37 protein-coding genes, 1 tRNA gene and 1 riboswitch are annotated in these 42,717 nt (G+C 48.2%); of the genes, 10 read left to right on the forward strand and 28 right to left on the reverse strand.

The window, feature by feature from the left end:
* Window positions 1-84: 84 nt before the first annotated feature.
* The 3 genes from IC21_RS00280 to IC21_RS00285 all read right to left on the reverse strand — a co-directional run bounded on the left by IC21_RS00280 (window position 85) and on the right by IC21_RS00285 (window position 2,221).
* Window positions 85-861 carry a hypothetical protein gene (locus tag IC21_RS00280; protein WP_234969511.1) on the reverse strand — a complete coding sequence of 259 codons (777 nt, stop codon included), beginning with the start codon at window positions 859-861 and terminating at the stop codon, window positions 85-87.
* 62 nt (window positions 862-923) lie between these two features.
* On the reverse strand, window positions 924-1,310 hold the full coding sequence (locus tag IC21_RS17115; protein ID WP_234969513.1) for a hypothetical protein: 387 nt from the start codon (window positions 1,308-1,310) through the stop codon (window positions 924-926).
* Window positions 1,307-2,221, reverse strand: a complete 915-nt coding sequence (locus IC21_RS00285; RefSeq protein ID WP_029142024.1) for a DUF1672 family protein — start codon at window positions 2,219-2,221, stop codon at window positions 1,307-1,309. The genes IC21_RS17115 and IC21_RS00285 overlap by 4 nt, the downstream gene beginning before the upstream one ends.
* Before the next feature lie 280 nt (window positions 2,222-2,501).
* On the opposite strand from IC21_RS00285, the gene IC21_RS00290 reads away from it, so the two are divergent.
* Window positions 2,502-3,083, forward strand: a complete 582-nt coding sequence (locus tag IC21_RS00290; protein ID WP_013858529.1) for a biotin transporter BioY — start codon at window positions 2,502-2,504, stop codon at window positions 3,081-3,083.
* A gap of 236 nt (window positions 3,084-3,319) precedes the next feature.
* On the opposite strand, the gene map is transcribed toward IC21_RS00290, so the two are convergent.
* The gene (gene map / locus IC21_RS00295; RefSeq protein WP_029142023.1) at window positions 3,320-4,063 is read right to left on the reverse strand and encodes a type I methionyl aminopeptidase; all 744 of its coding nucleotides are present in this window, start codon (window positions 4,061-4,063) and stop codon (window positions 3,320-3,322) included.
* 245 nt (window positions 4,064-4,308) lie between these two features.
* Between map and IC21_RS00300 the strand changes: the two genes are divergently transcribed.
* Both IC21_RS00300 and IC21_RS00305 read left to right on the forward strand, forming a co-directional pair.
* Entirely contained in the window at window positions 4,309-4,752 is a 444-nt protein-coding gene (locus IC21_RS00300) for a C40 family peptidase (RefSeq protein ID WP_029142022.1), read from the forward strand.
* A gap of 214 nt (window positions 4,753-4,966) precedes the next feature.
* Window positions 4,967-5,482, forward strand: coding sequence for a hypothetical protein (locus IC21_RS00305; RefSeq protein WP_029142021.1), 516 nt, complete (start codon window positions 4,967-4,969; stop codon window positions 5,480-5,482).
* A 248-nt stretch (window positions 5,483-5,730) separates the two neighbouring features.
* Here IC21_RS00305 and IC21_RS00310 read toward each other — a convergent pair whose 3' ends face one another.
* From IC21_RS00310 to IC21_RS00345, 8 genes are all read right to left on the reverse strand, one after another.
* Window positions 5,731-6,861, reverse strand: coding sequence for a DEAD/DEAH box helicase (locus IC21_RS00310; protein ID WP_029142020.1), 1,131 nt, complete (start codon window positions 6,859-6,861; stop codon window positions 5,731-5,733).
* A gap of 99 nt (window positions 6,862-6,960) precedes the next feature.
* The gene (gene adhE, locus IC21_RS00315; RefSeq protein ID WP_029142019.1) at window positions 6,961-9,573 is read right to left on the reverse strand and encodes a bifunctional acetaldehyde-CoA/alcohol dehydrogenase; all 2,613 of its coding nucleotides are present in this window, start codon (window positions 9,571-9,573) and stop codon (window positions 6,961-6,963) included.
* A gap of 412 nt (window positions 9,574-9,985) precedes the next feature.
* Window positions 9,986-10,927, reverse strand: coding sequence for a magnesium transporter CorA family protein (locus IC21_RS00320; protein WP_013858522.1), 942 nt, complete (start codon window positions 10,925-10,927; stop codon window positions 9,986-9,988).
* A 336-nt stretch (window positions 10,928-11,263) separates the two neighbouring features.
* Window positions 11,264-11,336: transfer RNA gene (locus tag IC21_RS00325), tRNA-Lys, on the reverse strand.
* A gap of 378 nt (window positions 11,337-11,714) precedes the next feature.
* Window positions 11,715-13,163 carry a sodium/pantothenate symporter gene (gene panF, locus IC21_RS00330; RefSeq protein WP_029142018.1) on the reverse strand — a complete coding sequence of 483 codons (1,449 nt, stop codon included), beginning with the start codon at window positions 13,161-13,163 and terminating at the stop codon, window positions 11,715-11,717.
* Window positions 13,160-13,432 (reverse strand): YhdT family protein, encoded by a 273-nt coding sequence (locus IC21_RS00335; RefSeq protein ID WP_013858520.1) that lies wholly within the window; start codon window positions 13,430-13,432, stop codon window positions 13,160-13,162. The genes panF and IC21_RS00335 overlap by 4 nt, the downstream gene beginning before the upstream one ends.
* Window positions 13,433-13,643: 211 nt before the next feature.
* Window positions 13,644-14,531 carry a UTP--glucose-1-phosphate uridylyltransferase GalU gene (galU, locus tag IC21_RS00340; RefSeq protein WP_080588394.1) on the reverse strand — a complete coding sequence of 296 codons (888 nt, stop codon included), beginning with the start codon at window positions 14,529-14,531 and terminating at the stop codon, window positions 13,644-13,646.
* Window positions 14,532-14,553: 22 nt separating this feature from the next.
* Entirely contained in the window at window positions 14,554-16,038 is a 1,485-nt protein-coding gene (locus IC21_RS00345) for a bifunctional ADP-dependent NAD(P)H-hydrate dehydratase/NAD(P)H-hydrate epimerase (RefSeq protein ID WP_029142016.1), read from the reverse strand.
* Between the two features lie 148 nt (window positions 16,039-16,186).
* Between IC21_RS00345 and IC21_RS00350 the strand changes: the two genes are divergently transcribed.
* The 5 genes from IC21_RS00350 to thrB all read left to right on the forward strand — a co-directional run bounded on the left by IC21_RS00350 (window position 16,187) and on the right by thrB (window position 21,104).
* Window positions 16,187-16,600: a DUF4064 domain-containing protein gene (locus IC21_RS00350; protein WP_029142015.1), complete on the forward strand. Its 414-nt coding sequence runs from the start codon at window positions 16,187-16,189 to the stop codon at window positions 16,598-16,600.
* Between the two features lie 326 nt (window positions 16,601-16,926).
* Window positions 16,927-17,706, forward strand: coding sequence for an arginase family protein (locus tag IC21_RS00355; RefSeq protein WP_013858516.1), 780 nt, complete (start codon window positions 16,927-16,929; stop codon window positions 17,704-17,706).
* A gap of 116 nt (window positions 17,707-17,822) precedes the next feature.
* The gene (locus IC21_RS00360; RefSeq protein ID WP_029142014.1) at window positions 17,823-19,118 is read left to right on the forward strand and encodes a homoserine dehydrogenase; all 1,296 of its coding nucleotides are present in this window, start codon (window positions 17,823-17,825) and stop codon (window positions 19,116-19,118) included.
* 4 nt (window positions 19,119-19,122) lie between these two features.
* On the forward strand, window positions 19,123-20,187 hold the full coding sequence (gene thrC, locus IC21_RS00365; RefSeq protein WP_013858514.1) for a threonine synthase: 1,065 nt from the start codon (window positions 19,123-19,125) through the stop codon (window positions 20,185-20,187).
* Window positions 20,184-21,104: a homoserine kinase gene (gene thrB, locus IC21_RS00370; RefSeq protein WP_029142013.1), complete on the forward strand. Its 921-nt coding sequence runs from the start codon at window positions 20,184-20,186 to the stop codon at window positions 21,102-21,104. The genes thrC and thrB overlap by 4 nt, the downstream gene beginning before the upstream one ends.
* Window positions 21,105-21,133: 29 nt before the next feature.
* On the opposite strand, the gene IC21_RS00375 is transcribed toward thrB, so the two are convergent.
* The 5 genes from IC21_RS00375 to IC21_RS00395 form a co-directional block, all read right to left on the reverse strand.
* Window positions 21,134-21,883 carry an ABC transporter ATP-binding protein gene (locus IC21_RS00375; protein ID WP_029142012.1) on the reverse strand — a complete coding sequence of 250 codons (750 nt, stop codon included), beginning with the start codon at window positions 21,881-21,883 and terminating at the stop codon, window positions 21,134-21,136.
* Window positions 21,880-22,878, reverse strand: a complete 999-nt coding sequence (locus IC21_RS00380; RefSeq protein WP_017553400.1) for an ABC transporter substrate-binding protein — start codon at window positions 22,876-22,878, stop codon at window positions 21,880-21,882. The genes IC21_RS00375 and IC21_RS00380 overlap by 4 nt, the downstream gene beginning before the upstream one ends.
* Window positions 22,875-23,672, reverse strand: coding sequence for an ABC transporter permease (locus IC21_RS00385; RefSeq protein WP_019722212.1), 798 nt, complete (start codon window positions 23,670-23,672; stop codon window positions 22,875-22,877). Before IC21_RS00385 ends, IC21_RS00380 begins: the two co-directional genes overlap by 4 nt.
* The gene (locus tag IC21_RS00390; RefSeq protein ID WP_029141401.1) at window positions 23,623-23,946 is read right to left on the reverse strand and encodes an MTH1187 family thiamine-binding protein; all 324 of its coding nucleotides are present in this window, start codon (window positions 23,944-23,946) and stop codon (window positions 23,623-23,625) included. Before IC21_RS00390 ends, IC21_RS00385 begins: the two co-directional genes overlap by 50 nt.
* A gap of 81 nt (window positions 23,947-24,027) precedes the next feature.
* Window positions 24,028-24,131: riboswitch (TPP riboswitch) on the reverse strand.
* A 104-nt stretch (window positions 24,132-24,235) separates the two neighbouring features.
* On the reverse strand, window positions 24,236-25,723 hold the full coding sequence (locus tag IC21_RS00395) for an amidase (protein ID WP_029142011.1): 1,488 nt from the start codon (window positions 25,721-25,723) through the stop codon (window positions 24,236-24,238).
* Between the two features lie 123 nt (window positions 25,724-25,846).
* On the opposite strand from IC21_RS00395, the gene IC21_RS00400 reads away from it, so the two are divergent.
* A complete protein-coding gene (locus tag IC21_RS00400; RefSeq protein ID WP_013858505.1) occupies window positions 25,847-26,338 on the forward strand; it encodes a YflT domain-containing protein in 492 nt (163 codons plus the stop codon).
* A 48-nt stretch (window positions 26,339-26,386) separates the two neighbouring features.
* Here the strand turns inward: IC21_RS00400 and prpB are convergent, their stop codons facing one another.
* The 10 genes from prpB to IC21_RS00455 all read right to left on the reverse strand — a co-directional run bounded on the left by prpB (window position 26,387) and on the right by IC21_RS00455 (window position 40,674).
* On the reverse strand, window positions 26,387-27,313 hold the full coding sequence (gene prpB / locus IC21_RS00405) for a methylisocitrate lyase (protein WP_029142010.1): 927 nt from the start codon (window positions 27,311-27,313) through the stop codon (window positions 26,387-26,389).
* 15 nt (window positions 27,314-27,328) lie between these two features.
* Window positions 27,329-28,786, reverse strand: coding sequence for a 2-methylcitrate dehydratase (prpD, locus tag IC21_RS00410; RefSeq protein ID WP_029142009.1), 1,458 nt, complete (start codon window positions 28,784-28,786; stop codon window positions 27,329-27,331).
* A 109-nt stretch (window positions 28,787-28,895) separates the two neighbouring features.
* The gene (gene mmgD / locus IC21_RS00415; RefSeq protein WP_029142008.1) at window positions 28,896-30,017 is read right to left on the reverse strand and encodes a citrate synthase; all 1,122 of its coding nucleotides are present in this window, start codon (window positions 30,015-30,017) and stop codon (window positions 28,896-28,898) included.
* Between the two features lie 267 nt (window positions 30,018-30,284).
* Window positions 30,285-30,659: a DUF956 family protein gene (locus IC21_RS00420; RefSeq protein ID WP_029142007.1), complete on the reverse strand. Its 375-nt coding sequence runs from the start codon at window positions 30,657-30,659 to the stop codon at window positions 30,285-30,287.
* A gap of 312 nt (window positions 30,660-30,971) precedes the next feature.
* On the reverse strand, window positions 30,972-31,883 hold the full coding sequence (locus IC21_RS00425) for a PTS system mannose/fructose/sorbose family transporter subunit IID (RefSeq protein ID WP_029142006.1): 912 nt from the start codon (window positions 31,881-31,883) through the stop codon (window positions 30,972-30,974).
* Window positions 31,884-31,902: 19 nt separating this feature from the next.
* A complete protein-coding gene (locus IC21_RS00430) occupies window positions 31,903-32,712 on the reverse strand; it encodes a PTS mannose/fructose/sorbose transporter subunit IIC (protein ID WP_029142005.1) in 810 nt (269 codons plus the stop codon).
* A 36-nt stretch (window positions 32,713-32,748) separates the two neighbouring features.
* Window positions 32,749-33,717 (reverse strand): mannose/fructose/sorbose PTS transporter subunit IIA, encoded by a 969-nt coding sequence (locus IC21_RS00435; protein WP_029142004.1) that lies wholly within the window; start codon window positions 33,715-33,717, stop codon window positions 32,749-32,751.
* 73 nt (window positions 33,718-33,790) lie between these two features.
* Window positions 33,791-34,294, reverse strand: coding sequence for a PTS sugar transporter subunit IIB (locus IC21_RS00440; RefSeq protein ID WP_029142003.1), 504 nt, complete (start codon window positions 34,292-34,294; stop codon window positions 33,791-33,793).
* Window positions 34,295-34,630: 336 nt separating this feature from the next.
* Window positions 34,631-37,495 (reverse strand): sigma-54-dependent transcriptional regulator, encoded by a 2,865-nt coding sequence (locus IC21_RS00445; protein ID WP_029142002.1) that lies wholly within the window; start codon window positions 37,493-37,495, stop codon window positions 34,631-34,633.
* A 455-nt stretch (window positions 37,496-37,950) separates the two neighbouring features.
* Window positions 37,951-40,674: a GTP-binding protein gene (locus IC21_RS00455; RefSeq protein WP_029142000.1), complete on the reverse strand. Its 2,724-nt coding sequence runs from the start codon at window positions 40,672-40,674 to the stop codon at window positions 37,951-37,953.
* A 309-nt stretch (window positions 40,675-40,983) separates the two neighbouring features.
* Between IC21_RS00455 and IC21_RS00460 the strand changes: the two genes are divergently transcribed.
* Window positions 40,984-42,036, forward strand: a complete 1,053-nt coding sequence (locus IC21_RS00460) for a lactonase family protein (protein ID WP_029141999.1) — start codon at window positions 40,984-40,986, stop codon at window positions 42,034-42,036.
* 211 nt (window positions 42,037-42,247) lie between these two features.
* Here IC21_RS00460 and IC21_RS00465 read toward each other — a convergent pair whose 3' ends face one another.
* The gene (locus IC21_RS00465) at window positions 42,248-42,556 is read right to left on the reverse strand and encodes an MTH1187 family thiamine-binding protein (protein WP_013858492.1); all 309 of its coding nucleotides are present in this window, start codon (window positions 42,554-42,556) and stop codon (window positions 42,248-42,250) included.
* Window positions 42,557-42,717 lie beyond the last annotated feature (161 nt).

The raw sequence follows: 42,717 nt of genomic DNA on the forward strand, positions 1-42,717 counted from the left end.
TGAAATTTTTACACAACACTATTTTATATTTTGATAATCGGAATTTGGCTTGTATCTGACCAAATTTGATTCGTTCAGCAAGCCCTATTTTAAATTTGCGAGTGCTTCTTTCATTTTATCAATCGCATGTATGATTTTTTGAACAGTGTAGGGAATTTCCAGCAGCGGGCCTGCGAGGCGGGCTGCCGCGGCTTCAACTGCTGCAAACATCTGGTCAGCAAACGGGATATGAACCGCGTCCTTTAATTTTAAAAATCGGGATATATCGGGTGAGACTGCCAATAGGGCCTTTTCAGCCAACCATTTTTCACCAATGTGCAGGATTTCTTTCAGTACTTGATTTTCTATCGTGATTGCATCAAAAGCATGTTGGAGCTTTGTTTTTCTGTTATCAAGCCTGGTCCCTTCTGTCTCCACAATCTCAATTGATTTCTTCAAATATTGAAAAGATTCTACGCATGCTGCGAGGATGCGCGTTTCCAATGCTTGAGCGAGTTGCCCGATATTGTCCGTATCGATATCAATTTTTTGCCCCTTTCCTGCGCTTGCTACCGTTAACGTTTCCCCTGTCCAAACACTTGCCGGAACCCAAGCATCAGCGCTGAACCGGATTTTTCCGTAAGAGACAGTGCTTTTTTGGCCGATCGTCACTTTTTCCATGGGCATGCCGGTTTGTTTATCAGCGATATAACCGGTGTGATTGTTTGCAAACCACTTAAACCAGCTGATGCCAAAATCAAGTTTGACCTTCTCACCTGGAAGACGGTTGCCAAAACCAGCGGCATTTTCCAGCAACGTTAAAGGGTCATAGGAACCACAGTAATTGGTAATCCGCAGTTTATCTGTCTTTTTGCCTTTCATGCCGTCGGCAACCTCTTGCGGCAATATGGCCGGATCAAGTGTGACTGAATGAACGCCCTCCTCTACGGCAACATAGTTTGCAGCGCGCCGCCTAATGAATTGCCGGCAACATGGTCAATACGGCCGTACTTCTTTTTCATTTTACGAAAAAACTGATCGGCATCTTTAAACTGCCTGGGCGTTGCATCCGATAATACCAAGTCCGCATCTGTCAGCACATCCTGGTTATGCTTTTCTTTTTGCGTGCCTTCGTAGATGAGGGAAATTTCATGTGTTGCCTTATTTTCGACTACCATTGCATCGAGGCCTGAAGGTGAATGATTATAGTAAATTTGCTTAACAATATATATATGATCGTTTATAATAAGTTTATTTTTCTTTTGAGGATGCTTGTATATATAGAATCCGCTCAATTTAATCAAATCCTGATCAGAAGTACGTTTTGTCATTTCGCCACTTCCCCATTTGGTTCTATAATTACTTCATTGTGTTCTTTATCTGAATCTTTATATTCCTTTTCAGTTCCAGTACGCATTAAAATATCATTGCTATTTACGGATATTGAATATTCACCCGGCGGAAAATCTTTCTGTTTTTTCAATTCATCTTTTATCTTATCTACAGGCGTTCTATCAGGGTTCTCATGTTTTTTTCGCATATAAAATGTCATTTCTATTATCATATTGTCAGAAATGAACTTTTGATCCTCTATCAGTTTTTTTAAACTCTGGCCGTTAATTTTTGGATTATTTAGAAAAGATTTATAAGAATTTAAAAACTCTAAATGAGTCGTATTCAAATAATAATATGGCGTGGCATAACCGGAATCAACTGTATTATCCACAGCTTCTTTCGTCCTGCCAATTACGGGATATTCTTTCGTAATCGCCGTACAGAAATCATCCAGCTTTTGAAATTCTTTTTCATACGCCATGACATACAAACCTGTCGTGATTGCGCCTTCAACAGAGCCCTCATAGGCGCCCACATCGCCAATTTTTTTGTTCTCCAAATCAATTCCAACAATGACAGAAGTATGAAATTTCGGGTCTTTTTTTGATTCAGCAAATACGACTGCTGCGTCCGTTGCACCATATATCTGATGGACGGTGATATCTAAATGGTATTTTTGCTTAAAATATTGCTTGACTTTTTCAATAATTTCGTTCCGGTGCTGTTTGGCAAATTCCCCAGTCTCTTCCCCGTTATCAAACGAATATCCCTGCCCCGTGTAATCCTGCACCGGGATGTATGCTGATGCTTCCGCCTGCTTTTTTTCATCCGCTTTATTTGGCATTAAGCTGCAACCTCCTAACAAAAGCAGCATCATCATGATCATTCCGCTTCTTTTAAAAGCCATGTCTTCACCCCAAAACTACCAGCATTTGCCCCGCCTTAAACAGCGGGGTGGCATAATCTGTGAAAAAATAATGCCCTCTTCTGTTTCAACCCTATCCTTGGCACCGGGGGCTACCCGGTGTTTTGGAACCGTGCCCACTCCCCCTCTCCCTTAATGTAAACTTCAAGATCGTAAGCCCAAAATCCTTTAAAATATGTAAACCAATTTTATTTTTAAGTTGACATATATGCCGCGGTTTTTTAATCTATTAATAGATAAAGGAAAAAAGGGGAGTGAAAAAATGGCAGCGAAAAAATTCCGTGCCATTGATCTTTGTTATGCGGGTATGTTTGCAGCGCTGATGGCCATCGGGGCAAATATTACATCTATTGCGCCGTTTCTTGTCATCGGCGGGGTGCCGATCACATTGCAAACTTTTTTTGCCGTGCTGGCGGGTTTAGTGCTCGGCAGCAGGCTTGGAGCGATTTCGATGGTCGCCTATATGCTGATCGGCTTATTGGGGGCACCGGTTTTTGCGCGATTCAGCGGCGGGTTTCAAACCGTATTAAGCCCGTCATTCGGATTTATTCTTAGCTTTATCCCCGCAGCCTGGGCCACGGGCAAGATTGTGGAAAAGCGCCAAAACATGGCAGCGTACTTTACCGCTTCCATCATCGGCATGATTGTAAACTATTTGATTGGGACCAACTGGATGTACGCCGCTTATAAAATATGGGCGCAGGCCCCGCAAGCGTTCAGCTACAAAATCGCCTGGATGTGGATGGCGGTGCCGCTGCCGAAAGACATTATTTTATCCTTGGTTGCAGGCTGGCTGGCACACCGGATCAGAGCCGTTTCCCCGCTTATTGCGTTAAAACGGTAGAATGGCCCGCTTATACTGCTCCGCCTGAAACGGTGCAATCTTCGGGCGGGGCGGTATTCCGGAGAGGGCATTTCTCCGCTTACTGCGTTAAAACGCGGTAAGACGGCGGGATCTTTTCAAATGCATACTTCAGCCCCCGCTTACGATTAAAACGAGCGGGCCATTTATTCCACTTGCTCCATGTCTGCCCGAATGGTGCATGCTTCGGGCGGGGCATACTCCAGAGCAGGTTCCCCTTATCGCGTTAAAACGATAGGGGTCCCTTTTGTTACAATGACGGTATGTTCCACTTGGGATACAAAGCTTCCGTCCGGCGTTACATACGTCCAGCCGTCGCCCGATTCGACCACTTCATCGGCGCCGGTCGAGACAAACGGTTCAAACGCAATGACCATGCCGTCCTGTAACAAACCTGTATCGTCCGGATCATAGTAATTTAAAATATACTCGGGATCCTCGTGCAAGGCCTTCCCGACACCGTGGCCCGTCAAATTCAGGAGCACTTCAAATCCGCTGCTGTACACTGCTTTTTCAACCGCCCGGCCAATTTGATTCTGCTTATTTCCGGCCCTGATCTTCTTCAAGCCGCTGTCAAACGCCCGCTGCGCACATTCGCACAGCGCAAATAATTCGGGATCTCCCTTTCCAACAACAAAAGAGATGCCTGTATCCGCATAATATCCATCCAGCGATCCGGATACATCCACATTTACAAGATCCCCTTCTTTTAACACGCGGTCTCCCGGAATGCCATGTGCCACTTCTTCATTCACACTGATACAGGTGTACCCAGGGAAATCATACTCTCCCTTTGGCCCGGAGACCGCCCCGTTTTCTGCAAACCTTTTGCCTGCCCATTCATCCAATTCTTTCGTTGTAATGCCGGGCCTGGCTTTTTCCTTCAGTTCATCGCGAATGCTGGCAACAAGCCGCCCGATTTTCTTCAATCCTTCCAAATCTGCTTCTGACTTGACGATCATGTTGAACGTTCCCTTCTGCTTTAAAGTCATGACTCCATTATATAGAAATAACGTTAGATATCAAAATCCATGGTTCATCCGAACAAAAAAAGCTGCCGCGCCCCGCATGCCGGATGCTGCCAATCTTTTCACACTTTTGTCGTATACGTAATGTTTTTGTAATATTATTTAATGTGAGCGTAACCAAAGAATAGACAAAAATTGGTATAGTGGGATTGTGAGATTCATAGACAGAGGTGGGAAGTTTGAAGAAAGTAGCTCCAATATTGCTTGCGCTTATGCTGGGGACCGGTTTTTTACTGCCTGCTAAACAAGCGGCTGCTGCATCCTATTCCCCGTCAAAGGTCATCAGTACGGCAAAGAAATATATAGGGACGCCATACAGATGGGGCGGCACAAGCCCGTCAGGTTTTGATTGTTCCGGCTTTGTAGGTTATACATTTAAAAAGAACGGAAAAAACTTGCCGAGAACAGCAGCAAGCATTTACAAAAAAGGAAAAAAAGTCAGCAAGTCAAATTTAAAACCGGGCGATCTGGTTTTTTTCCATACTTATTCAAAAGGCGTTTCACATGTCGCCATTTATATCGGCCATAATCAAGTCATCCACTCCGTATCGCAAGGCGTCAAGATCGACACCCTCAGCAATCCTTATTGGAAACCGCGGTACGTCGGGGCGAAAAGGCTTTGAGACAAAAAACTTCGGAGAGTCCCGATGTTTTTTTTTGCCCTTTTCCTGCCCCTACCCTTTCCCTGGGTATTTAAACGCGGATACGAAAAAGATGAATTAAAACTTTTTCCATAAATCTTATTTTTCCCTCCCCTATTTACCATAAGAAACAAAAAATGCTATGATCGTACTGCAAATCTATTAAAAATTTACAGATTTAGGAAGGGGTTACAGCATGAAAAAAATTTGGTTTGCACTATTTAGCCTTGCCTTTGTGCTCGCACTTGGCGCATGTTCCGGAAATTCGGGCCAGTCCGGGGCAAAGAAACCGGCAAAAAGCGCCACAAAAACGGCTTTGATGAATTTTTACATGGATCTCACCAATCGTATCAACGCCCAGGACAGGGATTTAAATACGTATGAACAGGCGATCGCTAAGACGAACGACAGGCCGCCGAAAACCGAGCTTGCCACCATGCAGAAGGCGGCGCAGTCATCCGCAGAAAATGTGAGAAAGGAAGTAAAAAATACGAAAATCCCATCCAAATTAAACAACTATCAATCGGAGATAAAAACCGCTGTAAAAGATTTGCAACAGTCCTACCAAATGAAAGCGGATGAGTTGAAAAAAGCGAACCCTTCGCTGGATGCTGCGAACAAAAAGCTGGAACAAGCCAACGATGAACTCGGCAAAGTATTTAAAAAAGCCGGCTTGTCACCGGCCAGCCTCCCGGACGATGTTAATTCATAAGAAGGTTCAAAACACGATCGGGCGATTGCCGATGCTCATTCAAAAAGAAGTTTCAAAACACAAGGCCTGCCGGAAATCGATTTCCGGCAGGCCTTTCTTCCGCATGATAAAGCGTACAGAACTTTGCATTTCTTCTTCTCTAAAGCTAAAAAGCAGAATCATTTTCCCGCTTTCGGAATCCGCCCGCGGAATGAAGCCACCATCCGACAAATTTTCCGCATTTCAAAAAACAGGTTTTGCCCACATGCTTATTCGGGATCCACCAGTTCGCCCCGCTTGATGTCTTTCCGCCCCAGTTCCACATGCTGCGCTTTTGCGAATTTTTTCAACACCTTTTCTTCTCCGGGCGTCACAAGGGAGACAACTGTGCCGGCGTTCGAACCGAGCCGGCCTGTCCGCCCTGAGCGGTGGACATATGCGGATACATCTTCCGGCAAATCAAATTGAATGACATGCGTAATCACCGGGATATCCAGGCCGCGGGCAGCAACATCCGTTGCCAAAAGGAGCGGGACATCGCCATTTTGGAACAACCGGATGCTTTTTTCCCTTTCTTCCTTGCGCATATCGCCATGCAGTTCGGCGACGGCCAGCCCTTTGAACCGGAGCTTTTCCGCTGCAACCGAAACATCCCATTTGTTATTGAAAAACACGAGCCCCCGGACCCCCATCCGGGCAATTTTTCGTAACTGCTCGATTTTGCCGCGCGGGTCGCCCGTTACGATATAAATATGTTCAACCGGGCTCCGCGCCTCCTCTTTTGCAATACGGATCAATAGGGGTTCTTTCATCTGGTCTATTGCCTTTTGGGCTGCTGCATCAGGCAGAGTGGCTGAAAACAAAAGGATCTGGCAATCGCGCATGGCGGATTTTACAATTTGTCCGACTGTAAGGCTGTATTCCTTTCCGAGCAGCTGGTCCCCTTCATCGAGCACCATCATTTTCACTTCATGCATTTTCAGTTTTTTCTGGCGGATCAATTCGAGGATGCGCCCGGGCGTCCCGATCACAAGGTGCGGATGTCTTTTCAGTTTTTCAATTTGCCTTTTCACATTTGCGCCGCCGATCAGCGGGATGCTCTGTATTCCGCTTCCTTGTGACCATTTTCCGGCTTCCTCTTGTATTTGCATGACCAGTTCTTTAGAGGGCGCCAAAATGACAGCCTGGACCGCTTGTTTTCCGGGATCCATCCGGTCGAGCACAGGCAGCAGGTAGGCGAGTGTTTTTCCCGATCCTGTCGGTGCCACAGCAATCACATCCCGGCCGTCCAGCACAGCAGGAATCACTTTTTCCTGTACAAAATCAGGATGTTCAAACGTTGAATTTTTCCATGCCTGTTGTAAAAAAGGCTGTAAATGATGAATGAATGTAGGTTCCATTGTTTTTCCCTGACCTTCCTTTTCCAGTCCTTTTATCATACACTACCCCGGCCGGAAAAGAAAAGAGCCCGGTTCACAGCCGGGCTCTTAAAAAATCGTTTATTTTTCTTCAACGCCTTCAAAAGCTTTGCGTAAAATGTCTTCCAATTCGCTGACAAGCGGCAATTTCGGGTTTGCAGGCGTGCATTGGTCTTCAAATGCGCGGTCTGCAATAACGGCAACCCGTTTTTCAAAGTCCGCCCGGTTCACGCCGGCTGCTTTCAGGCTAAGCGGCATATTGAACAGTTTGCACATCCGGATAATTTCCTGGCAAAGGCTTTCGACGCCTTCTTCTGTCGTGCTTGCCGGCAGCCCGAGAATACGCGCAATTTCCGCGTAGCGCTGATCCGCTACGAAATGTTCGTATTTCGGGAATGCCGCAAATTTTTTCGGCCTTTGCGCATTATAGCGGATAACATGCGGCAAGAGAATCGCGTTGGCCCGCCCGTGCGGAATATGGAATTCAGCGCCGATTTTATGGGCAAGCGAATGGTTGATGCCAAGGAATGCATTCGAGAATGCCATCCCTGCCAAAGTCGATGCATTGTGCATCTTTTCGCGTGCCAGTTGATCGCTCCCATTTGCGTATGCTTTCGGCAAGTATTCGTGAACAAGCTGGATGGCCTTAATTGCCAGGCCGTCCGTATAGTCGTTGGCCATGTTGGAAACATAGGCTTCAATCGCATGGGTCAAAACGTCCATCCCGGTATCGGCTGTTACGGATTTCGGAACGGTCATGACAAACTGCGGGTCAATGATCGCAACATCCGGTGTCAGTTCGTAGTCTGCGAGCGGATATTTTGTATTGTTCTTTTTATCCGAAATGACGGCGAAAGAAGTCACTTCAGAACCGGTACCCGATGTGGTCGGAATGCAGACCAGCTGCGCTTTTTCACCCAGTTTCGGGAATTTGGCAACCCGTTTCCGGATGTCCATAAATTTTTGTTTCAATTCGTTGAAATCAACTTCCGGATGCTCATAGAACAGCCACATGCCTTTTGCAGCATCCATCGCCGACCCGCCGCCAAGCGCGATAATGACGTCCGGCTGGAAGCTTGCCATTGCTTCGGCGCCTTTCCGTACCGTTTCAATGGACGGATCCGGTTCGACTTCAGAGAAAATTTCACAGTGGACATAGTCCGGTCGTTTCCGCAAGTAGTATAGCACTTTCTCAACAAATCCGAGCCGGACCATATCCGGATCGGTGACAATAAAGGCACTTGAGATATCCGGCATTTTTTCCAGGTATTGGACCGAGTTCTTTTCAAAATACACGCGTGGTGGAATTTTAAACCATTGCATATTGACTCTCCGTTTCGCCATTGTTTTTACATTGTACAGATTAATGACACCGACGTTTGTGGACACCGAGTTGCCGCCAAACGTGCCGCAGCCGAGTGTCAAAGAAGGCATGTAGGCATTGTAAATGTCGCCGATTGCCCCTTGCGAAGACGGGGAGTTGACAATGATCCGGCCGGCTTTCATTTTTAAGCCGTATTGTTCAATGACTTCATCGTTTGTCGAATGGATCACAGCCGAGTGACCAAGTCCGCCGAATTCGAGCATGGCTTCTGCAAATTCGAAACCTTGTTTTGTGCTGTTGGCTTTGTAACAGGCCAAAACCGGGCTTAATTTTTCTCTGGAAAGCGGGTAGTCCGGGCCGACGCCTGTAAGTTCGGCGATTAAAATTTTGGTATCTTCCGGAACATTTACGCCTGCCATTTTCGCAATTTCATAGGCCGGTTTGCCGACAATGGCGCTGTTGACGGATTGCGTCTTTTCATTGATGACGGTTTTCTCAACCTTTTTCTTCTCCGCTTCATTCAGGAAGTAGCATTGATTTGCAATCAATTCGTTTTTCACATTGTCATAAATTTCTTTGTCGATGATGACAGCCTGTTCCGACGCACAGATCATGCCGTTGTCAAACGTTTTGGACAAAATCAAATCATTGACGGCGCGTTTGATATCAGCAGATTTTTCAATATAGCAAGGGACGTTCCCCGGCCCGACGCCAAGCGCAGGTTTCCCGCTCGAATATGCGGACTTTACCATGCCGGAACCGCCCGTTGCAAGAATCAGCGAAATGCCCGAATGTTTCATCAATTGCTGTGTCGCTTCAATGGCCGGTTTTTCGATCCATTGGATGCAGTTTTCCGGCGCGCCGGCTTTCACAGCAGCGTCCAGCATGACTTTTGCGGCATGGCTGCTGCATTTTTGCGCGGACGGGTGGAATGCGAAAATGATCGGGTTGCGTGTTTTAATCGCAATTAACGCTTTAAACATCGTGGTTGATGTCGGGTTTGTTACAGGCGTGACCCCGGCAATAACGCCGACTGGCTCCGCGAATTTGACAATTTCTTCATTATTGTTTTCATCAATGATGCCGACTGTTTTGTTATATTTAATATTGTGGTAGATGTATTCTGTTGCAAACAGGTTTTTTGTAATTTTGTCTTCATATACGCCGCGCCCTGTTTCTTCCACGGCCATTTTGGCGAGCACCATATGCTGTTCCAGCCCTGCAAGCGCCATTTGTTTTACGATATTGTCCACTTGCGCCTGATCCAGTTCCATAAATTCACGCAGTGCTTTTTGGCCTTTGGCGACGAGGGAATTTACCATTTCCGTGATTTGTGCGGATTTGCCAACAACTTTTTCATCAATTGCCATGATCGTGGCCTCCATTCTGGTGATTTTGTGAAGAATTTCACATAAAAGGGTAAAAAAATAAAGTTTGTGAATAATTTCACATGATTTTCTGCTGTTTTTCAATATTTCTTTTCTTTATGGCTCTATTATATGCGATTTCACATGCTATGGCTGTGCCAGATTGGTGACAAATGAATAAATCATTTATAAACTTTTTTCTTTCAAATATTGCTTTCCAGCCGCGATTCAATTAAAATAGCTTTTTCCCGCCTTTTTATATTGTAAGTGCTTACATTTTATATTTGTGTATTTATGCAGAATTCCGTATAGAGATTGCCGCAAAAAAACCGCTTCCCGCTTGTGAAACATGCACATTCACAAGGAAGAAACAAAAAAGGAGATGAATTTTATGCAAATCCATCTCCCGGATGTGTTAGAAATACCTTTTTTTCCAAAAAATGATGGCTGTGACACTGGAAAGAACCAGAGAGGCCAAAAACGCCAGCCAAAAACCATGGGGGCTTGATTGCCACGGCAGGCCGTGAAGATTCATTCCGAAAAAGCTGGATACCATCGTTGGCAGGGAAAGGATAATCGTGACCGTCGTCAAAAATTTCATCACGCCGTTCACGTTATTGGAAATGACAGAAGCATAGGCATCCATCATACCACTTAAAATATTGCTGTGGACTTCACACATTTCGATTGCCTGTTTGACTTCAATCATGACGTCATCCAGTAAGTCCATGTCATCTTCATATACTTTTAGGAAATGCTGCCGTGTCATTTTTTCCATGACGATTTTATTGGCTTTTAATGAGGTCGTAAAATACACGAGTGTCTTTTCAAGGCTCAGCAGTTCGAACAGTTCCTCGTTTCGCATCGATTCGTGCAATTCGCGTTCGATCAGGCTTGATCTGCGGTCGATATATTTTAAATAGTTTAAATAATAACTTGCAACTTCATATAGAATTTGAAGGGTAAATCTGGTTTTCATGTAGGTGTAAAACCCGCGCACCCGTCTGTGGATAAACTTTCCGATAATCGGATTATCCTGCAGGCAGACCGTGATGAAATAAAAAGGCGTGACGATAATCCCGAGCGGAATCGTATCATACAGCGCGGAGTCCACATCGTCCTTTACCTTAACGGGAAGACCGACAATGATTAAAATATCATCGTCTTCTTTTTCAATACGGGAGCGTTCATCGACATCCAGCGGGTCTTTAATAAAATCGGCCGGTATATTCGTTTGCTGGACAACCTGGTTGATTTCTTCCTCTGTCGGGTTCACCAGGTTCACCCAGCATCCTTTTGACAAAGTTTCTGTTTCCTTCAGTTTGCCGTTTTCGTCCGTTAAATACATATTTAACATGCAGGCCACCTCCTCTTCACTTTTGAGGAAGCTCAAGCATACTTTACTCTCCCAGAGACTGATAACCTATAGGATTGGTCGAGGCCAGTATGAAGACTTCCTCTTGCTTATGTTTCATGCACGACCTCGGATGCGCGTCAGAATCCATCAGTTATCATCTCCTTTTTCTTCGATTCATAAATAGCTGCGAAACCTGCAACCATTTTATTATACCACAATATAGTATGCCTGAATATGTCCGCTTGTTATTTTTTAGCCGGTTTATCCGCCTAAAAAACTTTATAAAAATAAAAAAAGCAATATAATGTCACATTTGTGCATCATATTGCTTCGTGATGGGACATGAGGGGCTCGAACCCACGACCCGCTGATTAAGAGTCAGCTGCTCTTCCAACTGAGCTAATGTCCCGCAGATGACAATCATTATATTACCACAATTCCGGGAGAGATGCAACGAAAAATTTTTTCGCAGCCTTAAATTCCAGCCATCATGAAACTGCTTCAGGCAGAAGAACAGCGAAAGCTTCGGTTCCAACCATAATTGGCTACCCCATTTTGAAACACTCCCAATCTGCCGTGCATTTATCCCGGGGAAAATTTTGGCCATTTTTTGCGGATTTACACCAAATGATTTGCGGGCAGCTTCGCTTTTTCGGCAAAATTTTCGAGGCTGTCTTTCAATCAGGGGCCGGGAGGATGACTCGTCCCGGTCCGATTGATTCTTATTTTGCAGGCTTTCCCCGGGCACCGCGCATTTTTAGCCAAAATTTCAATTTGGGGCGCCGGATTACTCGGCCCCGGCCCGAATGGCAGCCCTTTTGCGCCCGAAGAGGAGGCTCGCCGCAATAAACCCGGCGCATGAAATAAGAACCGGAAGCACAACTGTATGCAATCCGAACGGGTTTGGGTGCAGGCGGTCCAGCAAAATGTACGAGCCCATACCGAGTATCATGGAACAAACCGCGCCGTACTTGTTTCCTTTTTTCCAGTACAGGCCGAAAATAACCGGCCATATAAATACGGATTCCAGGCCGCCAAAGGAAAACAAGTTGAGCCATATGATCAATTTCGGCGGGCTGAGCGACAACAGCACGACAACGGCGGCAACCGCTGCGGTCACGCCGAAACTCGCTACTTTCATCTGTTTTTCGGATGCGTCCGGCTTCACATAATTCAAATAAAGGTCTTTGACGAGCGCAGAACCGACGAGAATAAGCAGCGCATCAACGGTGGACATAATCGCGGCCATCGGGGCAGCGAGCACAATACCGGCCGGCACTGGCGGCAGCACTTTCATCGTTAATAGCGGCATAACCGTATCCGGCACTTCCACACCTGGTATGACAGCGCGTGCCATCACGCCGATAAAATGCATGCCGAACATAATAAAACCAATGACAATGGTACCGATGATGATCGCCCTGTGCATCGCCCGGGAATCTTTATAAGACATCGCCCGGACCGTAATTTGCGGCAGGCCGACGACACCGATCCCGACCAAAATCCAAAACGACGATACATAGGCAGGGGCCAGGCTGTGCCCATGCCCGAACGGCGTAATCAGGTCCGGGTCCTGCGCAGCAAGATTGTGCATAATATGTTCCATCCCGCCGCCCGCTTTAATGGTTGCCACCAGTAAAATAAGCGTGCCGAGAAACATGACCGTCCCTTGGACCGCATCTGTCACCGCCACTGCGCGAAATCCCCCGATTACGACAAACAGCGTAACAGAAGCGGCAAAAATCAGGAGCGACGCCGTATACGGCAGGCCGGTCAGCGATTCAACAAGGCGTGCCCCGCCGATCCACTGTGCCGTCATGGATGAAAACAGAAAAATAATAATGCTTGCTGCCGCCAAAATGACGACGGTATCACTTTGATAGCGGCCTTTTAAAAAGTCAATCAGCGTCACCGCATCATATTTGCGTGCCATAATCGCAAATTTTTTCCCGAGTACCATCAGGACAAAATAACCGGTTGAAAGCTGCGCCATGGAAAGGAGCACCCAGCCAAGCCCCTGCGTGTACGCCACGCCCGGGCCGCCGATAAAGCTGCTGGCGCTCCCGTATGTCGCCACCATTGTCATCGCAAGGATAAAGCCGCCGAGCTGCCGTTTCCCAAGAAAATATTCATGTACAAAAGATTGCGTTTTGATCACATATTGATTGGCCCAAAAACCAACGGCAAAAATAATAAGCAAAAAAATGAGCAGTGGTGCCAGTACCGGCCAGTTCATGGCTTGTCCCCCTCTTCATCATCGAAAGGAATATCTTTGAAAAAGAACTTCACAATGAAGATGACAAGCGCCGTCACGACAATATAGCCGGCAATGCAGCTGTAAAAAAACCATGACGGCATGCCAAATATATAATGGTACTGTTTGGCAGGCCGTGTACCTAAGCCGTAAGCGAAACCGTACCACCAGAGAAAATTGAACAGCACAAGCCCGACGCCGATCCATGCTTCCTTATGCGCCTGTTTAAATCTTTGGTCATCTTTTTTCAAAATGTGCCATCCTTTCCTTGCTTTCGCTACTATCTTACATCTTTTTTCATCCGGCCGTGTGATTTTTGCCAATGGACAGGGTTTGTTTTTTGCATAAAAGCAGCCGGAGCTTCAGGTTGTATCCCGCACCCCCTTCACACAGGTCCGATAAAAAACGCCTGCGTTCGCACATTTCGCGAAACAGGCGTTTTTACCGGCAGACCCGGCAGCTTCAGATCCGGTCGTTTTGGATTCTCCATTGCAAATCTTCCAAATACCGGAGCAAATCATCGCGCAGATCTTCCCGGGAAAGTGCCATTTCAATCGTCGATTTGATAAACCCGAACTTTTCGCCGACATCGTAGCGTTTCCCTTCATAAGCATAGGCATACACTTTTTGGATTTCATTCAATTGTTCAATGGCATCGGTCAGCTGGATTTCTCCGCCTGAACCGGTCTTTTGCAATGAAAGGAAATCAAAAATCTCCGGTGTTAAAATATACCGCCCGATAATGGCGACATTTGACGGCGCTTCCTCCACTTTCGGCTTTTCTACAAAGCCTTTCACATCATAAATTCTTCCTTTTTGATCGAGCGGGTCAATAATCCCGTAACGGTTTGTTTCCTCGTGCGCGACTTCCATGACGGCAATCACGCTGGAATGGACCTGTTCATAAACATCGATCATTTGTTTCAGGCAAGGCGGTTCAGCCTGGATGATGTCATCGCCAAGGAGCACGGCAAACGGTTCATTTCCGATAAATTTGCGCGCACACCAAATCGCGTGGCCCAATCCTTTTGGTTCCTTTTGCCGGATATAATGGATATCCACTTCTGCAGGCTGGCGCACTTTTTCAAGCAGATCAAATTTTTTCTTTGCGATCAAATTGTCCTCAAGCTCAAATGCATGGTCAAAATGGTCTTCAATCGCCCGTTTCCCTTTCCCGGTTACGATGATGATATCTTCAATGCCGGAATCAATGGCCTCTTCCACAATATATTGGATTGTCGGCTTATCGACAATCGGCAGCATTTCTTTCGGCATTGCCTTTGTCGCCGGCAGGAAACGTGTTCCAAGCCCCGCTGCCGGGATAATCGCCTTCTTGATTTTTTGCATCATTTGTCACCTCTTTATAAAACGGTCACCGTTCTCCTAAACCCGGCGCTTCACATGCATCTTTCGCGGCCGTTTCCAATTGGTGCATCACTTTTGGAAGCAGCCGGGAAAATTCATGGGCAGTGAGTGTAGAGGACCCGTTTTCCCGGATCCACAAGTCGGCGCATGCCCCGTGAATATAAACGGCATTGGCAACCGCTTCCTTGATATTAGCATACGTGCATATATTTGCCAAGAGCATGCCGGTTAATGTATCGCCGCTTCCGCCTTTTGCCAGGCTGCTGTTGCCGGTTGCATTTACATAGCCGCTGCCATCCGGAAAAGCCATCACCGTGTACTGCCCTTTTAAAACGACGGTGACCCCGTGTTCCTGCGCATAAGCGGAAGCAAGCCTGATCCTGTCCGATGCCATTTGCCCGGCCGGAATGCCCGTCATCCTTGAAAATTCCCCCGGATGCGGCGTTAAAACGACCGGAGCCGTGCGTTTCGGGTATGCCCTTTTATGTAATGCACCCGCATCGAGGACAACAGGAAGCGGTTCTTTTAAAACGCCCTGAATGAAAGACTCCAGCTGCTTATCCGGTTCAATCCCGGGACCGATGGCCACCCCGGCAAACTTCTGCCCCAAATCGTTCAGCCGCTTTGAAAAATCCCTTTTTAAATAAGTGGCTTCAGGAACGAGTGCGGCAATCACATTCCGGGCACCGCTTTCCGTAAAAACGGAGAGTTTCCCGATCCCCATCCGCATCGCGCCGATCGCAGCCAACGCCGCGCTGCCCGGCATATCGTCACTTCCGGCAACCAAAAGCCCGGTCCCGAACGTGCCTTTATGGACATTTCCGCTTCTTTCGGGAAGCGAACGGATGACATCTTCTTCCGACCAAATTTTCCATTTTGATGTATGCGGCAGGCCGATTTCGACAGCCTTTGTTTCGCCAAAATAAGTGGAAGAAGGGAATAGCAGGCTGGACGGTTTCAATCCATGGAGAGAAAACGTATAATCCGCGTGTACGGTATGCGGATCGGCATCACCCGTATCCCCCGCCACTCCCGTCGGTACGTCAATGGCAGCCACTTTTGCTTTCCGGGTATTGATCCAATCGGTTATTTCTGCAAGATCATCCCTGAGCGGCAGCCTGGTACCTACGCCAAGTAGCCCGTCTGCGATCCAGTCATACTGTTTCTCACGGTCAAAAGGGGCTGCTTCAAAGCCGCACGATTGAAAATAGGAAAAATGCTGCGCGGCCTCTTTCGTTTGCGGCGGACCTAAAGGAAAGATCAAATCCGCTTTGTATCCGTTCAGTTTTAAATAGCGGGCAAGCACGATTCCGTCCCCGCCGTTATTCCCCTTGCCGGATAGCACCGCAATTGTGTCGCGTTTGGAAAGGAGCGGCGCAAGTGCCCGGTACAGGCCGCTTCCGGCATTTTCCATCAGCGTAAACGTATCCATGCCGAAAGAAGCTGCCGTTGCATCGGCTTCCTTAATTTCTTTGCTTGTATAAATTTGCATTGCCAAACACCCCCGTTCTCATAGTTTTATTGTAACACTGCTTGAATCGGGCCACATTAAATTTATGATTTCCGAATCCTTTTTTTGTTTTTTCCGTATATATGGGAGGGAATGGGTTTTATAGACGAGAAAGAAAGGGGTGGTATAAATGAAACGAACTGCTGAAATTGTACTGAGCGTCATTGGCGCGGTGCTAAACGGGCTTGCCGCAATCCTTGTCTTCTTCGGTACAGCAGCCATGAAAAGCGAAGGTATCAAACAAATGGAAGCCCGGATGAAAACGGATGCCTCCATCCCGGAAGCCGATTTTCAAACAGCCCTTCATACGATCCAGGCACTCGGCTGGGGAATTGCTGTGGTGCTTGTCATCGGAACGGCGGTCGGCATTTTCGCCGCTGTTCAACTGAGGAATAACAAAAGTCCGAAGCTGTCAGGCATTTTGCTTATTATCGGCGCAATGCTTGTGTTCTTTTTCACCGTCGGATTCGGGGTGCTCCCGGCGCTGCTTTACCTGATTGCAGGCATTATGAGCCTCGTGCGCAAACCGCCGGTCATCGTTTAATAGAGCATAAAGCCTTCCTGCATGAGGGAGGCTTATTTTGATGCGAAAAAATAATACGGCCGGCGCGATTCCGCTTTTCATGCCGCAATCTCGCAATGAAAAATTCGGATGAAAATCCCCCCCAAAAGGACGCGGGAGCGCGGCGTTTGCCGGTTGCCATTTCAAGAATTTACGTGTGTAATCTTTCCCGCCCCTTCCTGTTGAGCCGGAAACGGTGCACGCTTTAAAAAAGTGTGATAAAATAAATAATAAATCGTTTCAATATTCCGCCATTCAAAGGAACCTTGTTCAACCCGTTCTGTGATTTCTTAAAGGAGATGAAAGAGATGGGTTTATTGCATAAAGGTGTCACGATATTGGCTTTTGACGAAACGTATGATGAACAAAAAAGGGTCCAGTCTTTTCCCCATGAAACAATCAATCTGAAACATATCCGCCATACCAATCTTTTTTGTGAAAAAGAGGCGCTTTTCCAAATTGAAACGGCACTGGGCCGCCGCAAGCAAAAAGGCATCACCTTTCTTGGAAGCGGCAATTACCATTATGTAACCTCCCTGCTTTTAAAAGAAGCGCCGGAACCGTTCACCCTTGTGCTGTTCGACAACCATCCGGACATGGACGACAGCTTTGAACAAACACTGCTGTCATGCGGGTCATGGGTTTCCTACGCCTTAAAAATGAACCCGCTGCTGAAAAGAGTTGCCATCATCGGCCCGACTTCTTTCATAACACATCGCCGCCCGCCGCAAACCGTCCAAATCTTTCCTTTTAACAGCCGGAATCTTGAAAACCGGCAACGGATTTTATCCGCCATTCCAACAGATACCGTCTATATCAGCATTGACAAAGACGTCCTTTCCCCGGCTTTTGCCGAGACAAACTGGGATCAGGGGGCGATGGGCAGGCAGGAATTGCTGTCCTGCATTTCGGCCATTCTCGATCAAAAACAAGTATTTGGCATCGATATATGCGGGGAGGCCGCAGTCTCGCCGGCTGAATGCTTTCTCCCGCATGCGTTTGAAATGGTCCAAAAAAACGACGCCATGAATGCCGCAATTCTCGAAGTTTGCCTGGAGCGGCGCCCGCAACCAGCACTATACGTCTGATTCTTTTTCTTACTTTTAAAAAAAGAAAGACTTGATCTTCCTCTGTAATCATGCTTTAATGTCTATTATACAAAGACATTTGTTTTCTGCAAAAATACATAAAGAGGTGTGATCAAATGAAATCGGACGTTTCAATCGGACTGCTCGGACTCGGAACCGTTGGCTGCGGCGTTGTCAGACTGATCCGGCAGCATCAGGAGGAACTCGTCCACCAGCTTGGGCGTGAAGTAAAGGTGAAACGCATTCTCGTGCGCGACATCGAAAAAGACCGCGGTGTAGACATTGATCCCGCCTCTGTCACTACAAATCCCGATGAGATATTAAATGACCCGGAAATTGATGTCGTCGTCGAAGTGATGGGCGGAATTGATGAAGCCCGGAGGTACATTGTCAAGGCGATTGAAAATAAAAAACATGTCATAACCGCGAACAAAGATTTAATTGCCCTCTACGGCCCGGAGCTTCAGGAACTGGCCTGGAAAAACCAGTGTGACCTCCTGTATGAGGCAAGCGTCGGCGGCGGCATCCCGATTATCAGGGGGCTCACGGACGGCCTTGTTTCCGACCGGATCCAAAAAGTGATGGGGATCGTCAACGGGACAACCAATTTTATTCTGACCAAAATGATAGATGAAGGCGTTTCTTATGACGAGGCGCTGAAAGAGGCACAGGAACTTGGTTTTGCCGAAGCCGACCCGACGTCAGATGTGGAAGGCCTGGATGCGGCAAGAAAAATGGCGATTTTGGCACGGCTCGCATTCTATACAAATGTGAAACTTGAAGATGTGGAAGTGGAAGGCATTACCCATCTTTCATCCGCAGATTTGCATTACGGGAAAACGCTTGGGTATACGATGAAGCTGATCGGCATGGCGGAATGCCAGGATGAACATATTGAAGTGAGCGTGCAGCCGGCGTTTATCGCCCAAAACCACCCGCTTGCTTCCGTGAAAAATGAATTCAATGCCGTTTATATTAACGGGGAAGCAATCGGCGAGGCGATGTTTTACGGGCCCGGCGCCGGAAGCATGCCGACTGCGACCGCGGTCGTGAGCGATTGTATTGCCGCGATTAAAAACATGCAGCTCGGCGTGAACGGCCGGAACCTCAGGGGCCCGCGCTTTGAACGGAAACTCATGCCGTCTGAGCAGCGCTACGGGCAATTTTATATCCGTATGCATTTAAAAGACCAGGTCGGCGCATTTTCGAAAATTACAGCCGCCTTCAGCGCGCTCAACATCAGCTTTAAACGGATTTTGCAGACGCCTGATAAACGCGATGAGCTTGCAGAAATCATCATTGTCACCCACAAAGTGTCGCTCGACCGTTTCCAAAAGGCGCTCGAGCAGTTAAATGACATGCCTGTTGTCAAAGAAGTGAACAGCTACTACCGTGTTGAAGGAGAGGCGTAAAGACATGAATCAATGGCCAGGATTACTCAAGCAGTACAAATCATTTTTACCCGTCACAGACAAAACACCAGAACTGACATTATTTGAAGGCAATACGCCGCTTATCCCGTTTGCCCGCTTATCGGAAAAACTCGGCGTGGAATTGTACGGAAAATTTGAAGGGTTGAACCCGACCGGCTCTTTTAAAGACCGCGGCATGGTGATGGCGGTTGCGAAAGCGATCGAAAGCGGCAGCAGGTCCGTTATCTGCGCCTCCACCGGCAACACATCCGCTTCTGCGGCCGCCTATGCTGCAAAAGCCGGGATCCGGGCGATCATCGTGATTCCGAGCGGAAAAATCGCGCTTGGCAAACTGGCGCAGGCCGTTATGTATGGCGCTGAAATCGTGGAAATTGACGGCAATTTTGACCAGGCGCTTAAAATCGTCAGGAAAGTAAGCGAAACTTCGCCTGTCACACTTGTAAACTCAGTTAACCCTTACCGGCTGGAAGGCCAAAAAACGGCAGCTTTCGAGATTTGTGAGCAGCTGGGTTCAGCACCTGATGTCCTTGCCATCCCGGTCGGCAATGCCGGAAACATCAGCGCGTATTGGAAAGGATTCAAAGAGTTCAATGAGAAATTTGAAACCGGCCTGCCGGAAATGCACGGCTTTGAAGCGGAAGGCGCGGCTGCCATCGTCCGGGACCGGGTGATCGAAAACCCTGAAACGGTCGCCACCGCGATCCGGATCGGCAACCCGGCAAGCTGGAAACTGGCCGTCAATGCCCGCGATGAATCAGGCGGCGTGATCGACTCGGTGTCAGACCCAGAAATTCTTGATGCGTTCCGGCTGCTCGCCCGCAATGAAGGGACGTTCGCCGAGCCGGGTTCATGTGCGTCCATCGCCGGTGTCATCAAGCAGGTCAAAACGGGACAGATCAAAAAAGGGAGCAAAGTGGTTGCTGTCCTGACCGGAAACGGGCTTAAAGACCCGCAAACCGCCATGTCCCAAGTCGAAGTCCGGCCTGCCGTGCTGCCGGCAACGGAAGAAGCCGTGACAGATTATCTTTCGAATGTGATCCATGTATGAACAGGCTGGTTATCCGTGTACCCGCAAGCACGGCAAATCTCGGGCCCGGATTTGATTCAGTCGGCATGGCGCTCAACCGTTTCTTAACGCTTGAAGTGTGCGGCAGCAAGGAATGGGTTTTTGAACAAGTATCGCCCCTTTTGCCGCCGCTTCCGGAAGACAGCGACCCTTTTATCTTAAAAATTGCGCGGCAGGTTGCGGATTTATATGGCAGCCGGCTGGCCCCGTGCAAAGTCATTGTTGACAGTGAAATTCCGCTTGCCCGCGGGCTTGGCAGCAGCGCCTCAGCCGTTGTGGCCGGCATTGAACTTGCCAACTTTGCCGGAAATCTCGGGCTTTCGCTTGCGGAAAAGCTGGACATTGCCTCGCGGATCGAGGGGCATCCGGATAATGTCGCGGCATCCCTGTTCGGCGGGCTCGTTGTTTCAGCCGAGCGCGGGGACGGACGGTTTGAAGTCATGCCGTTTTTTGACATCATGGCGGATTTGCTCCTTTTTATTCCCGATTATGAGCTGAAAACGGAAGATGCGCGCAGAGTGCTTCCTGATTTTTATGCGCGGAAAGAAGCGGTAAAAGGGAGCGCGGCCAGCAACCTTTTTATTGCGGCGCTCATAAGCGGCCAGTACGAACTGGCTGGAAAGATGATGGAACAAGACCGTTTTCACGAGCCATACCGGACAAAATTGATCCCCGAATTTTTGGAGATCCGCAGGCTGGCCAAATCACTCGGCGCATACGGAACGGTCATTAGCGGCGCCGGCCCGACGGTTATTTCGCTCGTACCGTTCGAAGAGGCAGAGGCCATGGCAGAAACGATCCGCGCCCATTTCCCGCATGTGCTGGTTGAACCGGCCAAAGTTGACCGCACCGGCCTTTCCGTCGAAAAATATGCAGCATCCAATATGCTGAACTTGTAAAAAAGGTTTGGAGCCTCTCCAAACCTTTTTTATTTCCCCAAAAATGAGGCAAGCTCTCTTAACAGTTCATCTTTGTCTTTTTTCAACACATACGAAGAGAGCATCTCCCATTTCCGCGGGCGCGGCAAATGCACCTTCAATTCGTGGATGATGACGGACGGCTGCTGCGACATGACAAAAACACGGTCCGATAGCAGCACGGCTTCATCAAGATCATGGGTAACCATAAGAATCGTCTGATTTCCTTTCTCCCATGATTCAAGCAGCCAGCGGTGGACATCCATTTTTGTAAAAGCATCGAGTTTTCCGAACGGTTCATCCAGCAGCATAACCGGCTTTTCACATAAATACGTGCGCAAAAAGCTGATCCGCTGCCGCATGCCGCCCGAGAGCGAGGCGGGATAGTGGCCGGCGTAATCTTCAAGACCAAACTGCCGGAGTACCTCCATCCCCCGCAAAATTCGTTCCCGTTTCCGCACCCCTTTTATTTCAAGCGGTAGGACAATGTTTTGCAGTGCCGTCCGCCAGGGCAGAAGCAAATCCTGCTGCGGCATGAAACCGGCGGCATCCTGAACCCCGTCCGGTTTGCCGCCAAGCATCACTTTGCCGCCATCCGCCTTTTCAATCCCGGCAATGATATTTAACAGCGTGCTTTTTCCGCACCCGCTCGGCCCGATAAAAGCGCAGAACTCACCTTTTTGGATCGTTGCGGAAATGCCGTCGAGCACTTTTTTCCCTCCAAATGTTTTCGTAATGCCTTCCAATTGCAAATACGTCATGGCCGGTTTGGAAGAAATTCGTTTGTGTAGGCAGCCTTGATGTTGATTTTTTTCTTAATGACTTTATGGTCATAAAGGAAGTCCATATAACGGCGCCACACTTCTTCCTTCTGTACCCCCCATTCCGCGGCATCGTCCTGGTACTTCGTGCTCAGCCACTTCTGGCTGGCGCGGACAAGCCCTTTATTTGTATCCGGCACGTCCTGAATCAGGATATCGGCAGCCTGTTCCGGGTGCTTGATCGCAAATGTATAACCTTGCGCCGCAGCCTTCATAAAAGATTTGACAAGGGTTTTATCCCCTTTGGCCAGTTTTTCGCTTGTAATGATGACCGGGCTGTAATAATCAAGCGCAGGGTCGAGATCTTTGACCATGATAAGATTCAGTTTTTTCCCGTTCCGCTCTGCCTGGATGCCGTCCCAGCCGTAATAAATCCATTCAAAATCCGCTTCACGTCCGATTGATTTGAAAAAATCCGTCTGGCCGAGCACGATATTTTTTACTTTGCTGTAGTCGGCGCCGTATTTTTCCATGACCGTTTTGATGACGGCTTCTTCAGACGGCGAACCCCAGCCGCCGTAACGTTTACCTTCAAAATCTTTCGGAGAAGTGATGTTGTCTTTTTTCAAAGAAGCAAAGCCGGAAGTATTGTGCTGGATGATCGCGGCAATGGATACAATCGGGATTCCTTCCGTCCTTGCCGTGGTGACATTTTCCTGATAGCTGATCCCGAAATCCGCTTTCCCGGAGGCCACCATCTGTTCAGCCGTGATATTGTCTCCCGGCTGGATAATTTTCACATCTAGGCCCTGCTTTTGAAAATAATGTTTTGTTTTAGCCACATACAGGCCGGTATGATTGGTGTTCGGAAACCAGTCCAGCACAACCGTCACCTTTTGCAACGCTTTTTTGCTGCTGTCCTTCTGCCCGCTGCCGGCACATCCGGCAGCAAGCAGCAACATGGCCGCCTGCAACATGATTAAAATTTTCTTCATTGATGATCTTCCTTTCGATATACCCATGGTGCGGATAGCCTTTGCAAACATTCAACAGCGCCGTATAAAAGAAATGTGAGCCCAATGATGACAGCGGAGATGGCAAACAAGCGGGCAGTCATAAAAGATTTTGTCGCCCTTGTCAGCATGACGCCGAGCCCTTCGCTTGCGCCGAGCCACTCACCGATAATGGCACCCATCACACTATATGTAACGGCAATTTTTAAACCTGAAAAAAAGTAAGGGAGCACAGCCGGAAATTTGACTTTCATGTAAATTTGCCCTTTTGAAGCATGCATGGTCTTTAACAGTTTCACCAAGTCATCATCCACCGTTTGAAACCCTTCCAGGATGCTCAATGCCAGCGGGAAAAAGCAGATTAAAATGACCACAATAACTTTTGACTGGAGCCCGAATCCGAACCAGACGATGAAAAGCGGCGCAATCGCCACAATCGGAATTGTTTGCGAAACGACCAGTAGCGGCCGGACCAGCATCCGGAAAACGGGAACCATATCCATAAAAACGGCAATCGCTGCGCCAATCATAATGGAAAAGGCAAGCCCGATCAATACTTCTTTTGCAGTTTGCCAAATATTGGGCCAAACCATCCATTGCAGATTTTTCAATTCCTGCCATACTTCCGTCGGTTTTGGCAGCATCCATTCACTGATATGAAAGCCGGCCGTTACCCCTTGCCAGACGAAGAGCAAAAAAATGAGCCAGGCAGCCGTGAGCGCCGTGTTAACGAACAGGCTGCGGCGCTTGTTCGCGATATTTTGCAATTTTTTCATCCATTGTCACCCCGGTGCTTGGCCGGTAATGGATTTTGATCGATGTGATGACATCAATCGCACCGGCTTGGACGCAAGCATCCTGCGCTTTTTTGATGATCCCAAGCAGTTCGTCAAGATCGCCTTCCATCGTCGTTTCCATTGCCCCAACTTCATAACGTACGCCGGCGTTTTGAACAACTTCGATCGCGCGGTCGACGACACCGTATAAGTCATCACTTTTAATATGCGGAACAACTGAAAAAGAAACCGTTACTTGATTCGATTTTTCCATCAAATTTTCCTCCTTTTTTTCAAATAAAAAAGCTTTCATTGCATGCGCAAGAAAGCCTGTCCATCCAAAACATGCCGAAACATGCTTCAATATGAGACTCCCTACGCTGGCATTATCCAGATCAGGTGAAGGGTCGATGCAAAACGGCATCCTCTCAGCCAAAACCGGCTCCCCTGCTTTTTTTCTTGTAATTTTATTGTAACATGAAAATCATCCTTTTTGGCAAACATTTTTCAATTCTTCAATTCCTTAGAACTTCCGGGCCTGCACAACGCCCCTCATTTATGCTTTAAAGGCAGGGATTCCCCTGCATGCCAACCCAAAGTTCCGACTGTTCAAGCGCATATGCGACATCCAGCAGCCAATGTTCATTTCCTTTCGGCGCCACCAGCTGTATCCCGAAAGGAAGCCCGGCCGCCGTTATATGGACCGGCAGGCTGATCGCCGGCTGCCCGGTTAAATTGGCGAGCTGCGTAAATGGGGAAAACGTTAAGCTCGGCTCAAACATTTCATAGACAAGCGCCTGCTGCTTTTCTTTCGGGAGCCCGGTGACGCCAAACAATCGATCCCGCTCTTTCCCGGTCTGGGTAAGCTCCCCGATTTTCGGCGCAGTAAAAGCAGTTGAAGGCGTAAGATACAGATCATACGTTTCGTGGAATCCCGCCATTTGTGCTGCGGCCTTATCCCACTCCGCAAGGCTCTTTGCGTATTCTGCCGCCGTGACATTTTTCCCGGCAGCATACAAGACCCACGAAACCGGCTCCATATCTTTTTCCGTAAGCGGGCGTCCAAGTGCGCTTTCCAAATCCGAAAGTTCCGCCGCCATTTCCCCGCAGTTCATTAAATAATAGTTTTCCATCAGCCGTCTGCCGTCAACGCCGTTTTCGGCTTCTTCCACAAGATGGCCCTCCTGCTCCAGCCATTTTGCCGTTTTATAGACAGCCTGTTTTGCGTCGCGGCTGACAGGCGTCCCGACCGGCGATGCAACCGAAAATGCGATCCGGTATTTTTTCGTTCCGCTCTGTTTTAGTTCCTGTACATATCCCGGAAAAAGCGGCGTTTGAAAAGCAGCGGCGGGTTCCACAGTTTGCAGCACATCGAGGAGCGCTGCACTGTCTCTGACTGTTTTTGCCAGCACGAAGTCAATAGCCGCCCCTTGCCATTGCCGTCCGCGGCCCGGACCGACCGGTGTCCTTCCCCTTGTCGGCTTTAATCCTGTTAAACTTGTAAAAGAAGCAGGGATGCGGATCGATCCGCCGCCGTCGCTTGCACCGGCAACCGGTACCATCCCGGAAGCCACCGCAGCCGCGGAACCGCCGCTTGAGCCGCCGGGTGAAAAATGGGGATTCCACGGATTTCGCGCCGGACCGTAAAGTTCAGGTTCCGTAATATTTTTTAATCCAAATTCCGGCACGTTTGTCTGCCCGAGGATGATAAATCCTGCTTCCCTCAATTTTGCCGTAAAAAAAGCATCTTCTCTGGCGCGGTTTTGCTGCAGCAGTTTTGATCCGGATGTGAGCAGCTCGCCCTTTACCGCCTGGGAAATGTCTTTGAGCAAAACCGGCACGCCGGCAAATGGCTGCTCATCTGTACGGAGCGCGGCCGCTTCCTTCTTTGCTTTCTCAAACCGTGTCCGGATGACGGCATTTAAACGCCTGTTTGTTTTTTCAATCCGGGCCATTGCCGCCTCCAGCACTTCTTCCACACTCACTTCTTTTCGCTTTATGAGCCTGGCCAGTTCTGTTGCATCATACGATAGATATGCAGATGGTTCCATCTCAATCCCTCCATTCAATCTTATATTGACTGAATTTTATGGAGATGTCAAAACCTGCGAAAACCGTTTAACCCTTTTTCTACCGGGTAAAAGTGCACTATCACCGTTAGGAGGCAGATAGAGATGGCAAAAGAAGTAGTTGGCATTTACACAACATTGCAGGAAACGATTGACGCAGTAGACCGGTTGACCGCAGAAGGCTACAGCACTTCCGATATTTCCATTATTTCAAACGGGAATGATGGGACTTTATTGAAAAACCAGACCGGCGCAAATGTGGACCACACCTCTTCTGCCCAGGATGAACAAAACAGCTCTCTCTGGGAGAAAATCAAAGGGTTCTTCAAGCCGGGCTATTATGACGAAACGACAAGAAAACTGACCAATCTCGATCTCCCGCAGGACGAACTGGACCGCTATTCGGCCGAAATTGATGCCGGACACTATCTTGTGCTCGCAGACAATGATGCTTCTGCCCACAATGAATGGGCCGCTCCAGGAACAGCCGATCCTGCCGCAGAAGTTTCCGGCCAAACAACAGGATCCGGATTGAAAAACGAATTTGGCGAAAACTACTCCACGACGCAGGAGAAATCTAAACAGGCCGGCCGCTAAGTTGAAAAGGGCAAATCCGCGCGGAAAAGGCGGGTTTGCCCTTTTTCTTTACGTTGATGATGAAGGATCAGGCGTAACAGGAAGAATCGTTTTAGCGATCGACTGGTCGAGCGCTTCAAATTCCTCTAAAGAAATCGTGCTGTAAAGCTCTTTTCTCGTCTGCATGTCGGAAAGGGCATTTTTTTGCGTGCCTTCGTTTTTGATTTTTTCAAACACCCTTTCATAAGCTTTTGCGGCAACGCGCAGCGAAGTAACCGGATAAATGACCATCGCGTATCCCATTTCCGCAAATTCTTCCGCCGTATAATACGGGGTTTTGCCGAATTCGGTCATATTGGCAAGGAGCGGCGCTTTTATTTTTTTCGCAAACAGTCGGAATTCATCACGAGACTCGAGCGCTTCCGGAAAAATCGCATCCGCCCCCGCTTCCGCATACGCCTCAGCTCGCGTCAAGGCGGAATCCAGCCCTTCGACACCCCTTGCGTCCGTACGTGCGACAACTACGAGGTGCGGCGCCACACTTTTGAGCGCCCGGATTTTTTCGCACATGTCGGATGTTTCCACAAGCTGTTTGCCATTTAAATGCCCGCATTTTTTCGGAAGCTGCTGGTCTTCAATCTGAACAGCCGCAACACCTGCTTCGACCATTTCGCGGGCGGTGCGGGCAACGTTCAGCACGCCGCCAAAGCCGGTGTCAATGTCAACAAGAACCGGTAAATCGGTGGCACGCACGAGATCACGTGCACGCTCCGCCATTTCCGTCGATGTGATCATGCCAAGATCCGGAATCCCTTTGCTCGCGGTATAGGCAGCGCCTGATAAATAAAGCGCCTCAAACCCTGTGTTTTTTGCAATGAGTGCCGCCATTGCATCATGCGCGCCGGGGATTTGCAAAATGCCTGGTGCCTGCATGCGTTCCTTAAACCGTTTGGCAAGCGCCTCCTGTGAAGACGGCTGATTGACAATCCAAACCATGGTGCAACATCCTTTCTACAAGGTGAATAAATTGACGAATTCATGAACGGCCATTTTTTCAAGCGCTTCTCCCGCAAGGCAGGCTTCTTTGATCCTTTCCTGCTGCTTCGCGGAATAGTGGGTGGCGATATTATCCGAAAACTTGGTGATAATTTTCGGGATCGCTTCTTCCCTTCTGAAGCGGTGGCCAAGCGGATACTCGACTTCCACATTTTCAGTTGATGTGCCGTCTTCAAAAAAGACTTGTACGGCATTCGCGATGGAACGTTTATCCGGATCAAGGTAATCGATGCTGTATTGTTTGTTTTCAACAACTGCCATTTTTTCCCTCAATGCATCAATGCGCGGGTCAGCGGCGGCTGCGTCTTCATAATCGTCCGCCGTAATATTGCCTTTGATCAAGCCGACTGCCGTCACATACTGGATGCAATGGTCGCGGTCAGCAGGGTTATGAAGCGGCCCTTTTTTGTCAATGATGCGGATGGCGGACTCATGCGTCGTAATTGTAATCCGGCTGATTTGATCCAGTTTCCCAGCTACAACCGGATGGAGTTTGACTGCGGCTTCCGCTGCCGTCTGCGCATGGAATTCTGCCGGATACGACACTTTAAATAAAACGTTTTCCATCACATAGGAGCCGAGCGGGCGGGCCAGTTTCAGTTCTTTCCCTTTAAACATAACGTCCTGAAATCCCCAACCAGGTGCGGAAAGCGGCGTTTGATAGCCCATTTCCCCTTTCATCGCAACAAGCGCAAGCGCCACGCCCCTGCTGGTTGCATCGCCGGCCGCCCATGATTTGCGCGAACCGGTATTCGGTGCGTGCCGGTATGTGCGCAACGGGCCGTTATCAATCCAGGCGTGGGAAACGGCGTTCATGATTTCGTTTTTCCCTCCACCAAGCATTTTTGTCGCAACAGCAGCCGTCGCCACTTTGACAAATAAAACATGGTCAAGCCCGACGCGGTTCAAGCTGTTTTCCAAAGCAAGCACACCTTGGATTTCATGGGCTTTGATCATGGCCTCAAGCACATCGCGCACTTTGAGCGGCGCTTTCCCATTGGCAACGCGCGTCCGGCTCAAAAAATCCGCAACAGCAAGGATGCCGCCGAGATTGTCAGAAGGGTGCCCCCACTCCGCCGCGAGCCACGTATCGTTGTAATCGAGCCAGCGGATCATGCAGCCAATATTAAACGCCCCCGCAACCGGATCGAGCACATAGGAAGTGCCTGGCACATGCGTCCCGTTCGGCACGGCCGTACCCGGGACGACCGGCCCGAGCATTTTTACACACTCCGGAAAACGGAGGGCGAGAATGCCGCATCCGAGCGTATCCAAAAGCCCGTAACGTGCAGTCTCAAAAGCTTCGGAACTCGTAATCTCTTTGTCTGCCACATAACGGGCAATTTCTTCTATCAGGGCGTCCCGATCCCCTGTTTTTTCATTTACAGCGGTTGTACCGGCCAATTTAAACATTCCCCTTTCCAAACTTTATCTGCAGGTCAAAGCCCGGATCATTTGAGACAGCGTTTCAATCCCGGCTTTTTGTTCACTTTATCTCTTAATGGTCCAGCCTTTTTAAAACTTAATCTTGCGGATGCAAACCCCGCGGGCCTTTGTATTGGACGCGCGGACGGAACAGGCGGTTGTTTTCATGCTGCTCCATAACGTGTGCGCACAGCCCGACCGTTCTTGAGCTGAAAAAGATCGGCGTATAAAGCGGAATCGGAATGCCGAGCATCCAGTAAACTGGGGCTGCATAATAATCGAGGTTCGGATAGAGCCCTTTTTCCTGCGCCATAATTTTTTCCCCGGCTTCGCACATTTCAAGCAGCGAATGATCCCCTTTTTCCTCACAAAGTTCCTTCAGCGCTTCTTTCATCATCAGGGCGCGCGGATCCATCTTTTTCATGTAGACGCGGTGGCCGAACCCCATTACTTTTTCTTTATTTTTCAGTTTCGTATAAAGCATTTCTTCGAATTTTTCCACCGTGCCGGCTTCTTTCAGCATTTCCATCACCGCTTCATTGGCGCCCCCGTGCAGATGGCCCTTGAGCGATGCCACCGCGCCCGTTAACGCCCCGTATAAGTCGGACAGTGTGGAAGCAATGACCCTTGCCGTAAAAGTCGAATTCGGCAGTTCATGTTCGCTGTACAGGACGAGAGAACGGTCGAAAATGCGTTCCTCCCTTTCCGAAGGGACTTTGCCGGTGATCATGTACAGGAAATTGGCGCTGTACGGCAAATCCTGCCGCGGTTCAACCGGGTCTTCGCCGTTTAAAAGATGGTAGCTGTTCGCGACAATGTTCGGCACATTCCCGAGCAAATGGTATGCACGGTTTAAATTGGCTTTGCGGGAACGGTCCAGCAGGTTTTCATCATACCCCGAAAGCGTCGAAACCCCCGTACGGAGCGCATCCATCGGGTGGGTGGATGCCGGCAGCAGCCTCAAAATGTCCAGCACAGCTTCCGGAATCCGGTAGTTTTTCTTTAAAGTTTCTTCCAACGCTTTTTTCTCGGCACCGTTCGGGAGCGTTCCTTCGAGAAGCAAATGCACGATGTCCAGATAGCTTTTCTTTTTCGACAACTCAATCAAGTCATACCCCTTTAAAACGATTTCGCCCTGGGCCGTATCAAGAAAAGAAAGCTCCGTTTCAACAGCGACAACCCCTTCAAGCCCCGGCACAAATTGTGTCGTGTTTCCCATCTCCATCCATCCTCCGTTTCTGTATTTTGCCAAAACTGTAAGCACTTACAGTTTTATGTAAAAAAACAAAGCTGCCAACATCCCTGATGCTTTCATAAAAAAACATATCATAATATTTACAAAATGACAACGCCCACAGGCTCCGGATGGCGCTGCGGACGGCCCTGTGCAAAAAGGCCGGCTTCAGGGAAATTTTCCGTACGCTTCCTGCCATTTCCCGGAACGGCCAACAAAAAAAGACAAGTTTAACCTGCCTTGTCTTTTAAACTATTGCTTTTTCGGTTTTTTCTTAAAACTGCGCTTCACAACATCAAAGAAGCTCAGCGACTGGACCATCCGGTTCGGGTCAACATATTGGCGGACCGCCCGCAACACTCTTTTCGGATCTTTGGAAGAAAAGGTGTATGTCCCGTTTCGCTTCGTTTTAATTGCATAACGCGGGATCCATTTTCCCTTGAACATGACGGAAGCGATCACGTAATCGACTTCTTCCCAAGGAATTTGAATGAATTTGCGCACATCGCGCTCATTGAAAAATTCAAATCCTTTATCGCCGATCATGATCTTGCCGTAATCTGTCAATCCCATATGCGAGGCTGCCTTTGTCACCAAATCCACTTTTGTATTGATTGATTGGACCATTTGATCCACCCCGTTCTTTTCTTTTTGTGTTCCAAAAATTGATATCTATACAGCTGATCTTGATTTCCGGATCTTCGCTTCCAAAAAGGGGCCTGGTTGGCCGGTGAAACGGCTGTACGTCCCGTCTAAACCGGGGCCGGCTCCCAAGGCAAAATGCCGAAAGCGGCTTTTATAATAGGGAAGGCCTCTCCCTTATTATACGAAGTTTTACCGCCTGAAGCAAAACATACCCAGAACCCGTATACAACCCGGGGGCTTTCGGTTTCTTTGAAAAAAGCCCAGGCCAGAAAGCCCGGGCATGTGCCTTTTCTCTTACATTAAGTGAATTAAATGGAATACGATACCAACAACAAACAATCCAAGAATCATAACGATCGGAGACACTTTCTTTTTCAAGAGCCACATGCAGAACAGCGTCAACAGCAATGCGGCAAGGCCCGGAATTAAGCTGTCCAGGTTGTTTTGCAATGTCGTGACTTTGACCGGTTCCAGTGAGAGGCCGGCAGCTTGCTGTTCGAGCGCCTTTTTAATCCCTTGCGCTCCGGCAGGCAAATGATTCCAGTCAATATAAGCGCCTTTAGAAAGTTTTACTTGTGATACAACCGGTGTAAATTTAATCGATACCCACCGGTTAACCAGTGCGCCAAGGATAAACATCCCAAGGATCGATGCGCCTTTTGTAATATCCTGAAGAATGCCGCCCGATAAGTCCTCCGTAATTCTTGAACCGGCTCTGTAGCCGAATTCTTGCGTATACCACAGGAATCCCATCCGGATGAGGTTCCATGCAACGAAGAAAATAATTGGCCCGAGAATGTTGCCGTCCATTGCAAGAGAAGCACCTAACGCACCAAGGATTGGCCTGACCGTGAACCAGAATACCGGATCCCCGATCCCTGCCAGAGGCCCCATCATCCCGACTTTCACACCTTGAATGGCTGTGTCGTCAACGGGGGCGCCGTTTGCACGTTCTTCTTCAAGCGCTAAAGTTACACCAACAATCGGTGCAGCGACATAAGGGTGAGTGTTAAAAAATTCCAAGTGGCGCTGCAGGGCAGCAGAACGGTCTTCTTTCGTTTTATATAATTTTTTGATGGCCGGAATCATGGTATATGCCCAGCCGCCGTTTTGCATCCGTTCATAGTTCCAGGAACCTTGAAGGAAAGTTGAACGCCACCATACAGAAATACGATCTTTTCTAGATAATTTTAGTTCTTGTGCCATTTTTCTGTCCGCCTCCTTCTTAGTAATTGTCAATAATATCGCCTAACGGATCGCCGGTGTTTGCATTTCCGCCGCCTTTACCGGAGCCGCCTTGTTTGGAGAGCGCCAAATAAATCAGTGCAAGTGACACACCGATACCGCCAAGGCCGATAAGGGTAATTTGCGAAACAGTTGCCAAAACGAACCCAATGGCGAAGAACGGCCAAACTTCTCTTGTCGCCATCATGTTAATGACCATTGCATAACCAACAGCAACGACCATTCCCCCGCCGATTGCAAGGCCATCTGTCAACCAAGCTGGCATGGCGGATAACAAGTCACGCACTGGCCCTGCGCCAATGGCTAAAACCAGGACAGCCGGAATCGCAATACGCAGCCCTTGCAAGCAAATCGCAACAATATGCCAAAATTCAACTTTTCTAATGTTTCCTTCCCGTGCTGCGGCATCCATTAAGTGGACAATCCCTGTTGCAATTGTACGAACGATGATCGTCAATAAGAGGCCGGCAACCGCAAGCGGAACGGCAATCGCGATTGCAGAAGTTACACCGGCTTTGCCTGCGCCGCTTAAAACTAAGATAATGGCAGATGCAACGGATGCAAGCGCAGCATCCGGTGCTACAGCAGCCCCGATGTTTGCCCAGCCCAAAGCGATCATTTGCAGGGTACCGCCTAAGATAATACATGGCACCAAGTTACCTGTAACGAGGCCAATTAATGTACAAGCAACGAGTGGCTGATGGAACTGGAATTGGTCCAAAATCCCTTCCATACCAGCTAAAAATGCTACGATAAAGACTAGTATCATTTGGACAATATTTAAATCCATAACGAGTCGTCCTCCCTTTTCTCCTGATGGGCAGGATTATTTGTGTTTGTTCAGCTCTTCCTGAGCCCTTTTGAGAATTTCATCCATGTCGCCTTTTGCATCGCCCGGAACTTTGCGCACATCAAATTTCAAACCAAGTTGTTTCAGCTTCCTGAAAGTATCGACATCGTCCTGGCTGAAGGCCAGTACCTTGTTTGGCTGGACTTTGCCCGGCGAGTGTGCCATGGAACCAACGTTGATTGTTTTCAATGGAACGCCGCCTTCAACCGCCCGGAGCACGTCCTGCGGGTTTTCAAAAAGAAGCAGGGCGCGCTGGCCGCCGAAATGCTGGTCATCCTTTGCAAGTTCAATCATTTTACGGATCGGAACAACGTGTGCTTTTACACCCGGAGGCGCAGCCTGTTGAATCAGTTTCTTTCGAAGGTCGTCCTTCGCTACCGCATCCGATACAACGATAATGCGCGTAGGCCGTGTCGCTTTTGTCCAAGCAGTTGCGACTTGCCCGTGAAGCAGGCGGGAGTCGATCCGTGCCAGCACGTATTCAAATTTGCCAGGAGCCCCCACCGTTAACGGTTTCCCGGCAGCCTTGGAAGGTGCGGCCGGCTGTAATGCTTCAGGCCTTACTTTCACGCCTTCTTTCGCTGCGCCTAAAATATGCGCGGCAATGTCATGGGCTTTGTTCATCGTGGCGCGCGCTGCAAATGCTTCAATGAGCATTGGCAAGTTCATGCCTGAGACGATGGCCCACTTGTCTTTGTGTTCTTCAAACAAGCTGTTGGCCTGGTTGAAAGGTGTTCCGCCCCAAAGATCGACTAAGAAAAGGACTTCATCCTGGTTGTCGAAAGAGGCGACTGCTTCTTTCATTTTTGCCTTTACATTATCAGGGCCTTCGCTCGGCATCAATGTAACAGCTTTTACATTTTCCTGCTTTCCGAAGATCATCTCTCCGGATTGCAAGACACCATTGGCGAAATCGCCGTGACTGGCAATGATAATTCCTACCATCTTCTTACCTCCCTATTCGTATTGTTACAGTATCAATCTTATAAATAAGTTCTAAAGAACCTGTAACCAAAATTCATGGATGAAGCAGTTTCTCCTTTTTGATCAGCTGCATCAAATCGATTTTCCGGTCGGCAGGCACTTGGCGGATTTCCAATTCGATGCCGAGTGCAGCCAGCTTCGCAAAGGCCTGGACATCATCCTCATTGACTGAAATAAAATTGGTGATCATCTTCTTGCCTTCCGTAAAACGCATGCCGCCGATATTGATCGATTTCAAACCAACCCCTACCCGGACAACCTCCAGTACATCCTGCGGCGAAACAAACAGCAGCATCGCTTTCATTTCGTCAAACAGCCGGTTTTGGTAAATTTCAAGCAGTTTTTGCTTCGTGATGACATGTGATTTGATGCTCGGTGGTGTCGCTTGCCTCAACAAAAGCTTTCGAAGCTCGTCATTGGCGGCTTCATCATTGACCACTAAAATCCGGTCAATCCCAACTGCCCTCGACCAAACTGTGGCAACCTGGCCATGAATCAAACGATCATCAATGCGTGCAAGCCGTATATCCAATGCCATCCGACCACCTCCTGCTAATCAATCGTAAAAAACTTGCCTTTCCGCCTTTTATAATGCAAGATGTGTGCCAACTTTTGAGTATCAAAAAACAGCCCTTGTTAAATAAGCGTTTTCAGTATCCCTTTTATGCTTATGATACACAAACCGTTTATTTAATACACATTGAAAAAGGGTTTTATTTTCCATTTCACTACTGTATTAAAAAGTTCTGCAATATCCGTATCATTTTGATACTTTTGGCCAGCATGTGCATTCTGTATCTGTGATATCCCTCCGTCTTTTTCCCCAGCATAAAAAAAGCCTGCAAATAGCGAAACTGCGATTTGCAGGTGAGAATTACTGCACGGCTGCAGTTTGCTCGGCGGATAAATGGTCGATCATATCTGCAATATAATAGAGTTCATCATCCGACAGCCTCAATTTCAGCTGGTCTTCAAAAATTTGCGCCGCCTTTTTATATTTTTCGATTTTAGCAGCTTTTTCCGGCGTGATGTCGTTTTTGTAAATGAGGCCGGACTGGGTGACCATTCTTTCGAGCGCGCAACCGATATGAATATTCATATTGATTTTTGAAGCGTTGTTAAACGGCCTTTCCGCTATTTTTTCAAGGGAAGTGACAAACGCCGTAATCGCTGCGATCACTTTCTTTGGGTTTAAAAAGGTTAAAAATTCATTCAGGCTTTCTTCCGTCATTTCCCGCACCATTGCCGGAGACCTTGGCGGTTGTTCCAGCAGCTGGTGGTTTTGAATGAGATGGGTGACCTGCATTTCCCCGTCACCCATAAACAAAGCTTCAAGCGGAACAAACGGGGCCTGGACTTTCGGATCGGCAATCCCGACAGCGAGCAAAATGTCATATTTCTGCATCAGCGTTTCTTTCTTTTCTTCTACTTCGTTGATCGGCAGCGGGATAACGGCAATATTGTTTTTGCCGATGTTTTTGAGCAGTCTTGTAATCAGCTGCTTTAATTTTTCCGCCGTCCCTTCCCCTGTTGAACAGACGGAAAGAATGGCCTGCGGTTTGACAGGCTTCCCTGTTTCCCGCGGTTTGCTTTCCATCTGGTAAGATCCGTAGCCGCGGAATTCCTTTAACGACTCATAAATATCGTCGAGGTCCATCTCCATAATCGTCGCTTTGCGGATCGCTTCAATGACGAGCGCCGTTGTCACCATATCGATGGTCCGCGTTTTGATGCCCGTTTCCTGTGTAATAATATCGCCGAACCCGGTCAGCGAGCCCATATCGACAAGCAGCAGGACACCTTTTCCCATATCAATTTCTTTTACCCGCCTCTTCATTTCCTCCAAAACATATTTCGGGTCCATATCGAGCGGCATATCGATGCAGTCCACATTCGATTCGCCCAGGAGGCTTTTCACAACACTTACCATGCTGCTTGCCGTGCTGAACCCGTGTGCGGCAACAAGGATCGCCACCTGCTCGGCCTTTTGTTCGTCTAGGAGGGATGTGAGTAGAATCGTTAAATACATGGCTTCTTTTACCGGCACATGCACGCGGTATTTTTCCCCGATCATTTTGCAGATGTCAAGTGACAGCTGATACTCCTGCGGCCGGTCATTGATGACATTTTCGATATTCGTATAATTGGCTACCTGCTGGTTTTTTACCCGCTTCAGGAAGGAAGTCAAATGCAGGCTGAATGCCAGCAAAAAACGTTCATTTACTTTGCACTTCAGCCGCTTTTCCACGATATCCTGCACTTCTTCGCTGAAATTAAGGATATCTTCACTGACAATTTTTAAGATTTTCTCACGGTTCAGCGCATAGCTTGAAAACTTATTGTAAAACTTGTTTAAATGGATATCGATATCCAGCTTCAGAAACCGGTTAATGTCTTCATCCGACACGTCCTGTTCCATCATAAAACTGACTTTGTCCTCGATGATGTTGTACAGGTTAAAATCCGGTTCGTATGGGTCTTCTTCAAAGAGCGCCTTGTTTTCCCCTTCCGGATAAACCGTCAAATATGAATCAATTAAATCAGAAAGCTCCTGGATTTCCTGGCGTTTTCTACTAAAATAGAAGAAACCGTTTTTCAGTTCGGAAGGCAGATCTTTAAAGTGGATGGTGATGACATCATCGCGCAGGCAGTGCAGAAAACCGTTGGCGCAGACAAGCTGTATGTTGGATTTCAACTGCCCGACGTTGCCGTATGACGTATTGCCAATTAATGCCTTCATCGATTCCGCATCAATTTTAATCGGTTTTTGGACGCGGTTTGCTTCAATGGCAAGCAGAAATTTCAAAATCTCAATCTTGTCAATTGCCGGTCGTTCTTCAAAAGACGGAATCCGGATCAGAATCGGAATACGGCGGACAAACGTTTTCAGCAAAGAAGATTCCGGGTCTTCCGTTGTCGCCCCGACGATCAGGACATTGGCGTTGCGATTCCGTTCGGTTTCCCCGAGCTTTGCATACGTCCCCGTATCCATAAAGTAAAAGAGCATTTCCTGGCCTTCAGGCGGGAGCCGGTGGATTTCATCGAGAAACAGCATGCCGCCGTCCGCTTTGGAAACAAGGCCGTCTTTTTCGCTGTCCGCGCCCGTAAAGGCGCCTTTGATATGCCCGAAAATGTGGGAAATGAGCAGCTGCGGGTTATTTGCATAGTCCGCGCAGTTAAAGACAATAAACTGGGCGTCTTCGTCCATAAACGGTGCTGCCAGTTTAGCATAATTGAACATCAAATTGGCAAACAGCGTTTTCCCGACACCGGTCTGGCCGACAATGAGCGTATGAAGGCCATGCGGGGGATAGAGGACGGCCGCCTTTGCCTGTTCGACCTGCACTTTCAGGCTTGTTTTCGAACCGATCAGGTCATCAAAGGGATTCGTTTCCCAAGCGGTATCATGATTCGCAGACGGGCCGTTGCCCGGATCCGGGGATTGCCCGCCCGTCACTTCAAGTATATTTTCATATTCATATTGATCTTCCGGCAATTTCGTTCCCAGAAGGTCTTCCATGATTTGTTTGACCAAGTAATGAACCGGGCGGCCTTTTATTTTGATAATCCGTTTCTGCCGCAGCAGCTTGTTCAGCTCGGCACTGACATTGTTTCTTAAAATGCCAAGGTCTTTTGCGATATCCGAAGCCGTAAATCCTTCTATACGGATCCATTCATCAAGCGTTTTGCCTTGCGACTGTTCAACAAGATACGCGTAAATGCGGTCAATGCGTTTCAAATTGCCACCCCATTTCTAAGTATAAACTGTATCTTAATAGTATCACGAATGTATCATACATAATAGCAGGAATATTTGCGAACATGTGTCAAGTTTTTGCCGGAAGGGGGCTTATTTTTAATACACTTCAGGCTCCGCGGTGCTTCCGGGAAAACAGGGCAGGAAAAAACAGCGCCGCATATGGGCGCTGTTCATCCAACAATTTCCGGCCGTTTCAAGCCGTTTCCATCCTTCTGCTTTCCGCAACATCCGGCCGGTTAATTTTTTTGTTCCGGAACCGGTCCATGCATGTATTTCCGGCGGAATCCAGGCGGTTCATTTATGATCTTATATTATTGAGGGCTTGCTAAATCAGCACTCGGACCCCATTTTCAGCACTTTAGCCATGCGTTCAGCAAGCCCCGTTTACCCCTTAAGTCTTGTACCTGCCCCGTCCCACCCGCCTTGCGAAAAGCTTACACTTTCCCGCCTGTTTTCTGCCCGAGTTGCATCCATTCAAACTGGCGGAGTTTCAGCTCGAACAATTTCAGCGGATCCTGATACACTTCCGGATTTTCTTTCATATTCTCCAGCATCTCTTTTGTTTCGGCAATGGCCGCCTCTGTTTCCGCAATGGTTTCGCGGAGAACTGTTTCCGGATTTTTAAAGAACAGGCGGACATCGCGCTCAAGCCCTTGTTCAAACAGCTCGAATTGCAGCATCACTTTATTCGTGACAAGGTTTGCAATTTCCGTATAATCTTCGCTTTCGATAAATTTTTTATAGCGGTTATACAGCATCGTTTTGTTTTGCGAAAGCACGCCAAACAATTTGCCCGCGCTCTTTAACAGGACCTGCTGCGGCGTATGGCGCAACAATATATTGACCGGTTCAAAAGGAATTCCGTTTGCCATCCGGTCCGCATCACGCCGCCAGTCCTCCATAATTTTAAAATCACAGGCAAGCACAAGAATCTCTTCCCCGTACAACTTATTAAACCCTTCCGCCATTTCATCAAGATAATCCTGGCTTTGCTGCAATTCCCCTTCTGACGCTTCTATCCACTCCGCCACCAGTTCCTCGTATTTCGGGGAAATGGTCGTCTGCAAAAAGTGCCGGATCCGTTTGTTCATTTCTTCATTCAATTCAAGATGAATTTTCCGGAAATCACTGTCCGGCTTAATAAAATCGGCGCTTTTCCGTAAAATTTCCGGAATCCGGTTTTGCAGTTCATCGCGGATTTTCTGGGTCATACTGTGGTAGGACGAGCGGACCAGTTCGGTTTGTTCATGGATGACATCCTGAAGCTGGTTTGCCGCCCCGTTTAATTTTGCGTACAGATCTTCATGCCGGTTGATTGACTCTGCCAGATGCTGTTCATTTTGCAGCCTTTGTTTCAGCAAATCGGCAATCGATTCCCGGATGCAGTGCGAAAGTTTGTCAATCCGGCTTTCTTCCAGGTTTTCCGGCTTGAAATTTTGCCGGAAAAAGCGGGCAAGATCCAGCCCTGCTTCCCGGGATGCATAATTGGACGTATAAGGGTGCAAGTTTGCCTGCGGAAAAATTGTTTTTACCTTTTGTACTGTTTCTTCCACTAAATCTGCCGCTTCCTGCTTGCTGTATATCATATCCATTTTGGACAGCAAGAAGTGAATCGCAAGCCCGGGCACTTGTTCCTTCATTTTCAACAGCATATCCGCTTCTTTGTCTGTAAGGGGATCATTTGCATTTAAAACGAATAAAACGCCGTCAACAAAACGCAAATACTCGTATGCTTTTCCCCGCCCCGGCCCGTTCAGCCCGGGTGTATCGATGAAAATAAGCGCATTTTCTTCCAGGAACCGGCTCGGGCCCCGCCATTCAAGCATGTCCCCGGGCTCCGGCGCCGCATTGTCCTCTTCCGTTACAGGCGAAATGCCTTTGTCCGAGATCACAGAAAGTGCATGTTCATCATCATGGCGCACCGCCATCACAAACTGTGTCGGCCGTTCGGGCAGCGGGTCGGCCAACACCGACTGGATAAAGGCCGTCTTGCCGCTGCCGTTCATGCCGGCAACGAGAATATGCTGGACATCAAAGTCAATCAGCTCCCTCGCCATCCATTTCAAACGGGTGCTGACAGATAGCCCGTTCCTTTTTGCCCATTGCATAATGGAATCAAAGAGCCGGAGCGCATATTCAAGCTGGTCCAATGTTTGCTCCGCATGATGCAAAATCGTTTCCGCATCGGCAATTTGCTGCGGCCCGATGCTGCCCGGAAAAAGATCGCCCCATGCGAGAACCGCAGTGGATGCTTGAAGGGCGTGCGCCTGGTCCGTGATCCGCAGCCAGTTCGTTAAAATGCCCGGCATCACCGGTGCCAGTTGTTTTAACAGATAGTTACCGCTGATTAAAGAAAGATAGGTTTCCCCGTAAATGGCAGACAGCTCGTGCCACGTTTCAAGCGAATGGAGTTCAAGTCCGGCAAAAAGGCCGTTAAATTCGCGGAGCCAGCCAAGATACACGTCCTCCGTTTCGTAAGACCGCCAAAACGCAACCGCCAGTTGTTCAAACTGAATTTGATCCACCTTGTATAAAACGGACAGCGCCGTCCGGAAATAATCCGGCGCAATCGTTTTGGTATGCCCATTTTCAATATACGACTTTAAATTTTGAAACCAGAACAGCGATTCAGTACGGATGGCTTCATTGACAGCCAGTTCAACCGCATTCATCCAGTCTTCGTTTTTTTCAAAGTAGGCACGGGCGATTTTCGTCACATTCGGATAGTCCGGGTTCATGGCGACCGCTTGTTTGATCGTCTGGACAGCCTGTTCATGCTTTTGCTCCTCTATATAAAGCGAGATAAGCTGAAGCGCAATCTCCGTCTTTAATACCATGGAGTCTGTCTGGACCGACTTGTAAATTTCTTCGGCCATGCTGGTGAGGCCGAGTTCAAAATAAGCATCCCCCATGTTTTTTTGCGCCCACGGTTCAAAGTCGTTATGTATGCTTTCCCATTTAAAAACGGCCGCTTCGTAATCTTTATAATGAAAATAAATTTCCCCTTGTGCAAAGCGGATATAGGAAAGATCGGCATTTTCAAGGGCGTTTTCTTTTTCGAACGCTTCCCCGAGCACTTCAAGCGGATGGCGCTCTTCCCCTTCTTTGATAAACGTTTCATAATAAGATTTTTGGACAAACTGGTCTTCCGGCTTCATGATTTTCCTCCTCACACGGCCTTTTATATCTCTATCATATGGCATCCGGGATGCAGCGATGTGTAGAATTTTGTCGATTACTTTATTTTATCAAAACATCTCCGGCAAAAAGTTTCAGTTCGCTTTCAATTTTGATACAAAAATGAAACATTTGCCATATTTTCGTTTGCATGCCGGCAATTTTGAACATGCTTACCATTTATCACGCCGTTTCCGCTCATGGCATCATACCCGGAAAAGCGCCGGAATGAACGGGAAACGTTTTCTATGTTATAATATTCACATTACAGATTGGAAGGAGCATCAGCGATGGGAAAGACAAAATGGACAGGGTATGCCGGCACCTATACAAAAGGCGCCAGCGAAGGGATTTACACCTTTACCCTTGATACAGAAAAAAAGCAAATTGAAGATGTGAAGGTTGCCGCCAGACTGGGCAATCCGACTTATCTTAATATCACGGCAGACAACCGCAATCTGTATGCCGTTGTCAAAGAAGGCAGCCAGGGCGGGGTTGCGGCTTTTTCAATTGATGCGGAAACCGGTGCTCTAACAGAGTTGAACCGCCAGTTATCCGACGGCGCCTCCCCGTGCCATGTCAGCGTGGATTCAGCCAAGAAAACGGTCGTCTCCGCCAACTACCATAACGGGACGGTCAGCGCCTATCTGACAAACAAAGACGGCAGCCTGCAGCCGGCAGTAAGTGTTATCGAACATACCGGATCCGGCCCGAACCCTGAACGCCAGGAAAAACCGCACGTCCATTTCGCAGGCTTTACCCCGGATAAAAAATATGTCGTCGCGGTGGACCTCGGCAATGATACGATTACAACATACGCGCATGATGGCGGCAAATTAACGGAAAAAGCCGTCCTTTCCGTCCGCCCGGGAAGCGGCCCGCGCCATCTTGCCTTTCATCCGGGCCGGAAATTGGCCTACTGCATGACAGAATTGAGCAATGAAGTGATTGTGCTCGAATTTGACGAAGCTTCCGGCACGTTTAAAGATGTCCAGTATATCAAAACGATTCCGGAAGATTTTACGGAAAACAGCCAGGGAAGCGCAATCCATCTCTCTTCCGACGGCCGTTTTGTTTATGCCGGAAACCGCGGCCATGACAGCATTGCCGTGTTTGCAGCCGGCCCGGACGGCAAACTGTCCCTTGTTGAATACACTTCAACCGAAGGAAGCTGGCCGCGCGACTTTGTGCTTGACCCGACCGAAAAATTTGTCGTTGCCGCAAACCAAGAATCGGGCACGCTCGTTTTATACGCCCGCGATCCGGAAACCGGGATCCTCACTTTGCTGCAAAAAGACGTCCCGGTTCCGGAAGCGGTTTGTGTAAAATTTTTGCACGGGTAAAATTTTAGCGATTCAAAAGGCGGGTCCCGGTCCGCTTTTTGCTTTTTCCGGGGAAATTCTCATCATTTTATCATTTTCATTTCACAAGTTTTTCTTTTTCATGTTTTACATTTAGGACAGCGGCAAGGAATTGCAGCAAACCATATTTGGCCGGGCTTCCCCCAGAGCCTGGCCAAACCTCCTTTTATCATACCGGCCTTGTGCCGGTTTTTTATTGGCCGAGTTTTTCGGCGACGGAGGCCAGTTTTCCTTCCATCGTGAGCTGTTTGTCCCTGCGGTCGTCGATGCGGATATTCGTTTCAACACGCTTTACGCCATTTGAAAAAGGGATTTCATGCAGTTTTTCAATGATTTCAAACAGGTCATGGATGTCCCCTTCTATTAAAGTGCTCATCGGGGTCAGCTTGATTTTCACCCTTCCCTGTTCTTTTCCCAGCGCCTTCTCAATCTCCGCCACATATTTGCTGATGCTTGTTGAATCCGTTCCGACCGGAAATATGGTAATATCGGCAATCGCCAATGCAATCCCCTCCTAATATTCTTCTTTCTTATTATAATCCAACTTTATTTTTCATGTCTTCCTTCTCATTTTTCTGTATGTGTCAAGTTTTTCTCGACAAGGTTTAAATATCGGGTATTCCAAGACACTCTTTTTGTACACTTTCGGCTACCGTGCTTCAC

Origin of the sequence: Heyndrickxia coagulans DSM 1 = ATCC 7050 (assembly GCF_000290615.1) — a bacterium.
GTDB classification, from domain to species: Bacteria; Bacillota; Bacilli; order Bacillales; family Bacillaceae_C; genus Weizmannia; species Weizmannia coagulans.

Excerpts from the sequence above, each read along its gene's own strand:
- IC21_RS00280 (WP_234969511.1), bottom strand. The coding sequence starts at position 861 with ATGAAAGGCAAAAAGACAGATAAACTGCGGATTACCAATTACTGTGGT.
- IC21_RS17115 (WP_234969513.1), bottom strand. The coding sequence starts at position 1,310 with ATGACAAAACGTACTTCTGATCAGGATTTGATTAAATTGAGCGGATTC.
- IC21_RS00285 (WP_029142024.1), bottom strand. The coding sequence starts at position 2,221 with ATGGCTTTTAAAAGAAGCGGAATGATCATGATGATGCTGCTTTTGTTA.
- IC21_RS00290 (WP_013858529.1), top strand. The coding sequence starts at position 2,502 with ATGGCAGCGAAAAAATTCCGTGCCATTGATCTTTGTTATGCGGGTATG.
- map (WP_029142023.1), bottom strand. The coding sequence starts at position 4,063 with ATGATCGTCAAGTCAGAAGCAGATTTGGAAGGATTGAAGAAAATCGGG.
- IC21_RS00305 (WP_029142021.1), top strand. The coding sequence starts at position 4,967 with ATGAAAAAAATTTGGTTTGCACTATTTAGCCTTGCCTTTGTGCTCGCA.
- IC21_RS00310 (WP_029142020.1), bottom strand. The coding sequence starts at position 6,861 with ATGGAACCTACATTCATTCATCATTTACAGCCTTTTTTACAACAGGCA.
- adhE (WP_029142019.1), bottom strand. The coding sequence starts at position 9,573 with ATGGCAATTGATGAAAAAGTTGTTGGCAAATCCGCACAAATCACGGAA.
- IC21_RS00320 (WP_013858522.1), bottom strand. The coding sequence starts at position 10,927 with ATGTTAAATATGTATTTAACGGACGAAAACGGCAAACTGAAGGAAACA.
- panF (WP_029142018.1), bottom strand. The coding sequence starts at position 13,163 with ATGAACTGGCCGGTACTGGCACCACTGCTCATTTTTTTGCTTATTATT.
- galU (WP_080588394.1), bottom strand. The coding sequence starts at position 14,531 with ATGATGCAAAAAATCAAGAAGGCGATTATCCCGGCAGCGGGGCTTGGA.
- IC21_RS00345 (WP_029142016.1), bottom strand. The coding sequence starts at position 16,038 with ATGCAAATTTATACAAGCAAAGAAATTAAGGAAGCCGATGCAACGGCA.
- IC21_RS00350 (WP_029142015.1), top strand. The coding sequence starts at position 16,187 with ATGAAACGAACTGCTGAAATTGTACTGAGCGTCATTGGCGCGGTGCTA.
- IC21_RS00355 (WP_013858516.1), top strand. The coding sequence starts at position 16,927 with ATGGGTTTATTGCATAAAGGTGTCACGATATTGGCTTTTGACGAAACG.
- IC21_RS00360 (WP_029142014.1), top strand. The coding sequence starts at position 17,823 with ATGAAATCGGACGTTTCAATCGGACTGCTCGGACTCGGAACCGTTGGC.
- thrC (WP_013858514.1), top strand. The coding sequence starts at position 19,123 with ATGAATCAATGGCCAGGATTACTCAAGCAGTACAAATCATTTTTACCC.
- thrB (WP_029142013.1), top strand. The coding sequence starts at position 20,184 with ATGAACAGGCTGGTTATCCGTGTACCCGCAAGCACGGCAAATCTCGGG.
- IC21_RS00375 (WP_029142012.1), bottom strand. The coding sequence starts at position 21,883 with ATGACGTATTTGCAATTGGAAGGCATTACGAAAACATTTGGAGGGAAA.
- IC21_RS00380 (WP_017553400.1), bottom strand. The coding sequence starts at position 22,878 with ATGAAGAAAATTTTAATCATGTTGCAGGCGGCCATGTTGCTGCTTGCT.
- IC21_RS00385 (WP_019722212.1), bottom strand. The coding sequence starts at position 23,672 with ATGAAAAAATTGCAAAATATCGCGAACAAGCGCCGCAGCCTGTTCGTT.
- IC21_RS00390 (WP_029141401.1), bottom strand. The coding sequence starts at position 23,946 with ATGGAAAAATCGAATCAAGTAACGGTTTCTTTTTCAGTTGTTCCGCAT.
- IC21_RS00395 (WP_029142011.1), bottom strand. The coding sequence starts at position 25,723 with ATGGAACCATCTGCATATCTATCGTATGATGCAACAGAACTGGCCAGG.
- IC21_RS00400 (WP_013858505.1), top strand. The coding sequence starts at position 25,847 with ATGGCAAAAGAAGTAGTTGGCATTTACACAACATTGCAGGAAACGATT.
- prpB (WP_029142010.1), bottom strand. The coding sequence starts at position 27,313 with ATGGTTTGGATTGTCAATCAGCCGTCTTCACAGGAGGCGCTTGCCAAA.
- prpD (WP_029142009.1), bottom strand. The coding sequence starts at position 28,786 with ATGTTTAAATTGGCCGGTACAACCGCTGTAAATGAAAAAACAGGGGAT.
- mmgD (WP_029142008.1), bottom strand. The coding sequence starts at position 30,017 with ATGGGAAACACGACACAATTTGTGCCGGGGCTTGAAGGGGTTGTCGCT.
- IC21_RS00420 (WP_029142007.1), bottom strand. The coding sequence starts at position 30,659 with ATGGTCCAATCAATCAATACAAAAGTGGATTTGGTGACAAAGGCAGCC.
- IC21_RS00425 (WP_029142006.1), bottom strand. The coding sequence starts at position 31,883 with ATGGCACAAGAACTAAAATTATCTAGAAAAGATCGTATTTCTGTATGG.
- IC21_RS00430 (WP_029142005.1), bottom strand. The coding sequence starts at position 32,712 with ATGGATTTAAATATTGTCCAAATGATACTAGTCTTTATCGTAGCATTT.
- IC21_RS00435 (WP_029142004.1), bottom strand. The coding sequence starts at position 33,717 with ATGGTAGGAATTATCATTGCCAGTCACGGCGATTTCGCCAATGGTGTC.
- IC21_RS00440 (WP_029142003.1), bottom strand. The coding sequence starts at position 34,294 with ATGGCATTGGATATACGGCTTGCACGCATTGATGATCGTTTGATTCAT.
- IC21_RS00455 (WP_029142000.1), bottom strand. The coding sequence starts at position 40,674 with ATGAAGCCGGAAGACCAGTTTGTCCAAAAATCTTATTATGAAACGTTT.
- IC21_RS00460 (WP_029141999.1), top strand. The coding sequence starts at position 40,984 with ATGGGAAAGACAAAATGGACAGGGTATGCCGGCACCTATACAAAAGGC.